Annotated in this window: 46 protein-coding genes (1 of these 46 running past the window's edge); 30 read left to right on the top strand and 16 right to left on the bottom strand. The window is 47.9% G+C overall.

Translation table 11 applies throughout. The annotated features are described in order from the left end of the window. The 14 genes from L6I86_RS31685 to L6I86_RS31620 all read left to right on the top strand — a co-directional run. Nucleotides 1-302, top strand: the 3' portion of a protein-coding gene (locus L6I86_RS31685; protein ID WP_236292710.1) for a 4'-phosphopantetheinyl transferase family protein. It extends 424 nt beyond the left edge of the window; the window shows 302 of its 726 coding nt (coding positions 425-726); its start codon lies off the left edge, out of view; the stop codon is at nt 300-302. Nucleotides 303-385: 83 nt separating this feature from the next. After that, nucleotides 386-1,978: an AraC family transcriptional regulator gene (locus L6I86_RS31680; RefSeq protein ID WP_236292737.1), complete on the top strand. Its 1,593-nt coding sequence runs from the start codon at nt 386-388 to the stop codon at nt 1,976-1,978. 100 nt (nt 1,979-2,078) lie between these two features. Beyond that, on the top strand, nt 2,079-3,086 hold the full coding sequence (locus L6I86_RS31675) for an ABC transporter substrate-binding protein (protein ID WP_236292708.1): 1,008 nt from the start codon (nt 2,079-2,081) through the stop codon (nt 3,084-3,086). A 10-nt stretch (nt 3,087-3,096) separates the two neighbouring features. Beyond that, nucleotides 3,097-4,104 carry a FecCD family ABC transporter permease gene (locus L6I86_RS31670; protein ID WP_236292705.1) on the top strand — a complete coding sequence of 336 codons (1,008 nt, stop codon included), beginning with the start codon at nt 3,097-3,099 and terminating at the stop codon, nt 4,102-4,104. Then, complete coding sequence (locus tag L6I86_RS31665; protein ID WP_236292735.1) at nt 4,097-5,125, top strand: FecCD family ABC transporter permease; 1,029 nt, start codon at nt 4,097-4,099, stop codon at nt 5,123-5,125. The genes L6I86_RS31670 and L6I86_RS31665 overlap by 8 nt, the downstream gene beginning before the upstream one ends. 37 nt (nt 5,126-5,162) lie before the next feature. Then, entirely contained in the window at nt 5,163-5,360 is a 198-nt protein-coding gene (locus L6I86_RS31660) for a hypothetical protein (protein ID WP_236292703.1), read from the top strand. 566 nt (nt 5,361-5,926) lie between these two features. After that, nucleotides 5,927-6,799, top strand: a complete 873-nt coding sequence (locus L6I86_RS31655) for an alpha/beta hydrolase (RefSeq protein WP_236292702.1) — start codon at nt 5,927-5,929, stop codon at nt 6,797-6,799. A gap of 8 nt (nt 6,800-6,807) precedes the next feature. Beyond that, complete coding sequence (locus tag L6I86_RS31650) at nt 6,808-7,593, top strand: 2,3-dihydro-2,3-dihydroxybenzoate dehydrogenase (RefSeq protein ID WP_236292700.1); 786 nt, start codon at nt 6,808-6,810, stop codon at nt 7,591-7,593. Nucleotides 7,594-7,608: 15 nt separating this feature from the next. Next, on the top strand, nt 7,609-8,826 hold the full coding sequence (gene dhbC, locus L6I86_RS31645; RefSeq protein WP_476739363.1) for an isochorismate synthase DhbC: 1,218 nt from the start codon (nt 7,609-7,611) through the stop codon (nt 8,824-8,826). 14 nt (nt 8,827-8,840) lie between these two features. Continuing rightward, complete coding sequence (locus L6I86_RS31640; RefSeq protein WP_236292733.1) at nt 8,841-10,472, top strand: (2,3-dihydroxybenzoyl)adenylate synthase; 1,632 nt, start codon at nt 8,841-8,843, stop codon at nt 10,470-10,472. 18 nt (nt 10,473-10,490) lie between these two features. Beyond that, nucleotides 10,491-11,420, top strand: coding sequence for an isochorismatase (locus tag L6I86_RS31635; protein WP_236292695.1), 930 nt, complete (start codon nt 10,491-10,493; stop codon nt 11,418-11,420). Between the two features lie 13 nt (nt 11,421-11,433). After that, a complete protein-coding gene (locus L6I86_RS31630; RefSeq protein WP_236292693.1) occupies nt 11,434-18,612 on the top strand; it encodes an amino acid adenylation domain-containing protein in 7,179 nt (2,392 codons plus the stop codon). A gap of 25 nt (nt 18,613-18,637) precedes the next feature. Beyond that, nucleotides 18,638-18,865 carry an MbtH family protein gene (locus L6I86_RS31625; RefSeq protein WP_236292691.1) on the top strand — a complete coding sequence of 76 codons (228 nt, stop codon included), beginning with the start codon at nt 18,638-18,640 and terminating at the stop codon, nt 18,863-18,865. A gap of 38 nt (nt 18,866-18,903) precedes the next feature. Next, nucleotides 18,904-20,331 carry a DHA2 family efflux MFS transporter permease subunit gene (locus L6I86_RS31620; protein ID WP_236292690.1) on the top strand — a complete coding sequence of 476 codons (1,428 nt, stop codon included), beginning with the start codon at nt 18,904-18,906 and terminating at the stop codon, nt 20,329-20,331. 618 nt (nt 20,332-20,949) lie between these two features. Here L6I86_RS31620 and L6I86_RS31615 read toward each other — a convergent pair. Continuing rightward, nucleotides 20,950-21,822 carry an AraC family transcriptional regulator gene (locus L6I86_RS31615; RefSeq protein ID WP_236292688.1) on the bottom strand — a complete coding sequence of 291 codons (873 nt, stop codon included), beginning with the start codon at nt 21,820-21,822 and terminating at the stop codon, nt 20,950-20,952. 174 nt (nt 21,823-21,996) lie between these two features. On the opposite strand from L6I86_RS31615, the gene L6I86_RS31610 reads away from it, so the two are divergent. Genes L6I86_RS31610 through L6I86_RS31595 form a run of 4 tightly spaced genes read left to right on the top strand, consistent with a single transcriptional unit; the run spans nt 21,997 to nt 24,599 of the window. Next, nucleotides 21,997-22,431 carry a GNAT family N-acetyltransferase gene (locus L6I86_RS31610; RefSeq protein ID WP_236292685.1) on the top strand — a complete coding sequence of 145 codons (435 nt, stop codon included), beginning with the start codon at nt 21,997-21,999 and terminating at the stop codon, nt 22,429-22,431. Between the two features lie 6 nt (nt 22,432-22,437). Then, nucleotides 22,438-22,911 (top strand): GNAT family N-acetyltransferase, encoded by a 474-nt coding sequence (locus tag L6I86_RS31605; protein WP_236292683.1) that lies wholly within the window; start codon nt 22,438-22,440, stop codon nt 22,909-22,911. A 24-nt stretch (nt 22,912-22,935) separates the two neighbouring features. After that, a complete protein-coding gene (locus tag L6I86_RS31600; protein WP_236292681.1) occupies nt 22,936-23,610 on the top strand; it encodes a response regulator transcription factor in 675 nt (224 codons plus the stop codon). Next, nucleotides 23,607-24,599: a sensor histidine kinase gene (locus tag L6I86_RS31595; RefSeq protein WP_236292675.1), complete on the top strand. Its 993-nt coding sequence runs from the start codon at nt 23,607-23,609 to the stop codon at nt 24,597-24,599. Before L6I86_RS31600 ends, L6I86_RS31595 begins: the two co-directional genes overlap by 4 nt. Here L6I86_RS31595 and L6I86_RS31590 read toward each other — a convergent pair whose 3' ends face one another. The 6 genes from L6I86_RS31590 to L6I86_RS31565 all read right to left on the bottom strand — a co-directional run bounded on the left by L6I86_RS31590 (nt 24,600) and on the right by L6I86_RS31565 (nt 31,601). Then, nucleotides 24,600-26,561 carry an ABC transporter permease gene (locus L6I86_RS31590; RefSeq protein WP_236292674.1) on the bottom strand — a complete coding sequence of 654 codons (1,962 nt, stop codon included), beginning with the start codon at nt 26,559-26,561 and terminating at the stop codon, nt 24,600-24,602. Further along, nucleotides 26,558-27,304: an ABC transporter ATP-binding protein gene (locus tag L6I86_RS31585; RefSeq protein WP_236292673.1), complete on the bottom strand. Its 747-nt coding sequence runs from the start codon at nt 27,302-27,304 to the stop codon at nt 26,558-26,560. The genes L6I86_RS31590 and L6I86_RS31585 overlap by 4 nt, the downstream gene beginning before the upstream one ends. A 121-nt stretch (nt 27,305-27,425) precedes the next feature. Then, nucleotides 27,426-28,526: a GerAB/ArcD/ProY family transporter gene (locus tag L6I86_RS31580; RefSeq protein ID WP_236292672.1), complete on the bottom strand. Its 1,101-nt coding sequence runs from the start codon at nt 28,524-28,526 to the stop codon at nt 27,426-27,428. 22 nt (nt 28,527-28,548) lie between these two features. Further along, nucleotides 28,549-28,782: a hypothetical protein gene (locus L6I86_RS31575; protein WP_236292670.1), complete on the bottom strand. Its 234-nt coding sequence runs from the start codon at nt 28,780-28,782 to the stop codon at nt 28,549-28,551. A gap of 6 nt (nt 28,783-28,788) precedes the next feature. Next, nucleotides 28,789-29,976, bottom strand: a complete 1,188-nt coding sequence (locus L6I86_RS31570; RefSeq protein ID WP_236292669.1) for a Ger(x)C family spore germination protein — start codon at nt 29,974-29,976, stop codon at nt 28,789-28,791. Nucleotides 29,977-30,014: 38 nt separating this feature from the next. Continuing rightward, nucleotides 30,015-31,601, bottom strand: coding sequence for a spore germination protein (locus tag L6I86_RS31565; protein WP_420851960.1), 1,587 nt, complete (start codon nt 31,599-31,601; stop codon nt 30,015-30,017). A gap of 127 nt (nt 31,602-31,728) precedes the next feature. On the opposite strand from L6I86_RS31565, the gene L6I86_RS31560 reads away from it, so the two are divergent. From L6I86_RS31560 to L6I86_RS31535, 6 genes are all read left to right on the top strand, one after another. Further along, nucleotides 31,729-33,174, top strand: coding sequence for a DEAD/DEAH box helicase (locus tag L6I86_RS31560; protein WP_056611872.1), 1,446 nt, complete (start codon nt 31,729-31,731; stop codon nt 33,172-33,174). 214 nt (nt 33,175-33,388) lie between these two features. Continuing rightward, on the top strand, nt 33,389-34,333 hold the full coding sequence (locus L6I86_RS31555) for a carbohydrate ABC transporter permease (RefSeq protein ID WP_236292667.1): 945 nt from the start codon (nt 33,389-33,391) through the stop codon (nt 34,331-34,333). A gap of 20 nt (nt 34,334-34,353) precedes the next feature. After that, complete coding sequence (locus tag L6I86_RS31550) at nt 34,354-35,181, top strand: carbohydrate ABC transporter permease (RefSeq protein WP_236292665.1); 828 nt, start codon at nt 34,354-34,356, stop codon at nt 35,179-35,181. 146 nt (nt 35,182-35,327) lie between these two features. Then, the gene (locus tag L6I86_RS31545) at nt 35,328-36,680 is read left to right on the top strand and encodes an ABC transporter substrate-binding protein (RefSeq protein ID WP_236292662.1); all 1,353 of its coding nucleotides are present in this window, start codon (nt 35,328-35,330) and stop codon (nt 36,678-36,680) included. A gap of 107 nt (nt 36,681-36,787) precedes the next feature. Beyond that, nucleotides 36,788-38,578 carry a cache domain-containing sensor histidine kinase gene (locus L6I86_RS31540; RefSeq protein WP_236292660.1) on the top strand — a complete coding sequence of 597 codons (1,791 nt, stop codon included), beginning with the start codon at nt 36,788-36,790 and terminating at the stop codon, nt 38,576-38,578. Nucleotides 38,579-38,581: 3 nt separating this feature from the next. Beyond that, on the top strand, nt 38,582-40,204 hold the full coding sequence (locus tag L6I86_RS31535) for a response regulator transcription factor (RefSeq protein WP_236292659.1): 1,623 nt from the start codon (nt 38,582-38,584) through the stop codon (nt 40,202-40,204). A gap of 161 nt (nt 40,205-40,365) precedes the next feature. On the opposite strand, the gene L6I86_RS31530 is transcribed toward L6I86_RS31535, so the two are convergent. The 4 genes from L6I86_RS31530 to L6I86_RS31515 are packed head-to-tail and all read right to left on the bottom strand — an operon-like array spanning nt 40,366 to nt 43,238. Next, on the bottom strand, nt 40,366-40,917 hold the full coding sequence (locus L6I86_RS31530) for a D-glycero-alpha-D-manno-heptose-1,7-bisphosphate 7-phosphatase (protein WP_236292657.1): 552 nt from the start codon (nt 40,915-40,917) through the stop codon (nt 40,366-40,368). Further along, on the bottom strand, nt 40,914-41,621 hold the full coding sequence (locus L6I86_RS31525; protein ID WP_236292655.1) for a nucleotidyltransferase family protein: 708 nt from the start codon (nt 41,619-41,621) through the stop codon (nt 40,914-40,916). Before L6I86_RS31525 ends, L6I86_RS31530 begins: the two co-directional genes overlap by 4 nt. 4 nt (nt 41,622-41,625) lie before the next feature. Further along, complete coding sequence (locus tag L6I86_RS31520) at nt 41,626-42,210, bottom strand: D-sedoheptulose-7-phosphate isomerase (protein WP_276574922.1); 585 nt, start codon at nt 42,208-42,210, stop codon at nt 41,626-41,628. A gap of 2 nt (nt 42,211-42,212) precedes the next feature. Continuing rightward, entirely contained in the window at nt 42,213-43,238 is a 1,026-nt protein-coding gene (locus L6I86_RS31515; RefSeq protein ID WP_236292652.1) for a GHMP family kinase ATP-binding protein, read from the bottom strand. Between the two features lie 354 nt (nt 43,239-43,592). Here L6I86_RS31515 and L6I86_RS31510 point away from each other — a divergent pair, with 354 nt between their 5' ends. Then, a complete protein-coding gene (locus L6I86_RS31510) occupies nt 43,593-45,584 on the top strand; it encodes a glycosyltransferase (protein ID WP_236292651.1) in 1,992 nt (663 codons plus the stop codon). 71 nt (nt 45,585-45,655) lie between these two features. On the opposite strand, the gene L6I86_RS31505 is transcribed toward L6I86_RS31510, so the two are convergent. Next, nucleotides 45,656-46,693 (bottom strand): glycosyltransferase, encoded by a 1,038-nt coding sequence (locus tag L6I86_RS31505; protein ID WP_236292647.1) that lies wholly within the window; start codon nt 46,691-46,693, stop codon nt 45,656-45,658. 242 nt (nt 46,694-46,935) lie between these two features. Beyond that, on the bottom strand, nt 46,936-47,265 hold the full coding sequence (locus L6I86_RS31500; protein WP_236292729.1) for an ArsR/SmtB family transcription factor: 330 nt from the start codon (nt 47,263-47,265) through the stop codon (nt 46,936-46,938). A gap of 152 nt (nt 47,266-47,417) precedes the next feature. Here L6I86_RS31500 and L6I86_RS31495 point away from each other — a divergent pair, with 152 nt between their 5' ends. Continuing rightward, complete coding sequence (locus L6I86_RS31495) at nt 47,418-48,551, top strand: NADH:flavin oxidoreductase (RefSeq protein WP_236292645.1); 1,134 nt, start codon at nt 47,418-47,420, stop codon at nt 48,549-48,551. A 103-nt stretch (nt 48,552-48,654) separates the two neighbouring features. On the opposite strand, the gene L6I86_RS31490 is transcribed toward L6I86_RS31495, so the two are convergent. Further along, entirely contained in the window at nt 48,655-50,532 is a 1,878-nt protein-coding gene (locus L6I86_RS31490; protein ID WP_236292643.1) for an AbfB domain-containing protein, read from the bottom strand. 462 nt (nt 50,533-50,994) lie between these two features. On the opposite strand from L6I86_RS31490, the gene L6I86_RS31485 reads away from it, so the two are divergent. The 4 genes from L6I86_RS31485 to L6I86_RS31470 all read left to right on the top strand — a co-directional run bounded on the left by L6I86_RS31485 (nt 50,995) and on the right by L6I86_RS31470 (nt 56,963). Continuing rightward, a complete protein-coding gene (locus tag L6I86_RS31485; RefSeq protein WP_236292641.1) occupies nt 50,995-54,285 on the top strand; it encodes an OmpL47-type beta-barrel domain-containing protein in 3,291 nt (1,096 codons plus the stop codon). 183 nt (nt 54,286-54,468) lie between these two features. Then, nucleotides 54,469-55,677 (top strand): multidrug effflux MFS transporter, encoded by a 1,209-nt coding sequence (locus tag L6I86_RS31480; RefSeq protein WP_236292639.1) that lies wholly within the window; start codon nt 54,469-54,471, stop codon nt 55,675-55,677. A 99-nt stretch (nt 55,678-55,776) separates the two neighbouring features. Beyond that, on the top strand, nt 55,777-56,616 hold the full coding sequence (locus L6I86_RS31475) for a hypothetical protein (RefSeq protein ID WP_236292637.1): 840 nt from the start codon (nt 55,777-55,779) through the stop codon (nt 56,614-56,616). Nucleotides 56,617-56,804: 188 nt separating this feature from the next. Further along, the gene (locus L6I86_RS31470) at nt 56,805-56,963 is read left to right on the top strand and encodes a hypothetical protein (protein WP_236292635.1); all 159 of its coding nucleotides are present in this window, start codon (nt 56,805-56,807) and stop codon (nt 56,961-56,963) included. Between the two features lie 113 nt (nt 56,964-57,076). Here L6I86_RS31470 and L6I86_RS35760 read toward each other — a convergent pair whose 3' ends face one another. Both L6I86_RS35760 and L6I86_RS31465 read right to left on the bottom strand, forming a co-directional pair. After that, on the bottom strand, nt 57,077-57,205 hold the full coding sequence (locus tag L6I86_RS35760) for a hypothetical protein (protein ID WP_276574921.1): 129 nt from the start codon (nt 57,203-57,205) through the stop codon (nt 57,077-57,079). Between the two features lie 232 nt (nt 57,206-57,437). Then, the coding region (locus L6I86_RS31465; protein WP_236292634.1) for a hypothetical protein at nt 57,438-57,671 on the bottom strand (234 nt) is incomplete at its 5' end.

Here is a 57,671-nt window from a genome sequence, read left to right as displayed (position 1 = left end):
AGAGACAACTGCGTTTCTATCAGATTTGGACAGCCAAAGAAAGCTATATCAAAGCTGTAGGCAAAGGGCTATCGCTGCCGCTTACCAACTTCTCGGTTGTGACCTCAAAAGGTGTGGAGGGGAATAAGCAGTTAGGCGGTGAACCATGGCAGTTCTCATCCTTTGAATTAGATTGGCCTTCTGGCGTGAACACGAATACCTACTATTTAACGACATGCTGCAGATCAGCCTCAGAGCTAAAGGGGCCAGAACGCGTAGAGATAGACCAAATTATAACAACATTAAGGTCTGTCAATCGTTGACAGGTCTTCTCTTTTTGTGTTAATTTTAAATTGATAATGATTCTCATTTTCATAATAGAGGGGAGCCTGCTATCTTGTCTGAAGTGATGACTAAAGATGAAGACACTTTCCTTTGCCTTGATCGTACATGGCTTAAATTTCGTACTGCGCAGCTCATTCAAGAGGCTAAATTAGCGCAGCAATTTATTTCTTCTTATTGCATGGTGGTTGTCAAGCAAGGTGAAGGCCACTTGAGAATAGATTTAGAATCCTATCGCATGCAACCTGATACGGTACATGTCGTGGTGCCTGGCCAAACCATCGGTTTCTGTGAGGGCCAGAAGTCGGAGTTGTATCTCATTGCATTTGATATTCAGGGTGATACTTCTGACGACGAGGTGAATTTTCCACTTTTAGGTGAGTTGTCCGTCCATATGGAGAGTACGCTACATCAGCTCTGTGAGCAGCTCTGTCTGCGCAGCCGAAGTGAGAGTGCCATAGAACGATTTCGAGGACAGCCCGTTTTCCTAGAATTGATCTATTGGGTGATGACCCACATTCGTCAGAATTCCAAATCCAACTCACGGGCCGCTATGGATCGTACCAAGAGCTATATCGAAGCCCATTTTCGAGAGAGTATGACGATTGAACAGCTCGCACGCATGGCTGAAATAAGCCCGAAATATTACGTGAGTTTATTCAAAAAAACGTACGGCAAAACGGCCATCGACTATTTGACGGAAGTAAGGGTCAACATGGCGAAGCAGCTTATGCTGCAAACCGATGTGCGTTTAAAGGATGTTGCCTACCAAGTGGGCTACAATGACGAGTTTTATTTTAGCCGCATGTTTAAGAAAGAGGTTGGTGTCTCGCCGACTGTTTATTTGAAAAATCGCCGACAACGAATCGTTGCGTACTCCGTGGCGGTACTAGGACAATTACTCGCACTCAAAATCATGCCCTATGCTGCCCCTCTACACCCCAAATGGAGTACTTACTATTACAACAACTATCGGACAGATATCCCGCTGCACTTAAGTGGGTACCGTTTTAATGAGGATTGGGAAACGAATGTGGACGCACTGGTGAACAGTCAAGTCGATTACATTATTAGTACGGATCAACTGGAAATCGAGGAGAAGGAACGTTTGTCGCAAATTGCCCCCGTTCATATCGTCCCTCTTTATGATAAAAGCTGGCAGGAACAACTGCACGCCACGGCACAGATTGTAGGTGCTTTGGATGAAGCAGTTGTTTGGGTGGATGGCTATAATCGCAAAGTAAAGCTGGTGCGAGAGCGACTGGAAGAAGAGCTGCAGGATGACACCGTAATATTTGTTAGCCTACTAGGCGATCGCTTCTTTCTATTTCCGACACGCGGGATGAGAGACGTGTTTGAAGATCTGGCTTTGCAGTCGCCAGCAGAATCAGAGCGATATGAGACTAATCAATGCTTGACGCTTGAGGAGCTGGCTCATCTCGATATGGATCACCTGCTACTCAATATTCGACAGGAGTCCGAGACCTTACAGCATTGGGAACGAATTAGAACCTCTATGTTATGGCAGGACTTGAAGGTTGTCCGTAGAAATTGCGTCCATTTAATCTCATCGGATCCTTGGAGAGAGTACTCAGCTTATGCCATGGAACGCATGGTTCAAGATATTCATGATCTCTTATGTGACAATCGTACATGAGAACTTCCGTATATTGTCCATGTTCGACATGGGCAACTTCTTTTATAATTTAATGAGAATGATTATCATTCGTAACGGATAGAGAGGGGATTTAAGAAAAATGAAAAAGTTAGCAACAATCGGTATTACGACATTGGTTCTGTTAGGATTGACGGCGTGTGGCGGGGGGAAAACAGAAACGGCTCCTGCAGCAGCAGGTACAGCAGCTCCAGCTGCTTCGGTGGCTCCAACAGCTGCTCCCGCAGCGACTCCTTCAGGGCCAAGGGTCATCAAATACGTTGGCAAAGAGTACACAGTCCCTGGAAAAGTGGATAAACTCGTTATTACGGGTGCACTTGAGTCCTTGGAGGATGCTTTGCTTCTAGATGTGAAGCCGGTTGGTGCACTAACGGTTGGTGGGAAATTCCCAGCAGTATTCGCGCCGATTACGGACAAAGCAGAGGGCGTAGGCGAGAAAGCACAGCCGAACCTAGAAACGATTCTAAAGTTGAAGCCGGATGTTATTCTGATGAGCACGAAATTCCCTGCTGAGACGATTGAGAAAATGACGAAAGTGGGCCCGACGATTCCGGTATCTCACATTGCAACAGATTGGGAAAATAACTTGAATTTACTTGGCGAACTGACAGGCAAACAAGATAAAGCGAAGCAAGTGCTAGATAAGTACAAAACGGATTCAGCAGCTTTGAAAGCGAAGATCGGTCCTATTTTCAAGGATAAGAAGGTATTGGCAATTCGCGTACGTGCAGGCAGCTTATTCATCTTCCCTGAGGATGTATTCTTTAATCCATCTATCTACGCTGAGCTTGGTGCAACAGTACCAGCGGAAGTGAAAGCAGCGAAAGCGCAACAAAATATTTCACTCGAAAAGCTTGCTGAGATGAACCCGGATTATTTGATTGTTGAATTCTCTGAGGAAGAGAACAAAGATACACCGAAAGTGTTCGAAGACTTGAAAAACAACCCTATCTTCAAAAACATTAATGCCGTTAAAAATGGCCAATTATATACCAATCTCGTAGATCCATTACTACAAGGCGGTACAGCTTACAGTAAAATTAAATTCTTAGAAGCGATTAATGGCTCTAAATTAGTTCAAGCAAAGTGAGAGTAGAGTTATGAAATGGAGAGTACCCGCACCAACCCTCATCCTATTGGCAGCACCTTTCGCGATATTTTTTACGATCGTGCTGTCCATCTCCTATGGGGCCAAAAGCATGGATTTCAGCCGTATCATTGAAGCTTTCATCCATTTTGATGCGAATGATGTTGATCATCAAATTATTATGCACGCTAGACTGCCAAGGGTAATTGGAGCGCTGCTCGTCGGTGCGTTCCTCGCGGTGTCAGGCGCTCTCATGCAGGGGATGACCAGGAATTATCTGGCATCCCCTTCAATCATGGGTATATCCGATGGCTCAGCATTCGCAGTAACTTTGTGTATGGTCATTGCACCTTATTCCTCGATGATGGCTATGATTATGGCGTCTTTTGCTGGCTCGGCGCTAAGCATCGTTATTGTATTCGGGCTAGCTTCGCTATTGCCAGGGGGATTGTCACCTGTACGTTTAGCGATTCTAGGGACACTGATTGGGACGTTTCTGAGTAGTGTGTCTGCGGCAATTGCGATGTATTTTCAAGTATCCCAAAATATTAGCTTCTGGTACAACGCACGCCTGCATCAACTGGACCCACAGCTGATTATGCTGGCGGTTCCTTTTGCCGTTGTAGGCTTAGGGCTTGCCATATGGATGTCCAAGTCGGTGACGATCTTTTCATTAGGGGACGAAATCGCCGTATCACTTGGACAGAAGACGATGCAGGTCAGATTGTTAACGACATTAAGCGTCGTATTACTGACGGGGATTTCTGTGGCTATTGCAGGTAAAATTGGATTTGTTGGCCTACTTGTACCACATATCACTCGCTTTCTAACGGGTATCGATTACAAATGGGTTATCCCATGTTCAGCTGTGATCGGTGCCGTTTTCTTGGGGCTTTGTGATGTGTTGAGCCGATTCCTAAATTATCCATTCGAGATGCCGATTGGTGTCGTTACCGCGATACTCGGTGTTCCTTTCTTCCTCTATCTCATTCGCACGCGAGGAGGGGAGTCTCATCGATAAAAGAAATGATCGGTACTATGCCTTACAGATTATCGTTGGTATTGGACTTCTGTTATTAACGGCATATATGTCCCTGACAAATGGTGCTTTCGATATTACGTTGAAAGATGTGTTAAAAACTCTGCTACGGATTGATACGCAGCATGATTATGATCTAGTGATATTAGAGTTCCGACTACCTCGTATCGTCATCGCTTTGTTGGTGGGGATGGGATTAGGGATGGCGGGAACAGTTGTGCAGAGCTTGACTAGGAATAACTTGGCCGATCCGGGCATCCTGGGTATCAATGCGGGAGCGGGGATGGCGATGGTCATCTTCCTGTTTTTCTTTCAAGGGAAGGTGAAAGGAACGGGTTGGGCGGCGATATTGGCGATGCCTATTGTTGGCTTGGTCGGTGGGCTGGGCGCAGCTCTTCTGATTTATGTCTTCTCTCAAAAGGAAGGGAGGCTAGATTCACAGCGCCTTCTGCTTACGGGGATTGCAATAGCATCGGGTTTATCTGCAGTGACCGTGTTCATTACGCTCAAAATGAATGCCAAAGATTTCGAGATGGTCGCCGTTTGGGTATCTGGCAGCATCTATAATGCGAACTGGAAGTATATTATTTCCATCCTGCCCTGGTTGATTTTATTGACACCAGTTCTCGTCTGGCGATCTCTTGTGCTGGATGTGTTCCAGCTGAGCGAAGAGAGCGTCCGCGGGCTGGGCGCCGCTGTGGACAAAGAGAAAGCGATACTGCTGCTGAGCAGTATCGGTATTGTTAGTGCCTGCGTATCGGTCTCCGGCGGCATCGGTTTTATTGGCCTCATGGCGCCGCATATCGCTCGCCAACTCGTCGGCATAACGCATCGCCGGCTGCTGCCCGTCAGCGCCATTGTCGGCGCGCTCTTGGTGATGATCTCCGATTTCATCGCCAAAATGGCGTTCGCGCCGGTGGAGATGCCCGTCGGCGTCGTCATCGCCATTATTGGCGTGCCGTACTTCGTTTGGCTGCTCTATCGGAATAAGCATCGCCGATAGAGCGTTGTGGAGCCGCCCCTGGGAGGGGGCGGTTTTTGTGTTGTTTGTGGCGGTGCTGGTGTGTGCGGGCAGGGCAGCGGGACAGATGGACAGAGTAGAGATAATAGAGCAAGAGCAAGAGCAAGAGCAAGAGCAAGAGCAAGAGCAAGAGCAAAGGAAAAGGCAAAGCTGGTCGGTGATGGGCAAACCTATTGGCGTGCAAATAGCCTCTCGTATTCACCTCGTAGCGGTTTAGATGGATTTCCTACAGTTAATTTGGTGGGAAATCGCGCCTTCGAGCAAATAGACGGATTTCCTGTAGCTAATTTGGGGCGAAGTCGCGGATTTCACTGATATCGCCAGAAATAGATGTAGGAAATCCAGTTAACCATCAAAATCGAGGGACTCCGCAGAAATTAGCTGGAGTTTATACTGTTAATCCGCCGCAGGGAGGGGAGCAACACCAAACAAGCTAGTTGAAGTCCCTCACGCCACAACCACATCGTTCCACGCACCAGATGGACTACCACACCAAACTAGCTACTTGAACCCCCACCTCCACCAACACCAACACATCCTCCAAAGGAGCACATTCTCGCCCCCACCAAACTAGCTAGCCATTGAACTGCATCCGGGATGACCTGAACATTCTCCATTCCATTATGTGGATATCGTTCATGGTCGATGTGTTTACTTTTCTCTATAATCAATAATGAGAATCATTATCAACTGATGTTTCCGTAGACAATCCATCGATCCGTAAACACACTAGATCCGGCCTGATCGTTGAACCTGAAACGAGAGGAGAAGAGAGGAAACCCAATGACCCGTTTGCCCCATTCATCCATCGAGACCACTACCCCTTCGAGGGAAGTTGTCCGTCAGTCTTTTACATTACCGAACACAGAACAGTATCTTCTTCACAGCGCTACAAGAGAGCAACCCTATCAAATTTACGTATTTAAGCCTTCGCAGGAGGCACCGTCTGAAGGATTTCCAGTCATCTATTTGCTGGATGCAAATGCGCTTTTTGCCACGATGGTTGAAACGATGCGTGTACAATCACGAGTTCCCGAGAAGACGGGTGTCTACCCGGCAGTCGTTGTTGGTATCGGCTATCCGACGGAGGAGCCGTTCGATTCCTCACGGTTTTATGATTTTACGATGCCGACGCCGAAAGAAGTGCTTGATGCTCTACCTGTACGCAACAAAGATGCTGTAAGACCACAAGTGGGAGGGGCCGACGCTTTTCGGGCCTTTATCGAAACTGAGCTCAAACCGCGCATCGAACGCGACTATTCAATTAACAGAGAACAGCAAGCGATTTTCGGTCATTCGCTAGGTGGACTTTTCGTGTTACAAACCTTGTTCACGCAGCCGCACATTTTTCAAACCTATATTGCAGGCAGTCCATCGGTTCACTGGAACAAAGCGATGCTGCGCGAGCAGGAAGACCAGTATACTTCCAGTCTCCAGCAGGGGCAAATTCATCATAAGCTGCTCATCACCATCGGTGAGCTCGAGAAGAATCACCCGAGCAATATGAGCGAGAATGCCAAAGAGCTGTATGAGCGCTTAGCCCTCTTGCCAAATGAGATGTTAGATGCTCAATTCTATGAGTTTGAAGGCGAAGGGCATGTTTCTGTGCTTCCGGCACTGGTAAGTCGTGCTGTTCGTTTCCTGAGAAGGGGGTAAGTGAGCCGATGAGTCCTAACGAATTTAAAGGCAAAATCGTTCTCGTAACTGGAGCTGCGCAAGGCATTGGGGCAGCAGTCGCTCAAGCTTTCTCAGAGCAAGGTGCGCGAGTAGCAGCGGTCGATGTCCAAATGGCTGCTATAGAAACCTTCGCATCCAACCGAACAAGTCACGGCTATGATGTGACTGCTTATCCGTTGGATGTCACTGACAGCAAGGCTGTGCAGCAAACTATCGCTCAGATTGAGCAGCAGCTAGGCGCTATTGATATCCTTGTTCATGCGGCTGGGGTGCTGCGTATGGGCCCTATCGTCTCCTACTCCGACGCAGATTGGGAGAATACGCTCGGAGTTAATCTCAGCGGCGTATTTCACGTTTCTCGTGCGGTGAGTGAACGTATGATTCCACGTCGCCGAGGGACGATTATCACCGTCAGTTCGAATGCAGCAGCCATTCCTCGCATGGACATGGCGGCGTACGCAACCTCGAAAGCAGCGGTGACGATGTTTACCAAATGCTTGGCACTTGAGCTTGCCGAGTATGGTATTCGTTGCAATATTGTCTCTCCCGGCTCGACGGATACGCCAATGCTGCGCGGGATGTGGACAGGTGAGCATGGCGCACAGCGGACCATCGAAGGCTCTCCGCAAACGTACCGAACGGGTATCCCACTCGGCAAGCTAGCGACACCGGCTGATATCGCGAATAGCGTACTGTTCTTGGCATCAGAGCGTGCTGGGCATGTGACCATGCATGATTTACGTATTGATGGTGGCGCTACACTTGGCGTCTGAACCAAATGAAGGAGGATGATTAACATGAATGCCAATGTTCAAATAGCCACGATGCCCACAGCGGCGGATCTGCTAGCGGATTACCGTCCGGGGAATTCGTTTTTCTTCGCTTCTCCCCAAGCAACCTTGCTTGCACAAGGAACTCTGGCTGTGCTGCCCCGATCGGAAGGAGCGAACGAGCTTCAAACGCTGCCTGAACGCGCAGGGCGCCTGCTGGCACAGCTCAAACAACCAGGGCAAAGCCTGCCGATGTTAGTGGGGGCTGTACCTTTTGACCCTATGCAGCCCGCGCAGTTGGTCGTACCTCTCGATACACGGAAACTGGGGTCGCTAAGCTTTACTCAGCGCGAACGCCAATGGCGTCCAATGGGGAGCCGATTTGAAATGGAGGCTGTGCCAGCCCCAGAAGCTTACGTGGAGGGGGTTAATAAAGCGCTGAAACGTTTACGAGCAGGGGAGCTCGACAAAATCGTGCTTGCACGCACCTTAAGACTGACCACACCACAGCCCATCAATCTGCAGCAGTTGCTTCACAATTTAGCCATTCATAATACCCATGGGTATACGTTTGCGGTAGATCTGACCAAAGGTCAAACGGACAAGGAAAATAAAACCTTAATCGGCGCTAGTCCTGAGCTTCTCGTGGCCCGAACAGGTCGCGTAGTCGTTGTTAATCCGCTTGCGGGTTCCACACCACGAAGTAAAGATCCAGAGGAGGATGTAAGACGAAGTCAGGCACTTCTCCAATCCCCGAAAGATCTGCGCGAGCATGCGCTAGTCATAGAAGCCGTGGCGGAAGCACTTCGTCCGTACTGTGATCCCTTGCATGTCCCAGCTGCACCTTCGCTTGTGCAAACCTCAACCATGTGGCATCTGTCGACCGAAATAAGGGGGGAATTAATAGATCCGTCTGTCTCATCATTGGCTCTTGCCGTTGCCCTGCATCCGACGCCGGCTGTTTGCGGATCACCGACAGAGCTTGCTCGAGAAGCAATTAAAGACATTGAGCCATTTGATCGTGGCTTTTATACCGGTTTAGTAGGCTGGTGTGATGCTAGTGGAGACGGGGAGTGGATCGTAACCATACGTTGCGCTGTAGCGGAGAATCAATCCCTGAACTTATATGCAGGAGCTGGTGTTGTAGCAGAGTCCAGTGCAGAGGCTGAGCTCCAGGAGACATCAGCCAAGTTCCGAACGATGCTCCATGCTATGGGATTAAATCAAGAATCATGAAAGGGAGAGATCATATGTTAGCGCATTGTCCAACATGGCCAGAATCATGGTCTGTACAATATCGAAAAAAAAGATTATGGCTAGGACAAACGCTCGGCGACATGCTGGCAGAACGAGCATTGAGGCACGGCGACCGGATCGCAGTAGTAAGTGGAGAAAGCCGCTGTAGTTATGCGGAACTGGACCAACAAACGAATAAGCTCGCATCAGGCTTCCTACAACTGGGCGTTAAGCCAGAAGATCGCGTGGTCGTGCAGCTTCCGAATAGGTTTGAGTTTTTTACCGTCATTTTTGCCTTATTTCGAATTGGGGCTATTCCTGTGTTTGCTTTACCGCTTCATCGGCAGAGTGAGATTCAATATTTATGCGAATGGAGTGAAGCGGTGGCTTATGTCATTCCTGACCAAGAAGCGGGCTTCGACTACCGTGTTCTCGCACAGGAGGTACAGACGAAGGTGCCGTCTTTGCAGCATGTTTTTGTTGCTGGCGACTCAGGGCAGTTCCGTTCGCTTACTAGCATAGCTGACATGCAAGCAGAGCCTACTGTAGCTTGGCCACATGTCAAAGCCAGCGACGTCGCGTTCCTCCAGCTCTCTGGCGGAAGCACAGGATTACCCAAGCTCATTCCCCGTACACACGATGATTATATGTACAGCTTTCGACGCAGTAATGAAATCTGTGGGCTTAACGAAGATAGCGTGTATCTTGCAGCACTGCCCGTGGCCCATAACTTCCCGCTGAGCTCCCCCGGTGTGTTGGGCACACTTTACGCTGGCGGGAAAATCGTACTAGCCGCAAGACCAAGCCCGGACGATGCGTTTCCGTTGATTGCGAAGGAAGGCGTGACCATTACGGCACTCGTTCCTCCACTTGCCTTGATCTGGATGGAGGCGGCCTCTGCACGCAAGGATGATCTATCTAGTCTACAGGTTCTTCAAGTAGGCGGGGCCAAATTTAGCGAAGAAGCGGCACGTCGTGTTGAGCCAGTTCTTGGCTGTAAGCTGCAGCAGGTATACGGCATGGCTGAAGGTCTGGTGAACTATACACGGTTAGATGATCCTGAGGATATCATTGTACGTACACAAGGCAGACCGATGTCGGACTGGGATGAAATTCGCATTGTTGACGAGGAAGATAACGAGGTTCCTGTTGGAGAGGTTGGCGAGCTGTTAACCCGAGGCCCCTACACGATCCGAGGCTATTATAGAGCGGAAGCGCATAATGCGAAGGCATTTACAGCAGATGGTTTCTATCGGACGGGTGATTTGGTTAAAGTCAATGAGGCAGGCTACATCGTAGTAGAAGGCCGTGCCAAAGATCAGATCAATCGTGGTGGTGACAAAATCGCCGCCGAAGAGGTAGAGAACCACCTGTTATCGCATCCTAGTGTTTTCGATGCTGCTTTAGTGTCCATGCCGGATACATTTCTCGGTGAACGCTCCTGTGCATTTATCATCCCACGCGGTCAGCAGACGTTATCTGCCACCGAGCTCAAAAGCTATCTGCGTACACGCGGACTGGCTTCTTACAAAATTCCTGATCGTATCCAATTTGTCGAGACTTTTCCACAAACAAACGTGGGCAAAGTGAGCAAAAAGGCACTGCGCGAAGTATTCCTAACAACCGTCACCAACGGATCCTTATAAAGAAAGAAGTGGACCTCCATGGCTCTTCCTAAAATTCAACCGTACAGCATGCCAGTAGCAGCTGATTTACCACAAAATCGTGTAGCTTGGACACCCGATCCGAAGCGGGCCGTACTGCTTATCCACGATATGCAGCAATATTTCTTGAATGCTTTTACGCTCGGCGAATCGCCTGTTAATGAACTTCTAGCTCATATCTATGCGCTGCGTGAGCAGTGCAGAAAGCTCGGCATTCCCGTTGTGTATACAGCTCAGCCAGATGCCCAAACCCCGGAACAGCGGGGCTTGCTTCTTGATTTCTGGGGTACCGGGATTAATGATCATCCGGAACTCAAACATGTTGTACCTGAGCTGGCACCCGAGGAAGGCGATATTGTCCTCACGAAATGGCGCTACAGCGGCTTTCGCAAAACTAACCTGGCCGAAATCATGCAGGATAGCGGCAGAGATCAACTCATCGTTAGTGGGATTTATGCGCATATCGGCTGTTTGATGACAGCTTGTGAGGCGTTTATGCAGGATATTCAGCCGTTTTTTGTGGCGGATGCGGTAGCCGATTTCTCATTAGAGAATCACCATATGGCGATCAACTATGCGGCACAACGCTGTGCCGTGACATTGACAACAGAGGATGTGCTCCGTCATTTAGCGCCCGCCCCAGCCCCTGTATCTGAGGGAAATCCCATTAGCATTGAAGCCGTACGCGAGCAGGTGGCAGAACTGTTGAATGAATCCCCAGAGAGCTTCACGTACGAGGAAGATCTCATTAATGAGAGAGGTTTGGACTCCATACGCATTATGAGCTTAGTGGAGCATTGGCGCCGTCTAGGAGCCGAGGTCACTTTCGTAGAACTCGCTGAACAGCCTACTTTGGCGAGCTGGTGGCAGCTGCTTACGTCCAGGCTGCAAATTCCCGTGCCGAATCTCGACTATTTTGCTAGAAAATAAGGAGGTTGCTTACATGCTAGTCGCTTCAACGCTGCGTCTTCCCTTATCGGGTGCGCAATCAGGCATCTGGTATGCCCAACAGCTAGATCCAAGTAATCCCATGTACAATACAGGGGAATATGTCGAGATTGACGGCCCGGTCGATCCGGTAACTTTTGAAAAGGCGCTCCGCCAAGTCGTGCAAGAAGCAGAATCGCTTCATGTGTTATTCGAAGAAAATGGGGAAGGGCCATGGCAAGTTACGAACGCAAGCTCATCTTCCTGGTCTCTCCACTATATAGATGTCAGCCAACAAAACGAACCAACCCAAACAGCACGTGCTTGGATGAACGAAGATCTTGCGAAGCCTTGTGACCTTGGGAGAGGACCGTTATTTACCGAGGCGCTGTTTAAAATAAAAGAAGACCGCTTCATCTGGTACCAACGCATTCATCATATTGTGATGGATGGCTATGGGTTTGCCCTGCTCTCGAAGCGGGTAGCCCAAGTCTATACAGCGATGATGAATCATCTTCCACTGGCGGAGGGGAGCTTCGGCTCCTGGCAGCTAGTCTTGGACGAGGATGCAGCGTATCGCCGTTCGGAGAAGGCGCAGAAGGACCGTGAATTCTGGTTGCATCGTTTTGCCGACGAGCCGGATGCGGTCAGTCTTGTAGATCGTTCTCCGCGGCCTTCCGATCATTTCTTACGATGCACAACGGAACTGTCTTCGTCGGAAGCCAAAAACCTGCGAAGTGCAGCCCAACAACATGCAGCGGCATGGTCGGATCTTGTGCTGGCTGCGGTAGCCACGTATTTACATCGACTCACTGGAGCATCAGAAATTATACTAGGGCTGCCGATGATGGGAAGATTGGGCTCTGTATCGCTCAATACACCTGCGATGGTGATGAATATTGTACCGCTGCGATTAGCTGTGAAGCCTGCCATGACAATCTCAGAGCTGGTACAGCAGGTTGCGCGTGAGATTCGCGAGATTCGCAAGCACCAAGGCTATCGCCATGAGGAGCTTCGGCGTGATCTGAAACGTGTCGCAGATAACCGCAGATTGTTTGGCCCTCTCGTTAATATCATGCCTTTCGATATTAACTTGAATTTCAATGGATATGCAGGGAGCAAAACAAATTTATCGGCAGGACCTGTTGATGATCTGGCGATCAATGTGTATCTGAAAGCGGATGGCAGTGGCTTGCAGGTCGATATGGATGGCAATCCAGAGCTGTATACCGAAGTGGAGTTGCAGACGCATCATCAGCGATTTGTGCAGTTGCTTGGCAAGCTGGCAGCTGCTCCCACGACAGAGCCTATTGGGCGAATCGAGCTTCTTGCTGTCCACGAACGCACAGAAGAGCTAATACGATGGAACCATACGGCACGTACTGTGCCTGCCAAGAGATCTACGGATTTGTTCGAAGTTCAGTCTGGATTGAGCCAGGCCAGCACGGCTATCCTTCACAATGAGGAAGCCGTGGATTATGGTACTTTAAATGCTCGTGCCAACCAGCTTGCTCGCCTGCTTATTACACAAGGTGCAGGACCGCAGCGCATCGTGGCGCTTGCCTTGCCGCGTTCGATTGATCTGATCGTCAGCATGCTGGCTGTACATAAAACCGGTGCTGCCTACTTGCCGCTCGATATTGAGTATCCTGCGGATCGCATTGGTTATATGCTCGAGGATGCACAGGCCTTAGTCACGATTACCAATATTGAAACGTCGACACGCTTGCCTCAAACTGGGGCTAATCAGGATCAGTTGGTCCTGGATCAACCAGCTACAATTGAGCAACTGGCTGTTCTTGGTGCTACAAACTTATCGGATGAGGATCGTCTAAGTACGCCTGTCATGTCGGACCCCGCCTATATTCTATATACTTCAGGGTCTACAGGTAAGCCGAAGGGTGTGGCGATTTCCTATGGAAATCTCACGAATTTCCTCTTTGCGATGCAAGAACAGTTTCACCTAGGAGTGGAAGATCGTCTACTGGCGGTTACCACCGTTGCCTTTGACATCTCCGTACTCGAAATCTTCTTGCCTTTGCTGCATGGCGCACAGCTTCTTATTGCTGATAAACGTACGATTCAAGATCCGATGGCATTATCTAAAATCATTCAATTTTCCGGTGCCACGCTGATGCAGGCGACACCGTCACTTTGGCATGCCCTTGTTGAGCAAGCCCCAGAGTCGCTTCGAGGCCTACGCATTCTAGTAGGCGGTGAGGCTCTGGCTAACGGATTGCTGCGCGATCTCCAAGCGCTCGACTGTAAAGTGACGAATCTCTATGGACCTACTGAAACGACGATCTGGTCGACGTTTATTGCACTTTCCGAACAGGACAAATACAACAAGCCTCCGATCGGCCGGCCGATCTGGAACACGCAGCTGTATATTCTGGATAGCGGCTTGCAGCCTGTGCCTGCTGGCGTAACTGGCGATTTATACATCGCTGGTGATGGTTTAGCGATTGGCTACTTGCGTCGTCCTTCGTTGACAGCACAGCGATTTGTGGCTGATCCCTATGGCCCTCCAGGCACGCGGATGTATCGCACCGGTGATCTTGCTCGCTGGCTGCCAGATGGCAACTTGGATTACTGCGGCCGTGCCGATCACCAAATCAAAATCCGTGGATTCCGCATTGAAATCTCGGAGATTGAAACGGTCTTGACTGACTATCCGGACATTCTCAAGGTAGCAGTTGTTGTACGAGAAGAGCAGCCTGGTGATAAACGGATCGTCGCTTATCTTGTAGCGGCTAGCGGGGCTGTAGTTGATGCAGCGGCTTTACGTGAGTATTTGGCAGCGGGATTGCCGGACTATATGGTCCCATCAGCCTTCGTTTTCCTCGAGGAATTACCATTAACACCGAATGGCAAGTTGGACCGTAAAGCTTTGCCTGCACCTCATTATCAGGCAAACACGGCAGGTAGAGCGGCCCGTACGCCACAAGAGGAAATCCTACGTGAACTATTTGCTGAAATATTGCGTGTTCCACGCGTGGGCATTGACGATAACTTTTTCGATCTAGGTGGGCATTCCTTGCTCGCCGGTCGACTTATGAGCCGCATACGTGAAGTCATGGGTGTTGAACTGGGCATCGCGAGCCTATTCGAGACACCAACGGTAGCAGGGATTGCGAAACGGATAGATTCGGCGGCAGCAGCTAGACCACCGATTCGTCCGGCCATTCGGACGGCGAAAGCTCCGCTTTCTTTTGCCCAACGTCGCTTATGGTTCCTGAATTGTCTGGAAGGGCCGAGCCCGACCTATAATATTCCGCTCGTTGCACGTTTGTCGGGTACGGTGGATGATTTGGTATTGCAAGCTGCGGTGCAAGACATCGTTCAGCGGCATGAGACATTGCGTACGATTTTTCCAGAGCATAATGGGGAAGCCTCGCAGCTTGTATTGGATGGAGCCGATTGTCCGGTATATTTGCAAACGGCAACGATTTCGGAGTCTGAGTTAGAAGATGAGCTTGCGCTCGCTGTGCGCTACGGATTTAATCTAGCCACAGAACCATCGTTCCGCGTTCATTTGTATCACCTAAGTGAGAATGAGCATGTCTTATTATTGCTTCTGCATCATATTGTTGGGGACGGGTGGTCACTGGATCCGCTGACCCGGGATCTATCAGCTGCCTATGAAGCTCGCACGCGAGCTGAGGCACCGATTTGGTCGCCTATGCCGATACAGTACGCGGACTATGCGATCTGGCAGGAGCAATTGCTAGGGGATGAAAGTGATCCGAATAGCTTGATTGCTCGTCAAGTGGACTACTGGCGCCATGCCCTCCAGGATCTGCCCGATCAATTGGAGTTGCCAACCGATTATCCGCGTCCTGCTGAGGCGACACACTGCGGAGATACGATTGCGATGCGAATTGACGTCGATTTGCATACGCGATTGTTGGAGCTTGCTCGCGAAAGTCGTACTAGTTTGTTCATGGTTATTCAGTCGGGATTGTCGGCCTTATTTACACGATTAGGTGCTGGCACAGATATCCCACTGGGAAGTCCGATTGCAGGACGTAACGATGATGCGTTAGGAGATTTGGTCGGCTTATTCATTAATACGATTGTGCTGCGGACAGATACCTCGGGTGATCCAAGCTTCCGCAAGCTGTTGGAGCGGGTAAGGTCTGTGAATTTGGCGGCGTATGATCATCAGGATGTGCCCTTTGAGCGATTGGTTGAAATTCTGAATCCTGTCAGATCGAGAGCCAGGCATCCGCTGTTCCAAATTATGCTCGCCTTCCAAAACACACCCGAGCCATCCCTTATCCTTCCAGGTATCGATGCGGAGCTTAGGCTGGATACCGTGGGACGTGCGAAGTTCGACCTCACAATTGAATTCCGTGAACGGCGAGGGGAAGATGGTACACCAGCAGGAATAGATGGCTGGTTCGAGTACACGAGTGACTTGTACGAACGTGAAACTGTTGAGAAGCTCGCATCTCGCTTGCAGCTTTTGCTGGAGCAAGCTTGGGCAGAGCCGGATAAGGCGATTGGCTTACTGGATATTTTGACACCAGAGGAACGATTGAGCCGTGTTGTCGATGCTGAACGATTAATCGCAGACCAGTTCCCTGTCACTTCCCATGTTGTGACGTTGCTCGAGGCTCAGGTTCAGCTGTATCCAGATGCCGTAGCTGTTGTCTATGAAGGAGAATCGCTCACCTATGCCGAGCTGAATGTACAGGCGAATCAACTGGCCCATTACTTGATTGCCCAAGGTGTCGGACCTGAGCAGATCGTCGGGTTACTCCTTCCGAGGTCAACAACGATGCTGGTCGGCATGCTCGCTGTGTTGAAAGCAGGTGCGGGGTACTTACCGTTGGATCCGGATTATCCGTTGGATCGCTTGGCATTCATGCTGGAGGATACACAGCCTGCTTGTGTGATTGGCTGCTTGGAGACTGCCGCTATTCTAAGCGGTGAGGACGTATTAATCGTGGATGAACCGGCGACGAGTGAAATTCTGAGTCGATACATCGAGTTTAATCCAACGGACGATGATAGGGTTGCGCCGTTATCGCAGGATAACGTGGCCTATATCATTTATACGTCTGGTTCGACGGGGAAACCCAAAGGTGTCGTCATCCCGCACAGCAATGTCGTGAGATTGTTCTCAGCGACAGAGGATTGGTTCCATTTTGATGCGCAGGATACGTGGACTTTATTTCACTCGTATGCCTTTGATTTCTCCGTATGGGAAATATGGGGCGCTTTACTCCATGGTGGACGTCTCGTTGTTGTACCGCATCGCATTACGCGTTCGCCAGATGAGTTCCTAAAACTTCTGTGTGACGAGCAAGTTACCGTACTGAATCAGACGCCGTCGGCGTTCTACCAGTTGATGCAAGCGGATAAAGAAAATCCGCTGCAAGGTCAGGCGCTGGCGCTTCGTTACGTTGTTTTTGGCGGAGAAGCCTTGGACTTGGGTCATCTGAAAGATTGGTACGACCGGCATGAGGATCATGTACCTACGTTAATTAATATGTACGGCATTACGGAAACGACAGTTCATGTCAGCTATAATCCGATTACGCGCGAGATGACCGAAAGTAAGGCGAATAGTCTCATCGGCGGTGCGATTCCTGATCTTGGCGTATATGTGCTGGATGCTTATTTACAGCATGTGCCGCCGGGCGTGACTGGCGAAATGTATGTAGCTGGTGCAGGTCTTGCGCGCGGTTATTGGAACCGTTCAGGCTTGACGGCAGATCGCTTTCTTGCAGATCCTTATGGCGCTCCGGGTACACGGATGTATCGGACGGGTGACTTGGCTCGCTGGCGTCAGGATGGGACGCTCGATTATATCGGACGCATTGATCATCAGGTCAAAATCCGCGGTTTCCGCATTGAATTAGGTGAAATCGAAGCGGTCATTGCACAGGTTCATTGTGTGTCGCAAGCTGTGGTTATTGTGCGTGAGGATACGCCTGGGGATAAAAGACTAGTCGCCTATGTCATCACAGACTCGCAGGTTGAATTGGATGTAACGGCACTGCGTCATCAAGTGGGAATAGCTTTGCCGAGCTATATGGTGCCATCAGCTTTCGTAGAAATCGCGGAGCTTCCGCTCACGGTGAACGGCAAGCTGGATCGCAAGGCGCTGCCTGCGCCGGATTTCTCTTTATCGGCTGTAGGCCGAGGGCCTCGTACGCCGCAAGAAGAAATTCTTTGCGATCTTTATGCAGAGACGTTAGGACTGCCGAGAGTTGGCATCGACGATGGTTTCTTCGATCTCGGAGGCCACTCGCTACTGGCTGTTAAGCTCATGAGCGGCATTCGCGAAGCGCTTGGCGTATCCTTGAGCATCGGCACGTTGTTCGAGGCACCAACCGTTGCCGGCTTAGCGGAGCGGTTGGAGGGCGGCGGCAGTGAAGGCGCGCTGGAGGTACTGTTGCCGCTGCGAACGAGCGGTAAACGCTCGCCTCTGTTCTGTATCCACCCAGCTGGAGGTCTTAGCTGGTGCTACGCCGGCTTGATGAAATCGCTTGGGCCGGATTATCCGATTTATGGGCTGCAAGCCAGAGGTATTGCTAGGCCGGAGCCGCTTCCTGGCGATTTACTGGAAATGGCGGCAGACTATATCTCGCATATTCGCTCGGTGCAGCCGCATGGCCCTTATTATTTGCTGGGCTGGTCGCTAGGAGGCAACGTAGCCCATGCAGTCGCTTCGCTGCTGCAAGGGGATGGCGAGGAAATCGCTATGCTTGTGATGCTCGATGCGTTCCCGAGTCACTTCCTGCCGCTTCGCGAAGGTCCGAATGAGGAAGAAGCGCTCATTGCCTTGCTAGCACTGGGTGGGTACGACCCTGACAGCTTAGGGGATAAACCGTTGGATATGGCGGCGGCTGTGGACATTTTGCGCAGTGACGGCAGTGCATTAGCTAGCTTGGAGCCATCCGTCATCATGAGCTTGAAGGATACTTATGTGAACTCGGTGCGTATTTTGGCCACGTATCGACCAGGGAAATTTGCAGGAAATCTGCTCTTTGTCCACTCAACGGTGATTCCGGATTGGTTCGAGCCCATCGCGCCAGCGACGTGGATGGATTACATCGATGGGGAGATCGAGCAATATGATCTGGCCTGCCGGCATAAGGATCTGTGTCAACCGGGTCCGTTGGCCGAAATTGGCCGTATTTTATCCGGGAAATTAGAGGCAAGGTATCGGGAAAGCAACTAACTAGAAGACGAGGAGAGATGAGCAAGTGAGCAACCCTTTCGAGGAGAAAGACGATGCGTTTGTCGTGTTGATTAATGAATTAGGCCAGTATTCACTTTGGCCGGCTTTTGCCCTTGTACCTGCAGGGTGGACGCAAGTGTTTGGGCAGGATCGAGAAGCTTGCTTGGCTTATATTGAGTCACATTGGACGGACATGCGTCCCCAGCAAACTTCCGAGCGCAAGTCCGAAGTGACGGTCGGGGAGAGAGGATGACGGAGTCCAAGTTTCTGAACCCTCGAACGGTTATCCGAATGGTCTACGTAGCGGCGATGTTCTTGGTCGCCATGGACGCGACCATTGTGAATGTAGCGCTGCTGTCTATTTGTGAGGAGCTTCAAATCTCACCGGCAGCTGCAGGAACAGTAAATATCGGTTACTTAGTTTCCGTGGCGCTAGTGCTGCCCATGGCGGGTTGGCTGGGTGATCGTTTCGGCGGCAAACGTATGTTGATGATCGCTGTAACGCTATTCACCGTTGCTTCCGTGTGCTGCGGTTTTGCATCAAGCCTTGGCGGGTTGATCTTCTTCCGCATCCTTCAAGGAATTGGCGGAGGCCTGATTGCGCCTGTTGGGATGGCAATGTTGTTCAGAGCCTTCCCACCTCAGGAGAGAGCGAATATCTCTCGTTCCTTAATTCTGCCTATTGCAGTAGCTCCCGCTGTTGGTCCGATTGTGAGCGGATTTTTCGTGGAACAATTAACTTGGCGTTGGTGCTTCTACATTAATATTCCAATCGGGATTATTGCCATTATACTTGGGATGATTTGGTTAAAAGAAAGCGGTAAGCAGGCAGTCGGCAAGCTCGATCTACCTGGGTTTCTGCTTAGTGCACCTGGCTTCGCTATGCTGATCTATGCACTAAGTCAAGGGACGGCGCATGGTTGGCGCTCGCCTGAGATTGTGCTTACAGGACTGACCGGCTTGATCTTCCTCGCGGCGTTGGTATTCGTTGAGTTGCGGACGACACAGCCCATGCTCCAACTGCGCTTGTTCGCGGATCGGCTGTATCGTACGACAGGCATGATCGCACTGTGTACCGCAGCGGGGCTGCTCGGCATGCTCTATATTTTCCCGCTGATGTATCAGGATGTGTTCAAAGCGTCCGCGTTGCATACCGGACTGACCACATTTCCCGAGGCGCTCGGCCTTATGGCCGCGTCTCAGCTCATGCCGTGGACGGCGAGGAAGCTCGGCCCTCGCCGGATCATCCAGATCGCGCTTCTTTGCGCGATGGTGGTCTTCGCACTGCTCTGCCTGGTGAGCGAAGACACGAACCCATGGCTGGTCCGCGGGCTGCTGCTCAGCGGCGGCCTGACCTTGGGGCACACGGTCGGAGCGATTCAGCTCCTGGCCTTTGCCCGGATTGAGCCGCCCCAGATGGGGCAGGCGGCGACGCTCTTTCAGGTGCAGAACCGGCTAGGTTCTGCGCTGGGTGTGGCCTTGCTCGGCAGCCTGCTGGCGGCCGTGTCAGCAGCTACGGCGGATGCCGCTGCTGTTGGAGCCGCCAGCGAGGCGACCAGCCGAGTGGCGTATCAGGCCGCGCTGCTTGGCGCGGCCGGGTTTCTGGCGGTAGCGTGGGGGTTCTCCCTCACGCTACGGGAGCGGGACACCGCGGGCGTGCAGTACAAGAAGCCCGCGGTGAGTAGCGCTCCTAAGGAGAAGGCCTCGGTCAGCGTCTAGCTGAGGGCTTTCCTCGATGTCAGCCTCCCGCGCCTGACTCATTCGCCTCTGCCAATAGTGATGAAAAACATCACTACAGTAGCAGGATGCACTGAAAAGCTGCTCCCACATACAATAGTGATGTAATCTAACCCCAAAAGCTCCTAGTTCCTGCAATTATGCAGGAATCCAGGAGCTTTTCTATATGCTACTGTAGAGATCCTCCAAGTCACCTTGGCCTGTCACGGGGAGTGAGGCCAAGGTTGTCAGGTTAGTAGGTGACAATAATGGGGATACACGCCTCTTAGCTTTGCTAACGGACACCAACGACGTTATTTGCTTGGATTCAGAGGTTTCGAAAATCTAACGGACACACACGCCGCTATTTGCCAAATATCAGAGATAGTTGGAGTCATTATGCTCTATTAACGGCTGTTGTGTCCGTTAGATTCTGAAAAGGCTTATACTGTTTGATATAACGGCATTCATGTCCGTTAGGTGATGGAAAGCAACCACTAGAGATCGAGAAAATTCCTGAGTGGGGGGGTGAGGTTGGGTTGTGGTTGGGTTAGGTTAGGGTTCCTAAGCCCAGGGGAATCCCTGGAGAGAGGCCTCCTCACGATCTAGCAATTACTCTCACTACGTCCTCTTCACAGGTATCCATATTTCACTTCGAAACGTAGGCGAAGTTGTATCCTTATCTGCGTTCCACAGCATTTCTGGTCCGGCGACTTGTTCATAGCCAGAGGAAGGGAACCATTCGGAGTAGATGCGTCCCCATACATTTTGCAACGTTTCGGGGAACGGTCCGATGGCTTCGAATACCGCCCACGTCGAGGCAGATACGTCGAGTTGTGTGAAATTATCGGGACACGGATTCGTTGTAGCAACGCCAATATAGTGGTCAAGCTCTCCTTTTTCTTCCATTCGGCCTTCTGAGAAATTGGTAGAGGCACTCACCAGACCAATGGGCTCGACATTGGAGAGTTGTTTAAGGGTGTTAATTAAGTCCATATTTAAGCTTTGCCACATCGCGGCTATTTCAGGATTAACGCCGTTAAATATAAGGGGCACTCGTTTGTGAATACCAACAATATGAAAAGCTTCTTTTTCCTCAATGCGATAATTCATTTCATTTCCCCCTTGAATGGTGATTTGGAAGGTCATAGGCGGATAGGCTTTCAATGATTGCCCATTCAATCTAGCTTCTGACGGTGTAATACCATGTAAATGTTGAAAAGATCGCGTGAATGAATCCGGTGAGTTATACCCGTATTTGATGGCGATATCTATGACTTTGATATTGCTGTCTCTGAGCTCAAAAGCGGCAAGACTTAGCCGTCTGCGGCGGATATACTCGGAAAGCGGAATGCCTGCGAGAAAGGAAAACATACGCTTGAAATGATATTCGGAGCATAAGGCTATTCGAGCTACTTCACTTGTGTCGATCGTGTCTGTCAGGTTGTCTTCGACATACTTGAGCGCACTGTTCATGTTTTTAAGCAAATCCATGGTTCTGACCTCCTATATTCATAGAATAGCAGGAATCGCAGATAGTTATCCGACATTTCGTGCACAAGTTTGCAGGACATTTCGAGCAGGTGAAATGAGGATAACAGATAGGCAATGGAATGTAGTATTATAGATGGAAATCAATGGACCCAGTTAAGTAGAGGAGCAGATACGATGGAGATTACGTGGAATCAATTTGTTATCAGTGATAATAAAGAACGGCTAGATGTAGATGTCATCATAGGTTTCCTTTCACGAAGCTATTGGGCGAATAAACGACCGGAAGAAAGGACGCTGCGCGCGATCGAGAACTCGGTATGCTATGGCGTATATGAAGGGCGCAAACAAGTGGGCTTCGCTAGAGTTATAACGGACAACGCGACGATGTTTTATTTATGCGATGTATTTATTGATGAAAACTACAGGGGCATGGGGATCGGTAAGAAACTAGTGGAAAGCTTGATCACCTGTGATGATTATAAAGACCTAGTAGGCTTGCTGGGTACGAAGGATGCACATGAGCTGTATAAGCAGTATGATTTTGAGCACGATCCAGAGCGATATATGCGACGTATGCCTGATTATGTCAGAAACATGGCTAGGAACTGAACAATGATGACCGTGCGCATCAGAGAAGCCTCAATCGACGAATCCGAACTCATTTATCAGGTCATGATAGAAGCCTTCAAAGAATACAACGGCAAGCTCAATCCACCCTCGGGTGCGCTCATGGAAACGGTAGACCGTACCATCCATACGTTCAACATCGGAGGTGGAGCAGCACTCACATGGGAAGGCGATAAGCTTATTGGATCGGCAAGATATGAACCCGTGGCTGATTATATGTATATTGGAAGGGTATCCGTACTCCCTGATTTCCGGGGAAAGGGTATCTGTAAAGCACTATTAACTTTCGTGGAAAACAAAGCGTGTGCACAGGGGTTTAAAGAGTCGAGGGTAGGCGTGCGATTATCCATTCCAGAAAATATTAAGGTGTACGAACGGATGCATTATGAAGTCATTGAGCATACATATTATCCAGATCGGACAGATAGTTGGTATGTCATACGCAAAAAACTATCAACTTAATGACAGGAAGTGTTGAGGGATTCCATGTATCGAATCATGATGGTTGAGGACGATGAGAAGATTAGGCGGATTGTCGCGGATACGTTGAAAAAGTGGCAGTATGATGTAGTGGAAGTGACCCGTTTTGACCAGGTAATCACAGAATTTAAGCAGGCAGAACCACACCTCGTTCTATTAGATATTAATCTTCCGGTGTTTGATGGATTCTATTGGTGCCAGCAGATACGTGTAGTGTCCAAAGTACCGATCATATTTCTGTCATCAAGAAATCAGAATATGGATATCATCATGGCGATTAATATGGGTGGGGATGATTTTATCCAGAAACCATTTGATTTGGATATTCTGGTCGCCAAAATCAGTGCGCTTATCCGCCGGAAATATACGTATCAGGAAGAAGAGAGCCTCCGATTCATGCATCGAGGTTTGAAGTTAAATGTAACGAATTCCACCATTGAATATCATGGACAAGTGACGGAGTTAAGCCGGAATGAATTCATCCTTTTGCAACTCATCATGCGCAATATTGGGAAAATTGTTTCCCGTGAGGACTTCATGCAAGCACTATGGAATGAAGAGCAGTTCGTGGACGATAACACATTGACCGTGAACGTGAACCGGATGCGAAGGAAAATCGCTGCGCTTGGACTGGAGGACTTCATTGTCACTCGGAAAGGAATGGGGTATTTGATCGAATGACCTTTCTGCGCTACCTCGCCTATGAAAAGTCTTATATTTATCTATATCTGGCTGGGTTTCTGATCTCGGCTGCTGTATTTTTTGCGGATAGTCATGGTGGCTGGGCATGGGGGACATTCTTCTATGCCTTCGTCCTATCGTCGATGGTGTTGCTTGGTTTTTTACTAGTCCGCTACCAGCAGAACGTACGTGTAATCCGCCAAATGAAAAGTGAGGAGTATGACAGCCTTTCGCTGGAAGGCGAATTTGCCCAGCAACAGATCGAGGAACTAAAAAAGCAGCATATTCATGAAATGAATCGCGTTCAGGAGAAGCAGCGGGAGCATTATGACTTTATCGTCGCGTGGTTCCATGAAATCAAAACTCCGATCGCAGTGCTTCGGCTACTACAGCAAACGGATATGGACGCGAATAGTTTAAGGGAAGAGATCGCGAAGATTGAAAATTACGTTGATCAAGCACTTTATTATGCCAAATTAGATAGCTTTAATCAGGATTACGCGATTCAAAATTGTGATGTGATCCAGATCTCGAAAGAGATTGTGAAGGCACATGCGAAAACATTCTTCTCCAAAAAAATCCGTATCCATCTGCAAGCGGAAACGCTTGTGGTTCAAAGTGATCCGAAATGGCTGCTGTTTATCGTGAATCAGCTCGTAACGAATAGTTTGAAATATACGGAAAATGGCGGCGAGATCCTCATTTCAATCTGCGAAACGCCGCAAGAGAAGCAATTGTTCATTCGGGACAGCGGGATTGGCATAAGCCAACAAGATCTTCCGCGAATATTCAATCGTGGGTTTACGGGAGAAACGGGGCGAACGTTCGCATTGTCGACAGGAATGGGCTTATATTTGGCGCAGCAATTATCAAATAAGCTTGGCCATTACATTACATGTACGTCCGAAGTCGGCGTCTATACGCAATGTATCCTACATTTTCCGAAGGATGAAGATCCTTATGTATCTGTGCAGCAAAAAACGCAATGATTAGCTCATTGCGTTTTTTTGACTCACTATTTTATAGTACACACTCGTGGAGGAGACATAGAACAGGAAGTAGATGACAACATACAGGATGAAGATCGCAGAAATAATGGATGTGAGTTGGGGGAAGTTCCTTACCTCGTGCAAAGTTGGATAATACGTAATAAACCAGCTATGCAGTATGCCCAAGAGGAGCGGAGGCAAGAACACAAACAGCAATTGTTTGCGAATGACCCATTTCAGTTCATGGTCATCGACGCCGAGCTTTCGTAAAATCGCATAGTGTCGTTGTTCTTCTGTCGCTTCTCGCAACTGTTTGAAATAAATGATGCTTCCCATGGCAAATACGGCGATGGCGGCGAGAAAAGCAGCTGAAAACAGCAGCAAGGATGAGGTTTCAACATCAATCGAGTAGAGATCGATGAACGCAGCGTAGTACGTTCCTGGCGTTCTTGAAACAATATCATGAACCTTATGTGATAAAGCAATCGAATGTTTGGCATCTTCGATTTGATAGATGTCGAACGAGGCAAGGGCATTCCCTTGCTTTAGCCTTTCGAAGGCTTGATCCGAAATGATCACGACGGACGGTTTCAAACCTACATCTCCATTTGCGTTAGTAGCCTTACTAAGCAAGGCATAGTCTTTCTTTTCAATAAGATGGAATGTGGTTTCTCCCTTAAGGTTTACGGTTAATTTCGGCTGGTTGTTAGCTGTAAACAATAGGGGCCTGGCTCCTTGTATAAGAGCTATCGCTTCTTGATTTTGCACATTCACTTGTTCTTTATCACTGCGCATACGGACGACGTTATTATAATGTGACGCTGAGAAGAGAAGGTAGTTCTCTTGAAAATTATCTCCATTGGCACTTCTGCTGTCTGTAACTGGCTTTACAGATAGTCCTTCGATTCTTTCATGCCCCGTAATGTGATGATCTTCTTCAATTAATTGTTCAATTTGTTTTTGCGTATTGGGATCCTGCGATGCAAACGCAATGTGGTTCGGAAATTCTTTACCAGCTGAGAAAATTTGAACGGTATAATTAATCGATACGAACCCTACCAAGAAAATGACGATCGTACTGAATAATGAAATGAAGGTAAGATTTAACGTATTTCCACGAATGGAGAAACGCAGCGCAGAAATCCACAGAACCTTGTTGCCCTCCATATACGTTTTCCTGCGACTAATCTTCTCCAATACCCAGCCGAGAAATTGACGGAAAAATAAGTATGTCCCACCGATGATTCCGACAGTCACGGCAATCATGCTGGCTAGGAGGTAATCACTCCAGAAAACCGAATCGCCCTTTTGACTAATGAGAAAATAGGCTACGCCTAATAACAAGATGGCTAGCAACGCAAGCCACATGGAGAATGTAAGCGGCTTGTCCCTTTTGGCCACTGCGTGAAATAATTCCACCAATTGTACTCGGCGTACACTAAGATAGCTCTGCGCACTAATGATGCCGATGAGAATGACGAATAATAGAATGGTTGATCCGACTGCTTCTATCGGGAAAGAAAAGGAAATCACATCATCATATTGCATCAGATTCATGAGCAGCATGCCGAAGAATTTGGATAGCAACCCGCCGATCACAATCCCGCTGACGACAGAAATCACACTAAGAAAACAGGTCTCGAGAAAGACCATGGAGGTAATTTGTCGCTCGCTCATGCCGTACAGCAAGTACATGCCAAATTCCTTTTTGCGCTGTTTCATGAAAAATGAATTTGCATACAAAATGAAGAAAATGATGAACAGGAAGATCACAACAGAGGTAATAGATAGGCCCAGTTGGTAGTTTCGCTTTTGTTCAATGGCCGCTAAGATATCGGCATTAAACATTAATGCGGAGAACGTAAAGTGAATGATGACGCCGATAAGCATGGAAATGAAATAAATCGCATATAGCCGAAAACTTCGTTTCAAATTACGCCAAGATAAATCGAGCAAGCTCATCGCCGGTCGCCCCCAATGGCACTTTGAATCGTTAGGATTCGATCGAAGAATTCCTTCTCAGATTGTTCGCCTTTGAACATTTCATTGACGATTTTGCCATCACGGAGAAAAATGACGCGCCGACAGTAGCTGGCAGCATACGGATCGTGGGTAATCATCAGAACGGTTGTCTTAAAGGTGTGATTGAGCGATTGAATTTGTTCCAACAACTGGGTAGCGGATCGGGAATCCAGTGAACCCGTCGGTTCATCGGCAAACACAATAGCTGGATTCGTAATGATGGCACGTGCGGCAGCCGTACGTTGCTTCTGACCACCGGAAATTTCAGACGGATACTGGGATAGAATCGATGCAATGTTTAAATCTTCTATTATGGTGGATAATCGCTGCTCCATTTCCGCGACAGGTGTTCGTTGCAGGGAGAGTGGCAGCAGGATATTTTCTTTCACTGTTAAGGTATCGAGCAGGTTGAAATCTTGAAAAATAAATCCCATGCGTTTCTGGCGAAATTCGCGTAAGGCTTTCTTTTTCAAATCTAACAGCGATTTCCCTTCGATCCATACCTCCCCGCCGTTAAAACCGTCAATCGTGGAAAGGGTATTCATTAATGTCGTTTTCCCTGAGCCAGATGGCCCCATAATTGCGGTGAATTCCCCTTGTTCAATCGTTAAATCAATATTTTTTAAGACTTGTGTTTTGCCATATGATTTGGATAAGTTTGTCGTTTGAATCATTGTAGCCATGGTTTCGCCCTCCCTCTTCATCTTACTATATCGAGTAATGGACTCTTTAACCATCGATATACCAGGATCTAAAGTGACGTTTTTGTCATGTTGGTTGAAGAAGCAACAACGAATCCTCTATTCATTTGTTCAACCTGCCTACAGGCCTAAAATAAGATACGATCAACAAACTTAATGGCAGAAACAGCCCCATAGTAAGGGCATATGGAGGCCATATATTGGTAGCAAAATCTCGGAAATAGATGATGTTAGGGTAAACAAGAAAGGCGAGCACAAATAGTATAAGCGCACTCGGCACGATGAAAGGGCGATAGGTACGCAAGCCCAGGATCTGCTGCAGTCCAACCAGTGAGCTGTAGAAGCAAATGACGAGTTTGAAATAGATGGTGACAAACCAAATGATTGCGACCAATACTTCGATGCGTTGGATGAATCCGCCGACGTGGATTTTTTTAGCTAATGTATAACTAGGAAACGTATGGCGTGCGGTGAAGTCCCAGCCAAGTACGACGATACATAAAACGGTTACGGAAAAAATGACCATACCACCCATAAAGCCTGCTTGAATAAACCCTTTGCCCTTTTTTAAATTGGTGTGAATAGCAGGGTAGATCATCAGAAAGACGACCATTTCCAGATAGGGAATAGAAAGAACCGACAAGCTTCCGTGAATAATAGCTTTGGTACTTGCTTCAAATATAGGTGGTAAGCGTTCTATTTTAATCTGTGGAATCAGAAAGCCAACTAGCACACCAATACACAACAGAACCCACGGTAGGAAAATTTCCCCAGCACGGGCGATCACTTCAAAGCCCAACCCTGCACCGAGCATAATAATCAGCAGGAATGCAAAGTGAATTACTTGAATGGGTGTCTCTGGCATGATGATGGTTGTAATAAAATCACCGACATTACGAAGAACCAATGAGGCTATGAGAAGGAAATATATATAGAAGAGGAGGCTTATACATTTACCTAACCATTTTCCTAGGATCAACTCGCTATAGGCCATTAAGGAGTGAGTTGGATACCGATTACCTAGCGCAACATAGAGCCCAATCACTGCTCCACCCATAGCAATACCTAGAGCGGCAGACAGCCACCCGTCTTGATGGGCAAAAGCCGTAAGGACAGATGGGACGATTAGGATCGTACTTCCCAAGCTGAATAGCAACACTAATATTTTAAATTGACGCAGGCTGATTTTCTCGTTATTAAACATCACTAACTCCTTTGACTTGCAGCTACGTGAGTAAGGTTGTGATCATTTTCCCCATGGGTCTGAATACGTAAGTAATCACATCTAATGGATTGAGCAGGGGGATCTTTAAACTAACAGCCATGCTAAACAGGGCAGAGATGCTGAGAAATAGAATAAAGAACCAAATCTCTTTGTACTGTTTCTTTGCTCTTAGATGATTGATTTGAACTTTCAGTGTCCAAAGCGAGACAAGAACAATAATAAGGCTCCAAATCATAGGTAATCACTCCATTTGATCAAGAAAAGATTCAACGACAGAGCCTGTACGCCGGATTCTGGCATGCACAGTCACTTGAACAGGTAGATCAACAAAAGCTTGTTCCCAGTTATCTTTCATGTGATTCCATTGTTTATAATTGGAGCGATGAAGGGCGGCTCCGAATCCAAAAATATCTGACCTGTAAGCCTTCGCTTTGCCCACGGCGTCTAGGATCGTCTGCTTAATTTCTTCATTTAACTGTTCTTCGATGGCTTGTATCGTATAGGTGGAATTTAAGTTCAATTTACAGGCTATCTCTCCAATATTCGCCTCGGCTTGAACATTGACGAAGGCCTGAGGTTGTTGGTCTACGAATCTTGCTTTGATTTTCGATCTTGAACTCATTAATTCGATGGACATTTTGCCACCAGCTTGACACGGAAGAGCAACAATCGTACTTTGAAGGTTACTCAAGGCATAATTGTAGCCTTTGCTTTCTCTGTCTGTTAACCATCCAACAAATTGATCTTTATGGAAAACACCTAGGCTCTTATACTCCAATGTTGCAGGAGGAAGAACTGAATTTAAGTTTTCGCGGGACTTTGCTTTTTTTTGGTCTCCTTTAATATGAACACTAGAAAGCACGGGATCTTTACCTGGATCCACGAGATCGTAAATAAGTTGATGCAAGTCAACATTGCTGGTAACTCCCCAATTTTTCTCGGATGAGACGAGAGAAGAATAGAGCTTGTTAGCTGGAATTTTCTCTAGTGGTGTCAACACTTGTAAGATATCATTGGCCGTAGCATTCCTAGCTAATAAGATATTGAAGTCTGAGCGCAGTTCGTGATCTCTTGACAAGATATCCAGCACCTTGGAGATACCCTCTCCAGCCAATTCTTCTCCTAGGACAAGTACACGTAGATGGGAAGAAAGGATTTTACGTGGTGAGCTCGTTGTCAGCTTGCGGAATGACTCGAAAATCGTACTCCCACTGCTAATCTGGAGTGTCACAACCGGCTGTCGCTGGCCAACACCTTTCGATGACGTGATTTCATCGGAGTTGAGTAATTGGACCGAAATATCATAATGTTCCCCTTGTTTATCAATGCCAATAGCTGTCGCTATGGAAATCTGATCAAGCTCCTTGCGGTTCCAACACCCCGTTATGATCAACAGGATGAGGACAATAAGTACAGCTCGTTTAATCATTCGTATGGATCACCTTCCCCAGATTTGGCTAATCACGACTAGGTTTCTGGTTTCTGTGGGGGATTATATGTTTGTTTCTGTCTATTATTTGAACTAATAAAGCTAGGACGCTTCAACAAGGCCCAATGAGGGAGGCGAATGACATTATCCTTCTGATCCTCCACATGATAAGGCGCGAATGGAGCTAGGTATGGAACGCCAAAAGAACGCAAGCTGCATAAATGCAGCACCAGGGCAATAATGCCAATGAGAATCCCATATAGACCAAGCGATGCAGCGAGTATCATTAGGATGAAACGGATCATCCGAATAGAAATTCCCATGTTAAAGGAAGGGATAATAAAGGTAGAGATGGCTGTAATCGCGACGATAATGACCATTGCTGGTCCCACTAAGCCAGCTTCAACAGCAGCTTGTCCAATGACAAGTGCACCTACAATGGATACCGCTTGGCCGATTGTACGAGGCATTCTGATCCCGGCTTCCCGTAGGATTTCGAACGTAACTTCCATAAGAAGTGCTTCAATAAACGCAGGGAACGGGATTCCCTCCCGATGTGCAGCAATATTAATGAGCAGTGTTGTCGGAATCATCTCTTGGTGAAAGGTCGTCACCGCAATATAGGCAGCAGGAGCGAGTAAGGCCATCATCAGCGATACATATCGGAGAATACGGATTAATGAGCTGATATCTGCCCTTTGGTAAGAATCTTCCGCTGCTTGCATAAAATGTGTAAATACGGCAGGTACAATGAGAACAAATGGTGTGCCGTCTACTAAGATTGCGATTCGTCCCTCTAGTAGTGCTGCTGCAACAACATCGGGTCGTTCTGTATTAAATATGGTAGGGAATGGCGTATAGGCTTCATCTTGGACGAGCTCTTCGATGTATCCACTCTCGAGAATCCCATCAATATCGATCCTTGCTAATCGGGTACGTACTTCCTCGACAATCGTGTCATCCACGAGTCCTTTGATATACATGGTGGCGACGTCGGTCTGGGTTACACGGCCAATCTGCCTAGTTTCCATCCATAGATGAGGATCTTTGATTTTCCTTCGAACTAATGCGGTGTTCGTGCGTAAGGATTCGGAAAAACCTTCGCGAGGCCCTCTTACAACCGTCTGAGACGAGGGTTCGGTGACCCCGCGATCTTTCCAGTCTCGTGAGTTCGCGCAAATTCCTTCGTTATACCCATCCACTAATATGACTGTATCTCCAGATAAAATCATATGATAGAGCGTTTCAAAATCAGAAGTACCTGTGATTTCACCTGATTTCAATAAGTACTCTTTGATGAGAGATAACGGTGCTATGTTATCTAGCAAGGGGAGGTGGATATCTTCGGATCGATAATCGATAAGAAGGGAGTCCAGAATTTCTTTGACATTCGCAAGTCCATCCATGTACACAATGGCAGCCTTGCAGGGAGGCGCGGATGGTATCATCATTCTTCGAATCACAAGATCTGTGCTATGCCCTAGTCCTTCTCCTATCATGAGCAGGATCTCTTCCAGCTGATCTGGCATCGTGTGAATGCGATTGACTTCGCTGTTTACAGTTGTATCCGGTTGGTATTTTTGTTTCAATAATTTCTGCATGAAGGTAAAGATGGAGTTCTTCATTGAGCGTTATCATCCTGACTTGTTTTTGTTACTATTGCCTAATGTTGGGTATTTCACTCCTGTTTTTTCTTTTCCGCCTCCAGATGTAGTAGAATAGAGCCACAGCAACAAGAAGGGGAGTCAAATCGTGACGACAAGAAGCTTTAACGATTATCAATTAAGTGAGGATATTACGCGTGCGCTAACTACACTAGGTTACACGCAGCCGACAGATGTGCAGCATAAGGTGATTCCGATCGCACTGCAGGAGCGGGACCTGACGGTCAAATCCCGCACGGGAAGCGGGAAAACGGCGGCATTCGGCATACCGATCTGCGAGCTGGTAGAGTGGGAAGAGAACAGGCCGCAGGCCCTCATCCTGACGCCGACACGGGAGCTCGCTGATCAAGTGAAGCAAGATATGACGAACATCGGACGTTTTAAGCGGATTAAAGCGGTTGCTCTGTATGGGAAGCAGCCTTTTGCCAAGCAGAAGATTGAGCTGCATCAGAAGTGCCACGTGGTCGTTGGTACACCAGGGCGTGTGCTGGATCATATTCAGAAAGGGACGCTGGATGTAGAGCGCCTGAAATATCTGGTCATCGATGAGGCGGACGAAATGCTGCGGATGGGCTTCATTGAACAGGTCGGGGCAATCATTGATGAGCTGCCGACGGATCGGATGACGATGCTCTTCTCGGCAACCTTGCCGAAGGATGTAGAGCAGCTGTGTCATCAATATTTGCGGAAGCCGATCGATATCGAGATTGAAACACCGGAAGCAGCGAAGGTTCAGATCGAACACTCTCTCATCACAGTAAGGGAGAACGAGAAGTGGCCATTGCTTCAAAATGTGCTCGTGATGGAGAATCCGGAGAACTGTATTATTTTCTGCCGGACACAAGAGCATGTCGATAAGCTCTACAACCAACTCGATCAGCTAGATTTTCCTTGTGATAAAATTCACGGCGGCATGGTTCAAGATGATCGTTTCCTTGTCATGAATGCATTCAAGCGCGGAGAGTTCCGATTCCTCGTGGCCACGGACGTCGCGGCGCGTGGGATCGATGTGGAGGACATCACGCATGTCATCAACTATGATCTTCCGATGGAGAAGGAAAGCTACGTCCACCGGATCGGACGGACAGGACGAGCAGGGAAGACGGGCAAGGCGATTTCGTTCGTAACGCCGCATGAGGACAAGTTCCTAGCGGATATCGAGGGCTACCTAGGCTTCGAAATTCCAAGGAAGGATGCACCGGATTCCGAGGAGGTTGCCGCAAAGCAAGCAGCCTTCGATCAGAAGATGCAGGCGACGCCTGTCATCAAGAGGGATCGCAGTGACCAGTTGAACAAGGGCATCATGAAGCTCTATTTTAACGGGGGCAAAAAGAAAAAGATTCGCGCCGTCGACTTTGTCGGCACCCTAGCCAAGATTGAAGGTGTCACCGCGGAGGATATCGGCATCATTACGATTCAGGATAATGTGTCGTACGTCGACATTTTGAATGGCAAAGGGCCGATGGTGCTCAAGATCATGAAGAACACAACCATCAAGGGGAAATTGCTGAAAGTGCATGAAGCGAATAAGTAAGGATGTAGGAGACCAGAGGGCCAAGTGGCGTTCTGGTTTTTTTGCGTGAGGTCTGTAACGATGATTATAGCAAGACATAAGCCGATCGCATGCTCGGTTTCTAATAGTAATCGACGCTGCAGGTTAAAATATTACTCGAAAGGGTCAATTCTGTGACTTATCCATGAATCGCACACAAGGTAGACTATAGAAAACACGACATGGGGTGAATTTCATGGCTAACCATATACAATCGCAAGCAGGCAGTATCCCAAGAACTAAAGTGAAATCTAAACAGTCTAAACAGCAAATTCGAGAGAATTTGGCCGGATATCTTTTTGTTAGTCCCATGATCATTGGCTTATTCGTTTTCACGTTATTTCCAATCATCGCTTCCTTCTTATTGAGCTTTACCGATTGGAATTTTGTTGCCGGGTTTTCGAAGGTGAAATTCCTGGGATTGGACAACTTTATAAAGCTGATTCATGACAGTGTTTTTCTACTTTCATTGAAAAATAATATGATTCTGTTGGTCGTTGTACCGTTAACACTCATTATTTCACTGGTTTTAGCAGTGCTGATTGATAAGCAAGTGTATTTCAAAGGTGTTTTCAAAGTTATCTATTTCATTCCTTATATTTCAAGTGTTGTTGCGGTAGCGATCGTATTTCAAGTTCTCTTCCATCCTACGTACGGACCCATTAATCAGACGTTGATGGACTGGGGCTTTGCGAATCCGCCGAAATGGCTGGCTGATCCTGATTACGCTTTGTACTGTGTGATGGGGCTGATGGTATGGATCAATATTGGGTACAACATGATTATTTTCATGGCAGGGCTGCAATCTATTCCGAAGGATTTGTATGAAGCTGCTGATATTGACGGGGCATCGAAATGGAGACAGTTCTACGGCATTACCGTGCCTTTATTGTCGCCAACTACGTTCTTCTTGCTCGTTTCGGGTATTATCGGAACCTTCAAAGTTTTCGATGTCATTTCCGTACTAACGAATGGCGGTCCTGCAAATTCAACGAGTGTTGTGGTATTCCGTTTATATGAAACAGCCTTCGTTAACCTACAATCTGGTTATGCCTCTGCGATGGCGATTGTGCTTGTGATTCTGGTTCTCTTGATTACATTAATTCAATGGTTCGGCCAACGTAAATGGGTCAACTACTAAAATAGAATGGAGGTAAACACATGGATAACAAATTAAGTCTCAAAAAGATTATTATAACGATCGTAATGGCCCTCTTCGGGATCCTGTTCATGACGCCATTCCTTTGGATGATATCCGCTTCCATGAAGCCAGAACTGGATGTCTTCGTCTTCCCGATCCAGTGGATTCCGAAACATTTTAGCCTGATTGAAAATTATAAAACAGTTTGGACGACGAAATTTCCGCTATACTACTGGAATTCGATTAAGGTTTCTGTCATCACGACAGCATTATCCGTACTATTTTCATCCATGGCAGCTTACGCTTTCTCCAAAATTAAGTTCCGTGGTTCGAATGTTCTCTTTGTTCTCGTTCTTGCTATTTATATGATTCCAAGTCAGGCGATTCTGGTGCCCCAATTCCTTCTGCTTCGTTCGATGCACCTGTATGATACGCATCTAGGACTTATTCTTCTAGGCTCTTTCAGCGTACTGGGTACCTTCATGCTGCGTCAGTTCTATCTTGGTATTCATGATGAGTACATGGAATCTGCAAGGATTGATGGCGCTGGTCATGCCCGCATTTTCTGGACCATCTGTACACCGCTTGTACGTCCTGCGATTGCGACTTATGCGATCCTGCGCTTTATCTGGACCTGGAATGATTACCAGAATCCACTGATTTTCCTAAGAGACAAGTCGTTATTCACGCTTCCGCTGGGCATTCATTCCTTTGCCGATTTAAATGGCGAGTTCTACTCCCTCATCATGGCCGCATCCGTTTCAGCGATCTTGCCTTTGTTGATCATTTTCATCATTGGACAGAAGCAGGTTATCGAAGGGATCTCCATGGGTGGGGTAAAAGGTTAAACACCAGTTACAAGCAAGATGTCAAAATAAGAGTGCATGAGGTTAAAATATTGCCTCGTGTGCTCGAACTAAGTTTGTTACGATTCGTCATGTAAAGGTTTTCAGTCATTCGCAGCATATACAAATATCTTCTTGGAGGGGTTCATATGAAAAAGAGTTTACTCGTATTAAGTGGTGTTCTGGCGATCAGTGCTGCACTAGCAGGCTGTGGAAGCAAAAGTGAAGATAAACCAGCAGAAACGTCTGGCGGTGCAGCAACTTCATCAACAACAAAAGCGCCTGTAACCATTAAAGTACAAGCATGGTATACAGAAGCTCAAGGTAACTGGAACAAAACAGTAGAAGCCTACAATGCAACTCACCCGAACGTTAAAGTCGTTTATGAGAGCATGTCCGAGAAAGGTGATTCCCAAGAAGGGATGAAAAAGCTTGATCTACTAGCTGCTTCCGGTGAGCAAATGGACGTTGTGATGTACTCCAGTGCTTCTGATTTCGCACAACGTGTAGGTGCAGGGATTCTTGAACCGCTAGATGCATATTTGAAAAAAGACAACATCGTTGTAAAAGACGAGTATAAACTTGATCCGGTTGTTAACGGTAAATACTATGCGTTGCCTGGTAAAATGATCGAGTGGTTCGTTCTTTTGAACAAAGATAAATTAGATGCAGCTAAGCTTCCAGTTCCGACGGAATGGACTTGGAACGACTATGCGGAATATGCGAAAAAATTAACATCAGGCGAAGGCGCTGCGAAGCAATATGGTTCTTACTTCCATAACTGGAAAGACTACGCGCTTCTTGGTTTGAACAACAACATGGATAACCCTTACTTGGTTAAATCCGATGGTACTGAGAACATTGATAACCCACAAGTTCGTTTCTCCTTGAACCTACGTAACCAATTGGAGAACGTGGATAAATCGTCCGTACCTTACTTCGAAGTTGTTTCGCAAAAGATGGCTTACCGTGACGTATTCTATGCAGGTAAAACAGCTATGCTAGCAACAGGTAACTGGATGGTTGGTGAGCTAGCGCAAAACGCGAAGTTCAACACGGTATTTGCTCCATATCCGAAATATGATGCGAAAGATACAAACGGTTTGACTGAAGTAGGCGCTGACTTCATGGGTGTAGCTGCAAACTCCAAGAACAAACAAGCGGCTTATGACTTCGTGAAATGGTACACAACAGAAGGTATCCAAACACAAGGTCTGTTCTTCTCCGGTTGGAAAAAAGCAGATATTAACAAAAACGTAGATGCAATCCTTGCAAGCGGTAAGCCAGATCAAGTTAAGTTCATCGACAAAACTTCCTTGCTGTCTACTTTGAAAGTGAACAAATCTACAAAATTGGTTGTTCCTCCAACTTACGCGTTGCAACAAGAGAAAGAATACTTAACGCAAGTTGAGTTGTTCCTGACAGGCAAACAAGATTTGGAGAAAACAATTTCAACAGCAAAAGCTAAAATTGAAGACATCAGAAAAAGTAATGCAAAGTAATCGGTAACGATTAGGCTAGCTTTACTGGTATAATGTGTATAGGAAGCAAGAGGAGGCCATAGGGCCCCTCTTTTTTCCCATTTTAGTGGGGAAGGCGGGAAACGTTAGTGCTGCAATGGTTTCGCACATTATCACTTCGTAATAAATTAGTACTAACGATTCTGATTTGTCTGGTGTTACCGTCCATCGTATCGATGAATGTGTCGAATTTTTTTACACGGGATGCGGTTCGTTCACAAGTGGCAGATAACGCAAGGCAATCCATGCGTATCACTAGTCAGATTGTAACGGGACAATTGAAGAACATGGTGTATATGATGAATTTCATTCAATTTGATGAGGAGCTGCAAATTCCTATCCTCAGTCTAAGTCATGTGAATGACACGACGACAATTGGGGACATTTTTCAAGCTAAGCTTACCATCAATAAAAGAATTACAACGGTCAATAGTACGCTTGGAAATATGAATGTGACATTATTACTCCCTAATGGGCAGTATGTATCTTCCTATACGACCATTCATTTCGACCCGAAATCATTTTTGGAGAAAGAGTGGATGAAGGAAGTAAATCAGGTAAAAGGTTATAATGTACATTGGATTGGGACTGAACTCAATTACAATAGTGAGTCAACGCAACCGTATTTACTAGCAGCAGCTAAGCCACTTGGATTGAATGGTACAACCTACGGCTATGTCATTGTCGGACTTGAGTTGAATGTTCTTCAGAACTTGTTTGCACAATACAAGGAAAATGAAACGATGGTCATTATTGATGAGCATGGCCGCATCTTGGTTGATCAGGACACTAGTCGCATTGGTACGCAATTTGCTAATTACGATCAGCTTCCTACCGAAGAGGGTTCTTCCTTTGTCAAAGTAGCAGGTGAAGAGTATATTATGCAGAGTAATCAAATTTCGCCCAATTGGAAGCTCGTCAGTATGGCGCCATACAAGTCTGCTGCCCAACAAATTGAGTCGTTCCGGAAAACGGACTTTATTATTCAGTTCTTCTTTTTGATCTTGTTCGCCGTTGTGCTGCTCTATGTGGTCCGTACATTGACGAAACCTATCGCCAAGCTTGTCCAAACCGTCGTGCGAATCGAGTCTGGTCAATTGAGTGAACGATCTAATATTAGTGGCGGGGATGAAGTCGGTCGGCTCGGCTATGTATTTGATCGCATGATCGATCGGATCGAGCTGACGCTCTTTGAGAATAAGCGAGAGCAAGAGCTCAAGCGGAAGGCTGAGCTGGCGATGCTTCAGGCGCAGATTAATCCGCATTTTCTTTTTAATGTGTTGAATTCCATTCGGTTGAAGATCATGATGAAAGGCGACGAAGAGAATGCGGAATTGATCAGCTCATTGTCTGCCCTTTTGCGTATGACCATTAATCGCAATAACGAATACATAACACTCCATGAAGAGATTGGAATCAACGAGCACTATGTTCGTTTATTGAATTCGCGGCATGGTGATCGGGTTGTCTTGCGAGTATCCGCGGCTTCGGACACTTTGCTCATTCAAATTCCTAGGTTCCTTCTGCAGCCACTTATTGAGAATGCTTATATACACGGCCTTAAAAGTAAAGCAGGTGAAATATCGATTATTTCCCGAATTGTTGAGGATGGCAGGCTGCAAGTGGAGATTCAGGATTCCGGTGTTGGCATGACCCCAGAGCGGTTGTTGGAGCTTCGTAATCATTTAGAAGCTACCCCAATACTGCCTGTAGTGGAAGAAGCGAGCAGTCCTTCCCTATCAGGCATCGGTATACATAATGTGTTTGAGCGACTTCGGATGATTTATGGTCATCGTTTCGATTACGATATTGCAAGCAGTCTGGGACACGGCACTCAGATTATTCTGCTCTTTCCACAGCAACCAGAGAAGGAGGTGTGACCTATGTACACCGTCATGATTGTAGATGATGATATTCCAGTTCTTGAATTTCTGAAAACGACGATAAAATGGGAAGAGCTCGGCTATCAATTGACTGGCGTTTATGCGAGTCCTCTGGATGCGCTGAAAGCAGGTCAGCAAACCAAAATAGATGTATTGATCAGTGACATTGGGATGCCAGAAATCAATGGACTTGAGTTAATTAAGTCCCTCCGGGAAGAGGATCCTAACGTGAAAGCTGTGATTCTCTCTTGTCATGATGAATTTCATTACGCGCAGGCGGCCGTTAAGCTTTCCGTGAGTGAATATATACTGAAGGAAACGATGAACATTAGCAATATCACGGAGGTATTGACTAGGCTTAAGGAGCAATTGGATGCGGAAGATCGGCAGCAGTCGAAGAGCCGCAAGCTGGAGAAAGAGGTATCGCAGCAACGCGGTGCATCTAAGCGCCAATTCATCCGAAGCACGGTGAATGAGCCGTTATTTGATGCTGTAGAATGGAGTGCCAAGGCAGGGGACTTCGGCATTCAGCTGAACAAGCATGCTGTCCTGCCTGTATTCGGCTATGCCAATCGGGTAAAAGAGGCGAATAGTCGGTTTCAATCGACAGATTTATTCGAATATACGATTCAGAATATTGTGGAAGAGCTGCTCGTGGATCAAAAGGAAGTGACCCTGTTCACCTACGATACGGGTGAAATTGTGTTGCTATTCCCTCATTTCTCGGAGCTGCATGTAAACAACAGCCAGAAGATGGAGCAGACGCTTCGGCAGCTGCAGGCGTGCTTGCAAAAGTATGCGAAAATCTCCTTTTCGTTCATCACAGGGACTCCGGTGAAGGATGTTCGGGCGTTGAAGGATCAGTTAATCCGCATGGTAGAGGCGAAGGCTATCCGATTCTACATGCCAGAGTCCTCGATCAGCAAGCTTGAGCATTTGCGGGAAGGCTTCGGAGACGGGGGAGAGCTGCTCGCTCAGTATGCGCAGGCATTGGATGAATTCCGCGGCGTGGTGTTTGATGAGCGTGCAGAAGGGATTGATGCCTTCGTCTCGAAATGGGTCGATTTCATCCAGTACAATCGCTTCCGCCCCCTAGAGGTGAAGGATTGGCTGCTCAAAATGATCCTCGATGTGCGGATGCGCCTCAAGTCACTGCAGCACTATCAATCGACGTTTTCCTCGGAGTTGCTGCATCATGATGTGCACGAATTGTCCTCCATCCGCGAAATGGAGTTGTGGCTCAAGGATTATTTGCAGCAGGCCATCGAGTGGGCGGGACAGGTGTACCGAGAGTCCCACAATCGTGAAATCTTGGAGTGTCAGCGGTTCGTGTATAACCATCTCGATACGAAAATTTCACTAGAGGATGCCGCGGCGCATCTGCATCTACACCCAAGTTACTTGAGCCGTTTGTTCAAACGGGAGACTGGCGAGAATTTCATCGAGTACGTGACGCGGATGAAGATGGAGAAAGCGAAGGAGCTTCTGGAGATCACGGATAAAAGCGTGGAACAAATCTCGGATATGCTCGGCTACGAGAATAAGAACTACTTCGGCAAGCTGTTCAAGGCGCATACTGGCTTCGTGCCGAATGCGTATCGGGGGCAGACGAAGGGGAGCTAGTGATCCCCACTGGGAAAGCACAAAGTCCTGCAAAAATGCAGGACTTTGTGCTAAGAGTGGCTAATATTGTGCGGAAGTGAAGTATCCCCGTCGGCGATCGCGTGCTAGCGCACAAATATCAAAATGGGCGGCGCATGCCGCCTTTTTTCACAAGTGATGGCTTATTTACATGTTTCGAAAAAACGCTCAGCCGCCTCGCCTACATGCTTCACAGTAAACGTAGCCGCCGTAGAAGAACTTGCCTTACAGTTGCGGATCAAGATTGTGGTTCCGACACCAGCGCGCAGACCTGCTTCGATGTCACTCTCTTTATCGCCTATGATCACCGATGAGGCTAGATCCAGTTGGTACTCCCGCTTTGCTTGCAAAATCATACCCGGATTCGGTTTTCGGCAATAGGCATCTTGCTTGTATTCACCGATGCCATGTACGGGGTGATAGGGACAGAAATAGACTTTGGCAATCTGGATCCCATGTGCCTCGAATTGCTCCGTCATCCATGCCGTTAACGCCAAAAAGTCGTCCTCTGTGTAATAACCCCGTCCAATACCCGCTTGATTGGTTACGATGAATAGTAAAAACCCCTCATGCTGAAAACGTAAGAGTGTTTCGAATATACCCTTACTAAACTCGAAATCCTCTACTTTGTGAACATAAGACTTTTCAATGTTAATTACACCATCCCGGTCGAGCAAAAGCGCCTTTGGTCTCATCTGTCTCCACTTCCGGTTCCAAGCTCAGACTTCGCACGCTCATAGTCTTCCGGAATACCGATATCGATAAAATAACCTTCACTCGGGAAACCATACATGTGAAGCTTCTGTGCATCAGGACTTCCTAGAAATTGCTCAAATGAAAATGGGGCTGCTAACAGCTCGAACAGATCCCATAAATCGGTACGAGCTACGTAGACACCACCATTAATTAAGCCAGATTCGCACATCCGTTTCTCCTCAAAGCTCAATACCCTACAATCCGAACTTACGATAACGGCCCCATAACGGTCAAAGCGTTTCATCGGCTTAAGTGAAAGCGTAAGGTCGGCAGCGCGTTCTTTATGAACCTGTACCAATTGCGGGATATCGACGTGGAACAACGTGTCTCCATTGAGTACAAGCACCTGATCGCTGGAAATCTGAGTCATCGCCTTCTTCAGAGCTCCTCCGGTTCCTAGCGGTTCTTCTTCCACCGAATAAGCGATTCTTATTTCTCCGAAGCGATGGCCGAAATAAGAGCTAATGGTTTCATGTTTGTATCCAACCGCAAGGATCACCCTACGAACCCCTTGCATCTCCAATCGCTCAAGAATGTAATGAAGAAATGGCTTGCCCAATACGGGAGCCATCGGTTTGGGTAAATCCCAGATAACCTCCCGCAAACGTGTCCCCAGCCCGCCTGCTAATATGATGGCTTCCATCGGGTTAAAATCCCTTACCAAATATAGATTCTTCTACAATCGCACACAAAATATGGCCAATCAGAATATGCGCTTCTTGAATTCTCGGGGTTTCTTGGGAGGGGATTCGTATGCAGATATCGCATAGGGCAGCCATGCGGCCACCCGATTCACCGGTCAAACCAATTGTCGTGATGCCCATTGCACGGCACATTTCTAAACCTCTAATCACATTGGGTGAGTTACCGGATGTGGAAATGCCAATAAATATGTCTCCACGTTGGCCGTTAGCTTGAATTTGCCGTGCAAACAACTGTTCATATCCGTAGTCGTTTCCGATTGCAGTAAGAATGGAGCTATCCGTCGTAAGCGCGATGCAAGGCAGGCCGGGACGGTCGAAATAAAAACGACTGACGAATTCGCCTGCAATATGCTGGGCATCGGCCGCACTTCCTCCATTGCCACCGAGCATTATTTTATTTCCGTTTCGGTAAACCTCGATCATTTTTCTTGCTGCCTGCTCAATTAAACGAAGTAGATCGCTATCCTTTGAAATCGCCCTTTTAATCTCCATCGCCCGTAAAATTTCGCTGCTAATATACGCTTTCAAACTTATACCCTCCATCCTTGCGTTCCGCTCTTTGTAAAATGGAATTGAAATACTTTACCTCCTAATTCGTTCAAGCGATGTACAACCTGTATGCGTTTGACGGGATCCACGATAAACATCATAAATCCGCCACCCCCTGCTCCAGATACCTTGCCTGCTAGTGCACCGGCATTCATCGCCGTATCATATATGAAGTCAATTCGTTCGTTCGTAATAGAGGTGGCCATCTTTTTTTTGGCACTCCAGGATTTTCCCAAGTGCTCAGCAAACTTGTTGATTTCACCCTTTAATATACATTCCTTAATCGCGTAAGCCTCCGCTTTCAAGGTATGGGTTGCTTTTAGGGTGGACTGTTTGTTACTCCGTGTATTGCGGACTTGTTCATCAATGATCTTGGCAGATTCCCTTGATGCTCCTGTGTAATATAAAATCATAGAGCTCTCCAACTCACTGATAATCCAGTTTTTTATCCGAAGTGGGTTCACAATGACCCGATTATTTTCGTAAAACTCAATAAAGTTGAATCCACCAAAGGTGGCTGCATATTGATCCTGCTTACCGCCACCCCATCCGACATCGATACGCTCGATGTCATAGGCAAGTTGAGCAATTTCATATTCCCCGAGTGGCAAATTAAGCCATTCTACGTAAGCCTTCAGCATAGCGACCGCCATCGTGGATGATGAACCGAGACCAGATCCTGCGGGAGCGTCAGAATAGGTGGTCATCCGAAAAGAGAGTGGCTCGTCCTGCCTAAACTGTTTAACAATCCGGTTATACACGCCTTTATGCAAGCTTAGACGGCCATCCAACTCTAGTTCTGGGAGAGGGACCGTGGTGAATTCTTCATTGAGATCCGCAGCGACAAAAGTAAGGTTACCGTCATCGAGGACCTCAATCGTGCAATAAGCGTATAAATCAATCGTCGCATTCAGTACGCATCCTCCGAATAAGTCGCAGTAGGGCGACACATCCGTTCCGCCTCCGGCTAGCCCCAATCTTAAAGGAGCTTTAGATCTAATGATCATGTGCTACCTCCGTTCCATGTTGTCCAATATACTTCATAACCAATTCAGCATATGTAGGAGTAAGACAACTTGTATGGACGGATGGTGCTGCATCGAATATTTTCCACCCTCCGTGCTTTTTGAAAATAAACGTTTGTCCCATTCAGACCTTTTACAGAGGGAATAGTATAGCTATGTGTTAATGAAGTGCCGGGAGGTGTCTAGGTGAAGCTAAAAGCTAGGAGAATTAAGAGAACTAAGAGAAAGATATTGGGGGCTATTCGCGTGCGTAAGCTTCGTAGAGGCCGGCGACTAGTGCTCAAACGTGGAAAATCCGTACGTGCAAGGTGGAAGAATCGGAGAAAACGGTCAGTTATGAAGCTTTATCAACGCAACAGGAGCAGACGTTTGAAAGGCCGGCGGATCCGTAAAGGATTGCGGCTCGTGAATAAGCTGGTGGTACCGAGCTCGTCTCAGCCACTGGTCAGTATTATAATTCCGGTTTACAATAAATGGGATTTCACTTACAAATGTTTGGTGTCCATCGTCCAGAACACACATGGAATTCCTTACGAAATCATCGTGATGGACGATCATTCAAATGATTTAACTTCACGTATCGGACATTTTGTCACACACGTCACTGCCATCCGCAATAAGGTGAAAAGGGGATTCCTTCATAATTGCAATCATGGGGCAGCGATTTCTAAAGGGAAATATGTCTTATTTTTAAATAACGATACCGAAGTGACTCCAGGTTGGTTGGCACATCTGTTGTCTTTACCTGAGCAAGACCCAACCATCGGAATCATAGGTTCAAAATTGGTATATCCGGACAGGAGGCTGCAGGAGGCCGGCGGTATTGTCTTTAGTAACGGGTATGCATGGAATTACGGTCGATTAGATAACCCGGATAAACATGAATACAACTATGTTAAGGAAGTAGATTATATCTCAGGGGCATCGATCATGATTCGTAAAGACGTATGGAATAGAATAGGCGGTTTTGACCAGCATTTCGCACCTGCTTACTCAGAGGATGTGGACATTGCATTCAAAGCAAGACAACACGGCTACAAAGTTATCTACCAACCCAAATCCGTTGTCGTGCACTACGAGGGCGTATCCCACGGTACCGACCTCAACTCCGGAATAAAGAAATATCAGGTGATTAACCAGCAGAAATTTATAGAAAAATGGGCGGGCGTACTGCAGCGGGATCAACTTGCTAATGGTGAGCACCTCTTTTGGGCGAGGGAACGCTCAAGGAATAAAAAAACCATTCTTGTCATTGACTATGGTGTTCCAAGTTTCGACAAAGATGCGGGCAGTCGAACGACATTTATGTATCTGAAACTATTTGTTGATATGGGCTTTAATGTCAAATTTTTACCAGATAATTTCATCAAACCTGAGCCTTATGGTTCAGAGCTTGAACAGCTCGGCATTGAGATCCTTTACGGACCGCAGGACCGCGGATATTACGAGCACTGGATTGTTAAGCACAAGGATTACATTGATTATGTTCTGTTGAACCGGCCTAACATTTCACATCAATATATGGATCTAATCAAAGCCTATACCCGTGCGAAAATTCTGTATTATGGCCATGACATGCATTATATCCGGGAGCTGAAACGATTCGGATTGGAGAACAACCGCGAACTGCTGCAAGCATCTGAGTTCTATAAAAGGTTGGAGTTCGACATGTTCAGCAAAGCGGATACCGTTCTTACCTGCAGCGACTCAGAAAAACGAATTATCGAAGGGAATTTTCCGAATAAAAAAACGGTATTGCTTCCGGCCTACTACTTTAACCATACGATACCGACAACAAGGCAATGGCATGAACGCAATGGTCTGCTCTTTGTTGGCGGCTTCAACCACAGCCCTAACACCGACGGTATTTTGTGGTTTTGTCGCGATATCCTGCCTATTGTGCAACAAGCCATTCCTCACATACACTTGTTCATCGCGGGTTCCAATCCACCGCCTGATGTAGTAGGATTACAATCGGATCGGGTTACTGTCACAGGATTTATACCAGACGATGTGCTTAGACAGCTGTATGGAAATACGAAAATTGCCATCGTTCCACTTCGGTACGGTGCAGGCGTGAAAGGCAAAACAGTGGAAGCAATGCGCCATCACATGCCAGTCGTTACGACCAGCACGGGGATAGAAGGGCTGCAGAATATTAGGGAGATTATTGAACCTATGAACGCCCCTTATGCATTTGCCGAGCAAATCATCCAGTTATACCATAATGACAGTTTATTAGCGCATAAGGCCGAACAAAGTAGGATGTACGTGGAAACTTACTTCTCCAGATCAAGAGCCTTAGAGAGTATGATGTCCGCTTTATAGTGAAGGAGAAACGTAGAGAAATGATAAAAAGTGATCGAAAGTTTCGACTTTCGGTCACTTTTTATTTGTTTTCACACCATTTTAGCAAAATACCGTTCCATAACAGCTGGATGTTTCTCAGTAAAAGGCTTCGTCACGATGTCATATTCGATACGATCCACCGGTTTCCCTAAGTATTGATCGATATCACGGCGACGATTATCGTTCGCTTTAACGCGGGAACCGAAAGCATAATGATAATGGAAGGCTGAAATCGACTCAGCCCTATTGGGAATTTCCCACATGTAACGTCCGAACAGATGCACTTTGCAGTGATTCTTGGCATCGTCGTATCGGATACCCATATGATTGCGCCACATAAGCCATTTATTGACAGACCAGTGTTCGTCGTTCGGTGCACTTATTCGTACGGTTTGGGGATTCATCCAGAATTGTACCCATGGAAAAGAGATAGCATCTGCTTCTTTCTGGACCAGAAGCTGGGGCAAGGCATCACGGAACCTATCGTCCATAATCTCATCTGCATCAATCGCCATAATCCAATCTCCGGTAGCTTGGTCGACCAGGAAATTCCTTACGATGGACTCGTTCCAATCATCGGAGTAGGGTAAGCCCGTTTGCTTAATATGGAATAGTCGAATATTCGCGCGGTTTTTCCACTGATTGATGATATTTACACTGTCGTCGGTGCTTCCTCCGTCCACAATGAGAATTTCATCTGCATAGGAAGCGACACTTTCTAGAAACAGCGGAAGGAACTTTTCCTCATTCAAGATCGGCACAATGACCGAAAGCTTGGGCTTCGGCTCGGGTAGCGGAGCATGCGGAACATTCAGCGGTTCATAAACGAAAGGAACGTTTAATAAAGGAGGAGGCTGCTTGACCTGTGGAGCCAATCGTAATGATTTGCTTCTTCGCAAGCGTTTTTTAACTTTTCGCAATAGGTGCTTGCGAAGTTTTATAGTTCGCAAAGGACGCTTGCGTAATTTGATTGTTCTCCGCCTTTGTGTCAATTTGATGCCATTTTTCCTGCGGCTTCTCTTCAGCAGCTTTTGTTTCCGGTTCGTTTTGGCCGTCTTTCTAACTACCTGCCGGAGAACTTTTTTCATAGAGGACCTCCTTCGCTGTATAGTTGAGCGATCTGTAATCCAACTTAGTATATTCAGGCGATTCTACCTACGAATGGACGAATAACTACGTATGCGTTTTTGCCAGCCCAATCGCAGCGAAAGAAAGCAGCAGTAGAAAGATAGCAAAGAAAAGGAGCTAAACACAAATCTGTTTAGCTCCTTTTCTTTCAACGATTGACTTTGTCTAATCTACATATAAAATTTTCATCTCATCTTATTCATTAGGGTTCGGGGATAGGTTCGTTGGAATTTTCGTAAGCATGTAGGATTGAATTGAGTAGACCAGGGAATCTTTCTTCTAAGTCATCTTTGCGTAATGACAAAAAGCGCTGAGTCCCCTGCACGCGGACATGGACAACACCAGCTTCACGCATCGTTCGCACATGATGAGACAAGGTCGATTTAACGACGGTTACATCAATGCCGCCGCAGGTGCATTCCCCTAATTTGTGGATGTCTGAGACGATAGATAATCGGACGGGATCGCTTAACGCATAGAGGACGGATGAGAGATGCATATCCGCTTTGTCTGGGTGAAATAGTACTTTCAGGATGCTTCCTCCTCGTTGACGCTTAGTGATTGCATTTTACCACATTGCGTGCTATATTTCTATTGTTCGATAACAATCGAATTTAATAAACGATATCTGCGGGGAACGCATTAGATAAACAGGCTGCCCCCAAATGAAACGGAGGAACGACCATGTCTACTACCAATACCAATCAAACGACGCAATCTCATTCTGTGGAAGCGTTGTTCCAACCTTTTACACTAGGCAATCTTAGTTTAATGAATCGAGTCGTGATGGCTCCGATGACGCGAGCCTTCTCGCCAGGGGGTGTCCCTGGGCAGGACGTGGTGGATTATTACCGTCGCCGCGCAGAGAATGGCGTTGGTCTTATTATTACCGAAGGTACACTCATCAATCATCCAGCGGCAACCGACAATCCCAATATCCCTAACTTCCATGGAGAAGACGCGCTCGCAGGTTGGAAACGTGTTGTCACTGCTGTGCATGAAGCAGGAGGACGTATCGTACCTCAGCTCTGGCATGTCGGAATGACTCGCCCGAATGGTTCACTTCCGCATCCGGAAGCACCATCGATTGGACCATCTGGCCGAGATTTAGCTGGTGAACAAGTGAATGAGCCTATGACACAGGCGGACATTGATCAAGTTGTAGAAGCTTTCGCGCAAGCGGCAGCGGATGCGAAACGAATCGGTTTCGATGGCATCGAGCTCCATGGCGCCCATGGTTACTTGATTGATCAGTTCCTATGGGAGAAAACCAATCAACGTACGGACAAGTACGGTGGCAGCATGTTGGCTCGCACGCGATTTGCTGTTGAAATCATTGAAGCTTGCCGCCGCGCAGTAGGGCCAGATTTCCCGATTATTATTAGGCTGTCGCAATGGAAATCAGCCGAGTATACGGCCAAACTCGCTGCTACACCTGAGTTGCTCGGTCAATTGCTTGCACCACTCGTAGAAGCTGGCGTAGATATATTCCACTGCTCGACCCGCAGGTTCTGGGAACCCGAGTTCGAAGGATCTGACCTCAATTTCGCAGGCTGGGTAAAACAGTTAACGGGCAAACCTACGATTACAGTGGGATCCGTTGGTTTAGATGATGAATTCCTGGGCTCCTTCAGAGGGAAAAGCGCAGGTACGTCTGACATCAATGAGCTGCTTGTTCGCCTAGAGCAGAATGAGTTCGATCTTGTTGCGATTGGACGCGCGCTGTTGGTTGACCCTGCTTGGGCTGACAAAGTGCGGGGCGGTCGATTCGACGAGTTACTTCCATTCACCGTTGATGCTCTACAACGTTTATCTTAAGCCATCAAACGTGAAACTCGCTGTCTGGTCTGGCTACAACGAAACAAGGCAACCGGATGTTCCGGCTGCCTTGTTTTTCTTTTTACAGCTAACAACCAGATGCTCAGTAATTCGTGCGCGTAAACGTTGCATCACTTTTTACAGTTGCTGTGCTAGAAGTGTTGATGACCTCAGCTCTCAGTACGTAATTATAATGGCGGATGTAATAGGTAGGCGCACTATAGGATTGGAAGGAGACCTTGCTGCTGTCGGCCCAACCGGCCACGAGGTTGAAAGTAGCATCTTGATTAAAGGCGGTCGTACCGTCAAATTGCGCAAGGACGATCTGATTGCTCGCATTTTTCATGATAAAATAACCCGGGAAATTGATGGATTCGAGTGAAACGCTAGATGCGTTAGCCAAACCAGGCACCACACGGAACTGTGAATCCAGAGCAGGTGAAACGTTAGGATCTACGCGAAGTGTGTAGTTAGAGTGACGTATGAAATACGTTGGGAAATTGTACGACGCAAATTTACTATAGCCAGTGGCATCGGCAGTGGAAGGCCCGAAGAGACGAACTTCGTATAACGTCGGCGTGTACCAGTTACTCGGATTGTTGAACAGCACAGCATTCACGAGATTGATCCGCACATAGCGCGCCGTGAAGTGTACCTTATCCGTTGTAAAGCCATAGGCGGTATTCGTCGTGCGATCTATCGCGGCGTAATTGACGCCGTCGTTGCTGATTTCGATTTTATACTTGTGATAGCCTTCTGAGCCTTTGTATAAAAACCAAGAGATATCGACCTCGGTAACCGTCTTCGGCGCTCCGAAATCAACCAGCCACCAGGCTGGCCATGTTGAGCTGGAAGCGGCCCAAGAGCTTTGGGCATTGCCATCGAGCGCATTAGCAGCAGAAGAACTGGCCGCGGTTGAGCTTGCCGTTGCTGTTTTGCCCGTGGCGTGATTCACGAGAGATGGCAGTGTAACGGTGCCGGTTACGGCATCAATGTTCCAAGAGCTGTACCAGTTTAGCGTAGCTGATGCGCTCGTATCATTCAGTGTGAGCGGCAGCCAAATGTATTTATGGTCACTCAAGTTCAGTGGATTCCAACGGTCAGCCATATAGATGTAGCTGGTTGTCGAGCTGCCGGAGACGGTCATGATATTCTCGATTTGCGTGGCGTAAGCCGCCGGGTCCCCGAAAGGCGAAAGCGCAGACCAAGTACCTGTCATAGATGAAGCTGTCGCATAGGCTCCTTGATTCGGATACCAGCCGGACGCTTGTGAGGTGAATAGGTAGTAGGTGTTGTTCTTTTTCACGACCGCAGGCGCTTCGCGATAGCCGTTCTCGAAGATCCAGCCGACGAAGGAAGACACGTTGGTATAGCTGGCGTTGAGTTGGAAAATCGCCATCGTGTCGTTGGCGCCGCCGTTTTTGCGGGAAGCTGTCACGAGGTAGGCGGAACCGTTGGTATCAGCGAACACCGTCATATCACGGGATTCATAGTTAAGCGGGCGGAAGCTGCCTTGGTAGGTGAAGTTTCCGTTTGGTGTGGAGCTCGTGGCGACGGCGACACGGCCTAAGCTATAATCAGTGCCATTTTCATAATGGGCCCATAAGACATACATCCCAGTAGAGGCGTTGTAGATGACTTTTGGACGCTCGATTTTGCTGGAATTGAGCTCAGTCGCTGAATTTTTCGTGAGGATGGCGTTGCTGAAAGTCCAATTCTTGAGATCTGTTGAGGTATACACATTTACGCTATCAAACGTTCCGCTCACCGCATGCTCACCGTACCAATAATACGTCGATCCTACTTTTAAAATATTACCGCTTCGGGCTTGTATCTCATTACCTGCCGTATCGGTCCAGCTTGAGCCATTCGAGATGGTGACACTTGCAGCGCTTGCTTGATGGGGGATAAGAGCTAAAAACACGGCAGCCAAGAGTGCATACAACAATGCGGTGAGCGTGCGTCTTGTGTAGATCGTCATTCGTTAATTTCCTCCTTCAATGAATGAGATGACCGTAACTCGGCATTCCTGAGTGCTGGTCTCCACAACATCGTACGATTTAATGTAAGCGGTTACAACTGAACGAAAGTGATATTCATGAACAATGTTGCGGAGCGGCGAGTGAAGTTTGTGCAGGAACCTTGAAATAACTGATATGTGGGATGCCTGACGCTTCCTCTTCCCAGAGAATAACTGGAAAACCTCCATCTAACTAGGTGAGGGGAAGTGGTTGGGCGGCAGTAAGGGAATCCAAGCGCTTTTGGAAATCCATCTAGTTATTTGGTATCCTGCACAAATTTCCATGTCTTTACAATAAAATAGCAAATTTCGCAATTATCCTATGGTAAAATAAGATGGTTCTTAGATAGCTTGTCTGTCCGATAAGCAAGCGCTTATGTAGAAAAGATTTTGACTCAGCCAATAAGCTAAGGAGGAATTGTAATGAGTAGGCTCAAAGGATGGAAGACGAGGTTATGGAAGACAACGTTGGCGTTGACAGTAGCAATACCGTTCCAAGTGCTGGCTACAAGCAGCTGGCAGGCCGTGATGGCGGAGGGACCGACAGATCCAGCGCCGTTCATTGAAGCCAAAGTCGTCAATGGGAATGCGGGGAAGAAAGTACTTTTTGACAATACACATGAGCAGACAGCTGGAGCAGCGGATTGGGTCATTGATGGGGCTTTTTCGGATTTCGGCAATGCCTTAGCGAATAATGGTTATTATGTAAAAGAACTTCGCAAAACAACGCCAATTACGTTGGCCGATTTGAGCGGTTATGATGTGTTCGTGGTAGCGGAGTCCAATGTTCCGTACAAAACAAGTGAGCAAAACGCCTTAGCCCAATATGTGGCGGCAGGCGGCAGTATATTTTTCATCGGTGATCATTACAATGCCGATCGGAACAAAAACCGCTGGGATGGCTCCGAGGTATTCAACGGCTATCGCCGTGGTGCCTGGACGAATCCAGCAGCAGGCATGAGCGCGGAAGAGTCTGCGTCTTCGGCTATGCAAGATGTAGCAAGCTCGGACTGGCTGGCGACTCAGTTCGGTCTGCGTTTCCGCTATAACGCCCTCGGCGATATAAATGCGAATAACATCGTAGCGCCTGCGCAAGCTTTTGGGATAACGACAGGTGTCTCCAGTGTGGCGATGCACGCAGGATCTACGCTAGCGATTATTGATCCGACGAAGGCGAAGGGCATTGTGTACTTGCCGCAAACGAATGAAGCTTGGGCGAGTGCGGTTGATCAAGGTGTGTATAGCGGAGGCGGAGTGGCAGAAGGACCTTACGTGGCTGTTGCAAAAGCAGGCGCAGGGAAAGCTGCCTTCATCGGGGATTCCTCACCGGTCGAGGATGCAACGCCGAAATATGTGCGCGAGGATACAGGCGCGAAGAAGACGACGTATGATGGGTTTAAAGAAGTGGACGACGGAACGCTGCTCGTCAATATGGTGAACTGGCTTTCGACCAAAGAAAGCTATACCAGCTTCGCTGAAGTCAGCGGCTTGCAGCTGGATCAGCCGACGGCATTGTTGCCTTTTGAAGCTCCAGCGGCATCGACGGAGCCACAGCCAGAGCCTTGGGCAGCACCCAACGCGGGCTACAAATGGTACGACCGCAGCACGTTCAAGGCCGGCTCGTATGGCGGACCTGCGGCTACAGCGAATACGACGTACAGCTTCGTGAAACAAGCGGTATTGCCGAATGCGGTGGACTTCCCGATCAGGGTCGTTGTGGATAACTTACCACCATCGACAACGGTTACGGGCTTCAGCCTCGGCATCTACCTGGTCAGCGGTGGATCACAAATCGCCAAGGTACAGAATGCAGATGGCACCTGGCCGACAGCTTACGCGTATAGCTCTGCGTTCGGTGTAACGGCAGATATCAACGGACACGCTACGAAGGACCTGAATGTACGCGTTGTTCCGGGAACGACCGCACCAGCGAATCTCAGATTGCGCCTGAATGGCACGAATCTGAAAACCGAAGCTGTCACGCTTGGAAACGTGCCTGCAGAAAACTTGCCGGAAGAGGAAAATCCGATTCCTGCCAAGATCGCCATATCGGATGCACGTGCGAAAGCAGCAGGTACGTTGGTGACGGTAGAGGGTGTTGTTACAACGGAGCCGGGAGCTTTTGGCGGGCAAGCCTTCTACTTGCAAGATGCAACAGGCGGCGTATATGTATTCCAAAGCTTGAGCGGCTTCCACCAAGGGGATACGGTAAAAGTAACAGCCTCAACAGCGCTATTCAACACGGAGTTTGAGCTTGCTGATCCTGTAGAGATTGCCAAAACAGGCGTCGCTGCACTCCCAGCATCCACTCCAGTATCCGCTGTGACAGCGGACAACCAAGGACAATTGCTCACACTTCATGACGTGACAATTAGCAACATCATCACGGCAACACCGACGGGTTCTTTTGAATTCGACGCTGTCAAAGACGGCGTGAGCAACCATATTCGTGTCGATACTCGAACAGGCTTGTCCTTAAGCACTTTCCCTTACACAGCGGGGCAAAAGGTGACGATTCAAGGTGTTGGCGCTATTTTCAAAGGTGTATTCCAATTGAAGCCACGGGGCTTGAGCGATTTCAGCGTGGCTGCTGATACCGCAGCACCAGTAACGACAGCTATCCTTTCCAGTGCGCCGAATGGAGCGGGTTGGTTCAAGGATGATGTTACCGTCACATTAACTGCTGTAGATGATCAAGCGGGAACAGTGACTACGCAATATGGTAGTAATGGTGGGAATTCAGCTGCTTATACAGCGCCAATCATAGTTAATGCTGAGGGCTCAACAACATTGAGCTATTCCTCTACGGATGCTGCGGGCAATGTTGAAGCGGCAAAGTTTTTGCAAGTGAAGCTGGATAAAACAGCACCAACAGCCACCCTTACGGAATCGGGTCATGCGGTGAAGGATGTAACGACGACAACTTCAATGACTTTCGATTTGGCTGCCAACGATGCCATTTCGGGTGTTGCAGAGCAATCCCTGACCTTGGATGGCAATGCGATTACGAGTGGCCAAACGATTGCCGCAGGCAGTTTAGCCGTGGGCGCGCACACGGTGGCGTACCTTGTAACGGATGCTGCGGGGAACACGACGGCTGCTTCGCAGACATTTAATGTGGTTAAACCATTATCGAGCGGCGCTCCTGGCCAGCCTGTTTTATCTTCCAATAACGGCTATACTGGTTTGAAAGATGGCAACTACACGATCACGATGAACATGTGGTGGGGGAATAATGGTTCCATTTTCAAACTATACGAGAACGGCGTTCTCATCAGCACGAAAACACTTTCCGATGCCTCCCCAGCGGCTCAAGTCGCCAAAGTGGATGTATCCGGTAAACCAAACGGCACCTACACGTATACCAGTGAACTTATTAATTTATTCGGTACGACAACCAGTCAGCCTATCGTTGTAACGATCACAGAGGCATCCCCAGGTAAACCAGTTGTATCACAGAATAATTGGGATGGGGATGGTAACTACAATGTGACCATGAACATGTGGTGGGGCACCAACGCAACAGGGTATCGCCTCTACGAAAATGACGTGCTCATTGATGAGAAAAGTTTGCAAGCCGCTTCACCAAGCGCACAAAGCGCTGTTACAGCAATCGCTGGTCGTGCAATCGGTGTTTATAAGTATCGCGTCGAACTGTTCAATGCAGCTGGCGTGACATCTAGCGACGTGGTGAGTGTCACGGTTACGAAGTAGCCGGAGGACAGAAAGGCACAGAGCTTGAAGGCAGCCCTTTTGGTCTTAGACCAGAGGGGCTGTTTTCTGTTTCGGATGGGGGCTTCCCGTTCAGCTCCACGTCCCTTCAGGAGGAACAAACTAGACAAAACTATATCCCAATGGTAGGTTAAATGGATACTTAAGAAAGTATGTGATCTCATTATGTCTATCGCTTCACAAGCCAAAGAAACAACGAGCGGCAGCCGCTTATGGATGGTGCTGGTGCTCGGTTTACTCGCCTCCTTCGGGCCGCTTTCTCTCGATATGTACTTGCCGGCCCTGCCTGTCATTGCGGGTGATCTCCACACGACAACTTCGCTCGCACAAATGAGCTTAACTGCGTGCATGCTCGGTCTCTCTCTAGGCCAGCTCATTGCTGGATCAGTGAGTGATGTACGCGGAAGACGCATGCCTTTGTTAGTCGGGCTCCTGATTTATGGCGTCGCCTCCGCACTCTGCATGGTTGCGCCATCGATCTGGGCATTCCTGATCCTGCGCTTCGTGCAAGGGATGGCAGGAGCTGCTGGGATCGTCATTTCCCGAGCGATCGTCCGTGATATGTATGAGGGCGTGGCGTTGACGAAGTTCTTTGCACTGTTGATGCTCGTGAATGGTTCGGCTCCCATCCTAGCTCCGATTATCGGTGGCCAACTGCTGCAATTCACCTCATGGCGCGGTGTGTTTCTTGTACTCAGCTTAATCGGCTTCGTGATGCTAATTATTGTTGTACTTGGGCTAAAAGAAACTCACCCGCCGGAACGCCGCTCCAAAGGAGGACTTACGAATACGCTGCGCATATTCCGAGGTCTGCTCACGGACCGTTTGTTCATGGGCTATGCGTTGACGCAAGGGCTCGTTTTCGCGGGGATGTTTGCATATATTTCGGGATCGCCGTTTGTTTTACAGGATATATTTGATGTTTCTCCCCAAATGTTCAGTGTGATCTTCGCGGTGAATGGGGCTGGCGTCATCCTTGCTGGGCAAATTACGGGGCGACTCGCGGGCAAAGTCAGTAATCACCGTCTGCTAGCTGGAGGCTTAGTGATGGCCGTTCTAGGAGGACTGCTGCTGCTCGTTGCAACACTTATCGGGGCAGGGCTCGTTATGATACTGCCTGCGTTCTTCCTCATCGTGGCTTGTATTGGTCCGGTTTCCGTATCAACTTCTTCCTTAGCGCTGCAAAATCAAGGCAAAACAGCCGGCAGCGCCGCAGCCTTACTCGGGTTGATGACGTTCGTCATCGGCGGTTTAGTAGCACCGCTTGTTGGTCTTGGCGGCAGCCAGACGGCCGTACCTCTAGGTATCATCATCGCTGTCATGGAGCTGGGGAGCGTACTTTGCTTCGTTTTCCTGACGCGAGAAAAAGCGTAAGTGCAGCGCACTTTTTTTAAAAAATTCAAGGATTTTTCACAATTAAGGTTTATACTGAAAGAAGAATTGACCAAATTGTGAAAAAGGTGGCTAATACGCATGAAGCGCATTCATAAAACGTGGCTTATCGGCACACTCGCAGCTGGATTATTGATCAGTGGCGGCTTCGTACTTCAGCATAAACAAGCGTTTGCTAACGACACCAACACGACACCAACACCTAAGAAGTTTCAGGATAAACATAGTTTTGAGAGGCATCAAGCACCAAGGGGCGGTTTTGATTTTGGTAAAGCCGGCGGTATTGGAGGCGTAATCGATTTTTCTTCCATCCTTGGTATGGATAAAGCGGCTCTTAAAGCAGAAATTGATGCGGGCAAAACCCTCGTTCAAATCGCGCAGGAGAAAGCCAACCTCAGTGAAGACGCACTGCTTGCTAAATTGACAGAGGCAGAAACGAAGAAAATCGATACAGCACTTAGCGAGGGCAAAATCAAGCAAGAACAGGCGGATAAGCTTAAAGAAGGGCTTGCTGATCGTTTAAAAAAAATCGTAGAAGCGAAACCTCAAGCGATGAATTTCGATAAAAAGCCGATGCCTCGCGGCGGCAATATGCCTAACATGCCAATGCCTGGCGGCGTTGGGGTTGCTCCGAAAGAAATCGCAGCCATCCTTGGCATCACAGAAGAGGAACTGGCGACTGAGCGTAAAGCAGGGAAGTCCCTTGCCGAGATCGCGGCTGCGAAAGGCATCACCGAGGATCAGTTGATCGCTAAGCTCAAGGACAGCCTGACAGATGAACTGAAAAACTTCGTCGAACGCAAAGGCGGCGGTGAGCGACCAGTACCACAGCTACGTGGAGACGGTGGTTCATTCAAAGGTAAGCCAGGCAACGGCGGTGAGCGCAGACAAGCACTGTCAGCAACGCCTTCGGCTACGTAATACGTAGTCATAATCGACTTATAGAGATAGCAAAAGGTTGCCACATTCGATAACATCGAGCGAGGGCAACCTTTTTTGGTGCCGAGTCGGGTGCGATGGAGGGAAGCGAGTTGATTTAGAAGTTTTTCACAGGAAGATCAAGTGGCGAATAAGAGAAGAGAAGAGAAGTTCGAAGGAGGGGTAGGCGAATGGAAGAGCTCATCGGTCATTGCCGCATATGTGAGAAGCCGATTTATTGCAAAATGGGATTTCTGGATGGCGTCGTGCAGGCGGATAAAACGTTAGTATGTTTTGAATGCTCGGGAGAGTCGCAGAAGGAGAATGTGACTGTGGAGCCGCAGAAGTGAGTGGTTAGTTGAGTAATTGGTGAGTGCCTGTTTGATTAAAGTAGCTGTATTAGCGGGAGATTCACGTATGGAACAACTTAGTTGCTCCACAATCGATTCTCGATAGAATGACGCTAACTGGTGATTCCCGTCAAAAACAAATTAGCTTGTTCACAATTCCCGATTCCGATGGACATTAGATTAACGCTGCCATCGACGCTCGCTTCTCTTTCTTTTACTCCATTCCACTCTCGTCTACTCATCCAATCGTAACCCAACTCTCAATCTCGCTCTCCAACATTGCAAGTAACCCAACTCTCACCTCACTCCTCAACATTGCAAGTAACCGAGCATTAGATGGAAAAAGTACAGCTATTTTTGATGAATTTCGCTGAACTGAACATTTAACTGGATAACATGTAGTTATTTTTAGCACTTTTGCTCAAAAGGGTGAAATGCTGACAAATTAACCACATGAAATACAGTTGAATGGATTTATAACTGAAATTCGCCAAATTTAGCTACATAAAATACAGTTATTTCAGCGGCGATGGAGTGAGGGAATGGGGAGCGGCGATGGTGCGACGTAGCGATTAGGATAGCGCCGGCGGGGGCTAACGCGTCAGCGTCTAGCGTTGGGCCGCCCGCCCTTGTGCCTCTGCGCCGCTCGCGCCTAGCCGCGCCCGATACCCCCGCCGCGCCTAGCGATGCGCCGCTACGCCCCCGCGC

Source organism: Paenibacillus allorhizoplanae (assembly GCF_927798215.1).
In the GTDB taxonomy this organism is placed as follows: domain Bacteria; phylum Bacillota; class Bacilli; order Paenibacillales; family NBRC-103111; genus Paenibacillus_E; species Paenibacillus_E allorhizoplanae.
Note: the sequence above shows the minus strand (reverse complement) of the source record. Positions and strands in the feature narration are given on the sequence as shown.

Bases quoted from the DNA above. Each gene is read 5' to 3' on its own strand.
- L6I86_RS31675 (WP_236292708.1), top strand. From the start codon at position 2,079: ATGAAAAAGTTAGCAACAATCGGTATTACGACATTGGTTCTGTTAGGA.
- L6I86_RS31670 (WP_236292705.1), top strand. From the start codon at position 3,097: ATGAAATGGAGAGTACCCGCACCAACCCTCATCCTATTGGCAGCACCT.
- L6I86_RS31655 (WP_236292702.1), top strand. From the start codon at position 5,927: ATGACCCGTTTGCCCCATTCATCCATCGAGACCACTACCCCTTCGAGG.
- L6I86_RS31650 (WP_236292700.1), top strand. From the start codon at position 6,808: ATGAGTCCTAACGAATTTAAAGGCAAAATCGTTCTCGTAACTGGAGCT.
- dhbC (WP_476739363.1), top strand. From the start codon at position 7,609: ATGATTAACATGAATGCCAATGTTCAAATAGCCACGATGCCCACAGCG.
- L6I86_RS31640 (WP_236292733.1), top strand. From the start codon at position 8,841: ATGTTAGCGCATTGTCCAACATGGCCAGAATCATGGTCTGTACAATAT.
- L6I86_RS31635 (WP_236292695.1), top strand. From the start codon at position 10,491: ATGGCTCTTCCTAAAATTCAACCGTACAGCATGCCAGTAGCAGCTGAT.
- L6I86_RS31630 (WP_236292693.1), top strand. From the start codon at position 11,434: ATGCTAGTCGCTTCAACGCTGCGTCTTCCCTTATCGGGTGCGCAATCA.
- L6I86_RS31620 (WP_236292690.1), top strand. From the start codon at position 18,904: ATGGTCTACGTAGCGGCGATGTTCTTGGTCGCCATGGACGCGACCATT.
- L6I86_RS31615 (WP_236292688.1), bottom strand. From the start codon at position 21,822: ATGGATTTGCTTAAAAACATGAACAGTGCGCTCAAGTATGTCGAAGAC.
- L6I86_RS31610 (WP_236292685.1), top strand. From the start codon at position 21,997: ATGGAGATTACGTGGAATCAATTTGTTATCAGTGATAATAAAGAACGG.
- L6I86_RS31605 (WP_236292683.1), top strand. From the start codon at position 22,438: ATGACCGTGCGCATCAGAGAAGCCTCAATCGACGAATCCGAACTCATT.
- L6I86_RS31600 (WP_236292681.1), top strand. From the start codon at position 22,936: ATGTATCGAATCATGATGGTTGAGGACGATGAGAAGATTAGGCGGATT.
- L6I86_RS31595 (WP_236292675.1), top strand. From the start codon at position 23,607: ATGACCTTTCTGCGCTACCTCGCCTATGAAAAGTCTTATATTTATCTA.
- L6I86_RS31590 (WP_236292674.1), bottom strand. From the start codon at position 26,561: ATGAGCTTGCTCGATTTATCTTGGCGTAATTTGAAACGAAGTTTTCGG.
- L6I86_RS31585 (WP_236292673.1), bottom strand. From the start codon at position 27,304: ATGGCTACAATGATTCAAACGACAAACTTATCCAAATCATATGGCAAA.
- L6I86_RS31580 (WP_236292672.1), bottom strand. From the start codon at position 28,526: ATGTTTAATAACGAGAAAATCAGCCTGCGTCAATTTAAAATATTAGTG.
- L6I86_RS31575 (WP_236292670.1), bottom strand. From the start codon at position 28,782: ATGATTTGGAGCCTTATTATTGTTCTTGTCTCGCTTTGGACACTGAAA.
- L6I86_RS31570 (WP_236292669.1), bottom strand. From the start codon at position 29,976: ATGATTAAACGAGCTGTACTTATTGTCCTCATCCTGTTGATCATAACG.
- L6I86_RS31565 (WP_420851960.1), bottom strand. From the start codon at position 31,601: ATGAAGAACTCCATCTTTACCTTCATGCAGAAATTATTGAAACAAAAA.
- L6I86_RS31555 (WP_236292667.1), top strand. From the start codon at position 33,389: ATGGCTAACCATATACAATCGCAAGCAGGCAGTATCCCAAGAACTAAA.
- L6I86_RS31550 (WP_236292665.1), top strand. From the start codon at position 34,354: ATGGATAACAAATTAAGTCTCAAAAAGATTATTATAACGATCGTAATG.
- L6I86_RS31545 (WP_236292662.1), top strand. From the start codon at position 35,328: ATGAAAAAGAGTTTACTCGTATTAAGTGGTGTTCTGGCGATCAGTGCT.
- L6I86_RS31535 (WP_236292659.1), top strand. From the start codon at position 38,582: ATGTACACCGTCATGATTGTAGATGATGATATTCCAGTTCTTGAATTT.
- L6I86_RS31530 (WP_236292657.1), bottom strand. From the start codon at position 40,917: ATGAGACCAAAGGCGCTTTTGCTCGACCGGGATGGTGTAATTAACATT.
- L6I86_RS31525 (WP_236292655.1), bottom strand. From the start codon at position 41,621: ATGGAAGCCATCATATTAGCAGGCGGGCTGGGGACACGTTTGCGGGAG.
- L6I86_RS31515 (WP_236292652.1), bottom strand. From the start codon at position 43,238: ATGATCATTAGATCTAAAGCTCCTTTAAGATTGGGGCTAGCCGGAGGC.
- L6I86_RS31510 (WP_236292651.1), top strand. From the start codon at position 43,593: ATGAAGCTTTATCAACGCAACAGGAGCAGACGTTTGAAAGGCCGGCGG.
- L6I86_RS31505 (WP_236292647.1), bottom strand. From the start codon at position 46,693: ATGAAAAAAGTTCTCCGGCAGGTAGTTAGAAAGACGGCCAAAACGAAC.
- L6I86_RS31495 (WP_236292645.1), top strand. From the start codon at position 47,418: ATGTCTACTACCAATACCAATCAAACGACGCAATCTCATTCTGTGGAA.
- L6I86_RS31490 (WP_236292643.1), bottom strand. From the start codon at position 50,532: ATGACGATCTACACAAGACGCACGCTCACCGCATTGTTGTATGCACTC.
- L6I86_RS31485 (WP_236292641.1), top strand. From the start codon at position 50,995: ATGAGTAGGCTCAAAGGATGGAAGACGAGGTTATGGAAGACAACGTTG.
- L6I86_RS31480 (WP_236292639.1), top strand. From the start codon at position 54,469: ATGTCTATCGCTTCACAAGCCAAAGAAACAACGAGCGGCAGCCGCTTA.
- L6I86_RS31475 (WP_236292637.1), top strand. From the start codon at position 55,777: ATGAAGCGCATTCATAAAACGTGGCTTATCGGCACACTCGCAGCTGGA.
- L6I86_RS31470 (WP_236292635.1), top strand. From the start codon at position 56,805: ATGGAAGAGCTCATCGGTCATTGCCGCATATGTGAGAAGCCGATTTAT.
- L6I86_RS35760 (WP_276574921.1), bottom strand. From the start codon at position 57,205: ATGAGTAGACGAGAGTGGAATGGAGTAAAAGAAAGAGAAGCGAGCGTC.